At 40.2% G+C, this 57,105-nt stretch carries 68 protein-coding genes and 1 pseudogene (2 of these 69 only partly in view); 63 read left to right on the forward strand and 6 right to left on the reverse strand.

The features are described 5' to 3' along the window. On the reverse strand, positions 1–49 hold the beginning of the coding sequence (locus RCG24_RS02680; RefSeq protein WP_202655358.1) for a 4Fe-4S domain-containing protein. The gene continues 200 nt to the left of window position 1, outside the view; 49 of the gene's 249 nt are visible here — the first part of the coding sequence; the start codon lies at positions 47–49; the stop codon falls past the left edge of the window. 257 nt (positions 50–306) lie between these two features. Between RCG24_RS02680 and RCG24_RS02685 the strand changes: the two genes are divergently transcribed. The 6 genes from RCG24_RS02685 (at position 307) to RCG24_RS02710 (ending at position 4,391) form a co-directional block, all read left to right on the forward strand. Then, positions 307–1,164, forward strand: coding sequence for a YpbB family protein (locus tag RCG24_RS02685; RefSeq protein ID WP_308078268.1), 858 nt, complete (start codon positions 307–309; stop codon positions 1,162–1,164). A 1-nt stretch (position 1,165) separates the two neighbouring features. Continuing rightward, positions 1,166–1,345: a helix-turn-helix domain-containing protein gene (locus tag RCG24_RS02690; RefSeq protein WP_374049144.1), complete on the forward strand. Its 180-nt coding sequence runs from the start codon at positions 1,166–1,168 to the stop codon at positions 1,343–1,345. Then, a complete protein-coding gene (locus RCG24_RS02695; protein WP_308078269.1) occupies positions 1,345–2,853 on the forward strand; it encodes a RecQ family ATP-dependent DNA helicase in 1,509 nt (502 codons plus the stop codon). Before RCG24_RS02690 ends, RCG24_RS02695 begins: the two co-directional genes overlap by 1 nt. Next, a complete protein-coding gene (locus RCG24_RS02700; protein WP_202655361.1) occupies positions 2,850–3,434 on the forward strand; it encodes a CPBP family intramembrane glutamic endopeptidase in 585 nt (194 codons plus the stop codon). Before RCG24_RS02695 ends, RCG24_RS02700 begins: the two co-directional genes overlap by 4 nt. A 28-nt stretch (positions 3,435–3,462) precedes the next feature. After that, the gene (locus RCG24_RS02705; RefSeq protein ID WP_308078270.1) at positions 3,463–3,843 is read left to right on the forward strand and encodes a hypothetical protein; all 381 of its coding nucleotides are present in this window, start codon (positions 3,463–3,465) and stop codon (positions 3,841–3,843) included. A gap of 92 nt (positions 3,844–3,935) precedes the next feature. Then, on the forward strand, positions 3,936–4,391 hold the full coding sequence (locus RCG24_RS02710) for a DUF2663 family protein (protein ID WP_202655363.1): 456 nt from the start codon (positions 3,936–3,938) through the stop codon (positions 4,389–4,391). Between the two features lie 19 nt (positions 4,392–4,410). Here RCG24_RS02710 and RCG24_RS02715 read toward each other — a convergent pair whose 3' ends face one another. The 3 genes from RCG24_RS02715 to RCG24_RS02725 form a co-directional block, all read right to left on the reverse strand. Then, entirely contained in the window at positions 4,411–4,980 is a 570-nt protein-coding gene (locus RCG24_RS02715; RefSeq protein ID WP_202655364.1) for a manganese catalase family protein, read from the reverse strand. A 96-nt stretch (positions 4,981–5,076) separates the two neighbouring features. After that, positions 5,077–5,337 carry a spore coat protein CotJB gene (locus RCG24_RS02720; RefSeq protein ID WP_202655365.1) on the reverse strand — a complete coding sequence of 87 codons (261 nt, stop codon included), beginning with the start codon at positions 5,335–5,337 and terminating at the stop codon, positions 5,077–5,079. Continuing rightward, complete coding sequence (locus RCG24_RS02725) at positions 5,334–5,564, reverse strand: spore coat associated protein CotJA (protein WP_202655443.1); 231 nt, start codon at positions 5,562–5,564, stop codon at positions 5,334–5,336. The genes RCG24_RS02720 and RCG24_RS02725 overlap by 4 nt, the downstream gene beginning before the upstream one ends. Positions 5,565–5,713: 149 nt before the next feature. Here RCG24_RS02725 and RCG24_RS02730 point away from each other — a divergent pair, with 149 nt between their 5' ends. From RCG24_RS02730 to fni, 14 genes are all read left to right on the forward strand, one after another. Beyond that, positions 5,714–6,346 carry a CBS domain-containing protein gene (locus RCG24_RS02730; RefSeq protein ID WP_202655366.1) on the forward strand — a complete coding sequence of 211 codons (633 nt, stop codon included), beginning with the start codon at positions 5,714–5,716 and terminating at the stop codon, positions 6,344–6,346. Positions 6,347–6,483: 137 nt separating this feature from the next. After that, a complete protein-coding gene (locus RCG24_RS02735) occupies positions 6,484–7,251 on the forward strand; it encodes a metallophosphoesterase (protein ID WP_202655367.1) in 768 nt (255 codons plus the stop codon). Between the two features lie 78 nt (positions 7,252–7,329). Next, positions 7,330–7,905 carry an adaptor protein MecA gene (locus RCG24_RS02740; RefSeq protein WP_202655368.1) on the forward strand — a complete coding sequence of 192 codons (576 nt, stop codon included), beginning with the start codon at positions 7,330–7,332 and terminating at the stop codon, positions 7,903–7,905. 237 nt (positions 7,906–8,142) lie between these two features. After that, positions 8,143–9,420 carry a Glu/Leu/Phe/Val family dehydrogenase gene (locus RCG24_RS02745; RefSeq protein ID WP_202655369.1) on the forward strand — a complete coding sequence of 426 codons (1,278 nt, stop codon included), beginning with the start codon at positions 8,143–8,145 and terminating at the stop codon, positions 9,418–9,420. Positions 9,421–9,503: 83 nt separating this feature from the next. Then, positions 9,504–10,472, forward strand: coding sequence for a YpdA family putative bacillithiol disulfide reductase (locus RCG24_RS02750; RefSeq protein WP_308078271.1), 969 nt, complete (start codon positions 9,504–9,506; stop codon positions 10,470–10,472). A 7-nt stretch (positions 10,473–10,479) separates the two neighbouring features. After that, the gene (locus tag RCG24_RS02755) at positions 10,480–11,436 is read left to right on the forward strand and encodes an asparaginase (RefSeq protein ID WP_308079097.1); all 957 of its coding nucleotides are present in this window, start codon (positions 10,480–10,482) and stop codon (positions 11,434–11,436) included. A 125-nt stretch (positions 11,437–11,561) separates the two neighbouring features. Next, complete coding sequence (prsW, locus tag RCG24_RS02760; protein WP_308078272.1) at positions 11,562–12,251, forward strand: glutamic-type intramembrane protease PrsW; 690 nt, start codon at positions 11,562–11,564, stop codon at positions 12,249–12,251. A gap of 139 nt (positions 12,252–12,390) precedes the next feature. Beyond that, the gene (gene sleB / locus RCG24_RS02765; RefSeq protein WP_308079098.1) at positions 12,391–13,092 is read left to right on the forward strand and encodes a spore cortex-lytic enzyme; all 702 of its coding nucleotides are present in this window, start codon (positions 12,391–12,393) and stop codon (positions 13,090–13,092) included. Between the two features lie 13 nt (positions 13,093–13,105). Beyond that, a complete protein-coding gene (ypeB, locus tag RCG24_RS02770) occupies positions 13,106–14,455 on the forward strand; it encodes a germination protein YpeB (protein ID WP_308078273.1) in 1,350 nt (449 codons plus the stop codon). A gap of 97 nt (positions 14,456–14,552) precedes the next feature. Then, positions 14,553–14,732: a YpfB family protein gene (locus RCG24_RS02775; RefSeq protein WP_308078274.1), complete on the forward strand. Its 180-nt coding sequence runs from the start codon at positions 14,553–14,555 to the stop codon at positions 14,730–14,732. Between the two features lie 121 nt (positions 14,733–14,853). Continuing rightward, the gene (gene cmk / locus RCG24_RS02780) at positions 14,854–15,534 is read left to right on the forward strand and encodes a (d)CMP kinase (RefSeq protein ID WP_308078275.1); all 681 of its coding nucleotides are present in this window, start codon (positions 14,854–14,856) and stop codon (positions 15,532–15,534) included. After that, complete coding sequence (locus RCG24_RS02785) at positions 15,531–16,115, forward strand: lysophospholipid acyltransferase family protein (RefSeq protein WP_202655377.1); 585 nt, start codon at positions 15,531–15,533, stop codon at positions 16,113–16,115. Before cmk ends, RCG24_RS02785 begins: the two co-directional genes overlap by 4 nt. Positions 16,116–16,280: 165 nt before the next feature. Further along, the gene (gene rpsA, locus RCG24_RS02790; RefSeq protein WP_202655378.1) at positions 16,281–17,420 is read left to right on the forward strand and encodes a 30S ribosomal protein S1; all 1,140 of its coding nucleotides are present in this window, start codon (positions 16,281–16,283) and stop codon (positions 17,418–17,420) included. 12 nt (positions 17,421–17,432) lie between these two features. Then, positions 17,433–18,494 carry a type 2 isopentenyl-diphosphate Delta-isomerase gene (gene fni, locus RCG24_RS02795; protein ID WP_308078276.1) on the forward strand — a complete coding sequence of 354 codons (1,062 nt, stop codon included), beginning with the start codon at positions 17,433–17,435 and terminating at the stop codon, positions 18,492–18,494. A gap of 29 nt (positions 18,495–18,523) precedes the next feature. Here fni and RCG24_RS02800 read toward each other — a convergent pair whose 3' ends face one another. Beyond that, positions 18,524–18,664: a YpzI family protein gene (locus RCG24_RS02800; protein WP_202655444.1), complete on the reverse strand. Its 141-nt coding sequence runs from the start codon at positions 18,662–18,664 to the stop codon at positions 18,524–18,526. Positions 18,665–18,763: 99 nt separating this feature from the next. Here RCG24_RS02800 and RCG24_RS02805 point away from each other — a divergent pair, with 99 nt between their 5' ends. The 30 genes and pseudogenes from RCG24_RS02805 (at position 18,764) to RCG24_RS02950 (ending at position 44,379) form a co-directional block, all read left to right on the forward strand. Next, positions 18,764–19,381, forward strand: a complete 618-nt coding sequence (locus RCG24_RS02805; protein WP_308078277.1) for a YphA family membrane protein — start codon at positions 18,764–18,766, stop codon at positions 19,379–19,381. Between the two features lie 157 nt (positions 19,382–19,538). Continuing rightward, positions 19,539–20,849, forward strand: a complete 1,311-nt coding sequence (gene der, locus RCG24_RS02810; RefSeq protein WP_308079099.1) for a ribosome biogenesis GTPase Der — start codon at positions 19,539–19,541, stop codon at positions 20,847–20,849. 19 nt (positions 20,850–20,868) lie between these two features. Next, positions 20,869–21,917 (forward strand): annotated as a pseudogene (locus tag RCG24_RS02815) (NAD(P)H-dependent glycerol-3-phosphate dehydrogenase). Positions 21,918–22,156: 239 nt separating this feature from the next. Next, the gene (locus RCG24_RS02820) at positions 22,157–22,342 is read left to right on the forward strand and encodes a DUF2768 domain-containing protein (protein ID WP_202655382.1); all 186 of its coding nucleotides are present in this window, start codon (positions 22,157–22,159) and stop codon (positions 22,340–22,342) included. Positions 22,343–22,376: 34 nt separating this feature from the next. Further along, complete coding sequence (locus RCG24_RS02825) at positions 22,377–23,087, forward strand: hypothetical protein (RefSeq protein WP_202655383.1); 711 nt, start codon at positions 22,377–22,379, stop codon at positions 23,085–23,087. Between the two features lie 356 nt (positions 23,088–23,443). Next, positions 23,444–24,922 (forward strand): stage IV sporulation protein A, encoded by a 1,479-nt coding sequence (gene spoIVA / locus RCG24_RS02830; RefSeq protein WP_308078278.1) that lies wholly within the window; start codon positions 23,444–23,446, stop codon positions 24,920–24,922. 302 nt (positions 24,923–25,224) lie between these two features. Further along, positions 25,225–25,497: an HU family DNA-binding protein gene (locus RCG24_RS02835; protein ID WP_202655385.1), complete on the forward strand. Its 273-nt coding sequence runs from the start codon at positions 25,225–25,227 to the stop codon at positions 25,495–25,497. Between the two features lie 222 nt (positions 25,498–25,719). After that, positions 25,720–26,286 carry a GTP cyclohydrolase I FolE gene (folE, locus tag RCG24_RS02840; protein ID WP_202655386.1) on the forward strand — a complete coding sequence of 189 codons (567 nt, stop codon included), beginning with the start codon at positions 25,720–25,722 and terminating at the stop codon, positions 26,284–26,286. A 23-nt stretch (positions 26,287–26,309) separates the two neighbouring features. Next, the gene (gene mtrB, locus RCG24_RS02845) at positions 26,310–26,546 is read left to right on the forward strand and encodes a trp RNA-binding attenuation protein MtrB (protein ID WP_202655387.1); all 237 of its coding nucleotides are present in this window, start codon (positions 26,310–26,312) and stop codon (positions 26,544–26,546) included. A 208-nt stretch (positions 26,547–26,754) separates the two neighbouring features. Next, the gene (locus RCG24_RS02850) at positions 26,755–27,567 is read left to right on the forward strand and encodes a heptaprenyl diphosphate synthase component 1 (protein WP_308078279.1); all 813 of its coding nucleotides are present in this window, start codon (positions 26,755–26,757) and stop codon (positions 27,565–27,567) included. A gap of 3 nt (positions 27,568–27,570) precedes the next feature. Then, positions 27,571–28,275, forward strand: a complete 705-nt coding sequence (locus tag RCG24_RS02855) for a demethylmenaquinone methyltransferase (RefSeq protein WP_308078280.1) — start codon at positions 27,571–27,573, stop codon at positions 28,273–28,275. 40 nt (positions 28,276–28,315) lie between these two features. After that, entirely contained in the window at positions 28,316–29,278 is a 963-nt protein-coding gene (gene hepT / locus RCG24_RS02860; RefSeq protein ID WP_308078281.1) for a heptaprenyl diphosphate synthase component II, read from the forward strand. A gap of 98 nt (positions 29,279–29,376) precedes the next feature. Beyond that, positions 29,377–29,823: a nucleoside-diphosphate kinase gene (gene ndk, locus RCG24_RS02865; protein WP_308078282.1), complete on the forward strand. Its 447-nt coding sequence runs from the start codon at positions 29,377–29,379 to the stop codon at positions 29,821–29,823. Between the two features lie 153 nt (positions 29,824–29,976). Beyond that, complete coding sequence (aroC, locus tag RCG24_RS02870; protein ID WP_308078283.1) at positions 29,977–31,155, forward strand: chorismate synthase; 1,179 nt, start codon at positions 29,977–29,979, stop codon at positions 31,153–31,155. Next, the gene (locus tag RCG24_RS02875) at positions 31,155–31,373 is read left to right on the forward strand and encodes a hypothetical protein (RefSeq protein WP_308078284.1); all 219 of its coding nucleotides are present in this window, start codon (positions 31,155–31,157) and stop codon (positions 31,371–31,373) included. Before aroC ends, RCG24_RS02875 begins: the two co-directional genes overlap by 1 nt. Beyond that, positions 31,351–32,226, forward strand: a complete 876-nt coding sequence (gene aroB, locus RCG24_RS02880; protein WP_308078285.1) for a 3-dehydroquinate synthase — start codon at positions 31,351–31,353, stop codon at positions 32,224–32,226. Before RCG24_RS02875 ends, aroB begins: the two co-directional genes overlap by 23 nt. 16 nt (positions 32,227–32,242) lie before the next feature. Further along, positions 32,243–32,614, forward strand: coding sequence for a chorismate mutase (aroH, locus tag RCG24_RS02885; protein ID WP_202655394.1), 372 nt, complete (start codon positions 32,243–32,245; stop codon positions 32,612–32,614). A gap of 39 nt (positions 32,615–32,653) precedes the next feature. Next, on the forward strand, positions 32,654–33,748 hold the full coding sequence (gene hisC / locus RCG24_RS02890; protein ID WP_308078286.1) for a histidinol-phosphate transaminase: 1,095 nt from the start codon (positions 32,654–32,656) through the stop codon (positions 33,746–33,748). Positions 33,749–34,051: 303 nt separating this feature from the next. Then, positions 34,052–35,158: a prephenate dehydrogenase gene (locus tag RCG24_RS02895; protein ID WP_308078287.1), complete on the forward strand. Its 1,107-nt coding sequence runs from the start codon at positions 34,052–34,054 to the stop codon at positions 35,156–35,158. Positions 35,159–35,181: 23 nt separating this feature from the next. Beyond that, entirely contained in the window at positions 35,182–36,471 is a 1,290-nt protein-coding gene (aroA, locus tag RCG24_RS02900) for a 3-phosphoshikimate 1-carboxyvinyltransferase (RefSeq protein ID WP_308078288.1), read from the forward strand. 101 nt (positions 36,472–36,572) lie between these two features. Further along, positions 36,573–37,472: a hypothetical protein gene (locus RCG24_RS02905; protein ID WP_202655398.1), complete on the forward strand. Its 900-nt coding sequence runs from the start codon at positions 36,573–36,575 to the stop codon at positions 37,470–37,472. A 25-nt stretch (positions 37,473–37,497) separates the two neighbouring features. After that, the gene (locus RCG24_RS02910; RefSeq protein ID WP_202655399.1) at positions 37,498–38,763 is read left to right on the forward strand and encodes a tetratricopeptide repeat protein; all 1,266 of its coding nucleotides are present in this window, start codon (positions 37,498–37,500) and stop codon (positions 38,761–38,763) included. A 29-nt stretch (positions 38,764–38,792) separates the two neighbouring features. Further along, a complete protein-coding gene (locus tag RCG24_RS02915; RefSeq protein ID WP_202655400.1) occupies positions 38,793–39,341 on the forward strand; it encodes a ReoY family proteolytic degradation factor in 549 nt (182 codons plus the stop codon). 113 nt (positions 39,342–39,454) lie between these two features. Next, complete coding sequence (locus RCG24_RS02920; protein ID WP_202655401.1) at positions 39,455–39,919, forward strand: YpiF family protein; 465 nt, start codon at positions 39,455–39,457, stop codon at positions 39,917–39,919. A 139-nt stretch (positions 39,920–40,058) separates the two neighbouring features. Beyond that, positions 40,059–40,565 (forward strand): QcrA and Rieske domain-containing protein, encoded by a 507-nt coding sequence (locus tag RCG24_RS02925; protein ID WP_306792967.1) that lies wholly within the window; start codon positions 40,059–40,061, stop codon positions 40,563–40,565. A gap of 3 nt (positions 40,566–40,568) precedes the next feature. Beyond that, the gene (gene qcrB, locus RCG24_RS02930) at positions 40,569–41,243 is read left to right on the forward strand and encodes a menaquinol-cytochrome c reductase cytochrome b subunit (protein WP_202655402.1); all 675 of its coding nucleotides are present in this window, start codon (positions 40,569–40,571) and stop codon (positions 41,241–41,243) included. Between the two features lie 64 nt (positions 41,244–41,307). Further along, entirely contained in the window at positions 41,308–42,078 is a 771-nt protein-coding gene (locus RCG24_RS02935; RefSeq protein WP_202655403.1) for a menaquinol-cytochrome c reductase cytochrome b/c subunit, read from the forward strand. 100 nt (positions 42,079–42,178) lie between these two features. Further along, positions 42,179–42,772 (forward strand): lipoprotein heptaprenylglyceryl N-acetyltransferase LhaT, encoded by a 594-nt coding sequence (locus tag RCG24_RS02940; protein WP_308078289.1) that lies wholly within the window; start codon positions 42,179–42,181, stop codon positions 42,770–42,772. A 76-nt stretch (positions 42,773–42,848) separates the two neighbouring features. Beyond that, entirely contained in the window at positions 42,849–43,643 is a 795-nt protein-coding gene (gene ypjB, locus RCG24_RS02945; protein ID WP_202655405.1) for a sporulation protein YpjB, read from the forward strand. A gap of 58 nt (positions 43,644–43,701) precedes the next feature. Beyond that, positions 43,702–44,379 carry a zinc metallopeptidase gene (locus RCG24_RS02950; protein ID WP_202655406.1) on the forward strand — a complete coding sequence of 226 codons (678 nt, stop codon included), beginning with the start codon at positions 43,702–43,704 and terminating at the stop codon, positions 44,377–44,379. 57 nt (positions 44,380–44,436) lie between these two features. On the opposite strand, the gene RCG24_RS02955 is transcribed toward RCG24_RS02950, so the two are convergent. Further along, complete coding sequence (locus tag RCG24_RS02955) at positions 44,437–45,309, reverse strand: YitT family protein (RefSeq protein WP_202655407.1); 873 nt, start codon at positions 45,307–45,309, stop codon at positions 44,437–44,439. A 222-nt stretch (positions 45,310–45,531) separates the two neighbouring features. Between RCG24_RS02955 and RCG24_RS02960 the strand changes: the two genes are divergently transcribed. The 13 genes from RCG24_RS02960 to RCG24_RS03020 form a co-directional block, all read left to right on the forward strand. Next, positions 45,532–45,849, forward strand: coding sequence for a nucleotide pyrophosphohydrolase (locus tag RCG24_RS02960; RefSeq protein ID WP_202655447.1), 318 nt, complete (start codon positions 45,532–45,534; stop codon positions 45,847–45,849). A 14-nt stretch (positions 45,850–45,863) separates the two neighbouring features. Beyond that, positions 45,864–46,667 carry a 4-hydroxy-tetrahydrodipicolinate reductase gene (gene dapB, locus RCG24_RS02965; RefSeq protein WP_308078290.1) on the forward strand — a complete coding sequence of 268 codons (804 nt, stop codon included), beginning with the start codon at positions 45,864–45,866 and terminating at the stop codon, positions 46,665–46,667. Between the two features lie 11 nt (positions 46,668–46,678). Next, entirely contained in the window at positions 46,679–47,098 is a 420-nt protein-coding gene (gene mgsA / locus RCG24_RS02970; protein ID WP_202655409.1) for a methylglyoxal synthase, read from the forward strand. Beyond that, complete coding sequence (gene bshB1 / locus RCG24_RS02975) at positions 47,088–47,798, forward strand: bacillithiol biosynthesis deacetylase BshB1 (RefSeq protein WP_308078291.1); 711 nt, start codon at positions 47,088–47,090, stop codon at positions 47,796–47,798. The genes mgsA and bshB1 overlap by 11 nt, the downstream gene beginning before the upstream one ends. 3 nt (positions 47,799–47,801) lie before the next feature. Beyond that, entirely contained in the window at positions 47,802–48,929 is a 1,128-nt protein-coding gene (bshA, locus tag RCG24_RS02980) for an N-acetyl-alpha-D-glucosaminyl L-malate synthase BshA (protein ID WP_202655411.1), read from the forward strand. 9 nt (positions 48,930–48,938) lie between these two features. After that, the gene (locus RCG24_RS02985; protein ID WP_202655412.1) at positions 48,939–50,141 is read left to right on the forward strand and encodes a CCA tRNA nucleotidyltransferase; all 1,203 of its coding nucleotides are present in this window, start codon (positions 48,939–48,941) and stop codon (positions 50,139–50,141) included. Further along, on the forward strand, positions 50,126–51,103 hold the full coding sequence (locus RCG24_RS02990; RefSeq protein ID WP_202655413.1) for a biotin--[acetyl-CoA-carboxylase] ligase: 978 nt from the start codon (positions 50,126–50,128) through the stop codon (positions 51,101–51,103). Before RCG24_RS02985 ends, RCG24_RS02990 begins: the two co-directional genes overlap by 16 nt. Positions 51,104–51,479: 376 nt before the next feature. Further along, positions 51,480–52,316, forward strand: a complete 837-nt coding sequence (gene panB, locus RCG24_RS02995; RefSeq protein WP_308078292.1) for a 3-methyl-2-oxobutanoate hydroxymethyltransferase — start codon at positions 51,480–51,482, stop codon at positions 52,314–52,316. Beyond that, positions 52,313–53,161: a pantoate--beta-alanine ligase gene (gene panC / locus RCG24_RS03000; protein ID WP_202655415.1), complete on the forward strand. Its 849-nt coding sequence runs from the start codon at positions 52,313–52,315 to the stop codon at positions 53,159–53,161. The genes panB and panC overlap by 4 nt, the downstream gene beginning before the upstream one ends. Positions 53,162–53,180: 19 nt before the next feature. Then, positions 53,181–53,564, forward strand: coding sequence for an aspartate 1-decarboxylase (gene panD / locus RCG24_RS03005; protein WP_202655416.1), 384 nt, complete (start codon positions 53,181–53,183; stop codon positions 53,562–53,564). A gap of 120 nt (positions 53,565–53,684) precedes the next feature. Further along, entirely contained in the window at positions 53,685–55,088 is a 1,404-nt protein-coding gene (locus tag RCG24_RS03010) for an exonuclease domain-containing protein (protein WP_308078293.1), read from the forward strand. Beyond that, positions 55,051–56,490 carry a helicase C-terminal domain-containing protein gene (locus RCG24_RS03015; RefSeq protein ID WP_308078294.1) on the forward strand — a complete coding sequence of 480 codons (1,440 nt, stop codon included), beginning with the start codon at positions 55,051–55,053 and terminating at the stop codon, positions 56,488–56,490. The genes RCG24_RS03010 and RCG24_RS03015 overlap by 38 nt, the downstream gene beginning before the upstream one ends. A gap of 48 nt (positions 56,491–56,538) precedes the next feature. Beyond that, on the forward strand, positions 56,539–57,105 hold the 5' portion of the coding sequence (locus RCG24_RS03020; protein WP_202655418.1) for a ComEC/Rec2 family competence protein. Its footprint extends 279 nt past the window's final position; 567 of the gene's 846 nt are visible here — the first part of the coding sequence; its start codon is at positions 56,539–56,541; its stop codon lies beyond the right edge, outside the window.

Raw genomic sequence — 57,105 nt, forward strand, 5'->3', positions numbered from 1 at the left:
CACCGCATGCAATACAAGTTTCCTTATCTACAATAGTATACTTAGCCATGAAAAAACCTCCCAGTATTATTCAAAAAAAATTCTTAATTGTTTACCGGTTTTAAAATATTTGGTAAACGTGTTTTCCACCTCTATTTTAAAACTGTATCGGTAACTTTTCAATAGGAAAATAATTATTATCATTAAGGTTTGTTTATTTTCAAAACTTGTTGCTTTTTAGGACAACATGATCCTGATTTTCATGTTAAAATATATAGAGTTTAAGACGAAAAATGTAGAATGAACTCAAAATGTGGTGGTTAAAAAATGGTTCAGCTGACATCCATCATTCTTTATTGTTTAAAGCAGTTAAGCAAGGAAAGAACGGTGTATTCCATTTATCACCTCCTAAATGGAAAAAAATCTTCACAAACCATTCAGGATGCTCATTTATTTTCCCTAAAGAAATTCTTTGGTGTGCTTTCACCTTTATCAAGAGATTCGTATGATAGCATGATTCGAACCCTGCAGGAACAAGGGTACATAATTAATCATGGGGAACAACGTTTTCTGCTCACCTCTTCGGGTGAAAGTTTTTTAAACAAGCATCCGATTTTAAATGAGCTGAACGGCTGGGAGTATCACCAAATTACCTGGTCGTTTTGGGAACGACTTTCATTACTTATTCAGGTGGCCTCCAATATTGTACACCAAGAAAAATGTTATATTCCGATTCAAAAAAACAAAGATGTTCATCAATGGGTTAAAACCGTTCTGAAGGAAATGAAGGTTCCAAAATATGATCTTGGCAGGATGATCTACCAAGAGCTCATCGCTTGTTTTGAACATAATAAGACATTGGACCCTTCCGTATTAGTTTTTCGTTTAACTGGTTTTCAGCAAATTGGTTTAACGCCGATGCAAACAGCCCAAAAATTATCAATGAATCATTTTGATTATCAGCTTCAGTTTATCAATATTATTCATTATATGATCCGAAAGATAGCTGAAAAACCTGAGCAATTTCCGATACTGTCCTTGCTTCAGCAGGAACTGAGACAACAGCATGAACTGACCCAGTCTTCAAGAAAAACGTGGCAATTACTCATTCAAGGCTATTCTCTTGAAGCAATTGCCCGTTTGCGTAAATTAAGGGAAAGTACAATCGAGGATCATCTCTGTTGAAATTGCTTTATATGTAAATCATTTTTCAATTGATCCATATGTGGAGCAAAAGTTACAGGAAGAAATTTTAGCGGTTTCAAGACGGATTGCCTCGAGACAATTAAAGCTAATAAAAGACCAGGTAAATAAGGCAAGTTACTTTCAGATAAGGTTAGTGTTGGCAAAGTATGGTGGTTCATAATGGAATTAGAAGATTTACTAAAAAAACAGTTTGGCTTTACGTCGTTTAAAACGGGACAAAAGGAAGTAATTTCTGCACTTTTAAACAAACAGCATACGTTAGCCATGCTTCCCACCGGAACGGGAAAATCATTATGTTATCAACTGCCTGGCTATATATTTGAAGGGCAAATTGTCATCGTCTCCCCACTGCTTTCTCTCATGCAGGATCAAGTGGAGCAAATGAAACAGTACGGTGAAAAGCGGGTCGTGGCGCTTAATTCATTTCTAAGCCAGGAAGAACGAGGGAATGTCCTGGCATTCTTGGATCGCTACAAATTCATTTTTATCTCACCGGAAATGCTAATGTCTCCATATATTATTCAAAAGCTTAAGAACATATCCATTTCGTTATTTGTGGTTGATGAGGCCCACTGTATTTCCCAGTGGGGTTATGACTTTCGTCCGGATTACTCGAAGCTTGGAGAGGTTCGAAAAACCCTTGGTAACCCTCTTACACTTGCACTCACAGCAACCGCAACAAGTAAGGTTCGTGAGGATATCATTCGCTCGCTGGGGCTTAACGGGGTAAAGAAGATTGAGTCGACCATTGATCGCCCCAATATCGGTTTTTTTGTGGAACAAATAGCGGATTATCGCCAGAAGGAAGATCGTGTCTTGGAGCTTGTAGCTCAGCTGCAAAAACCGGGGATTATCTATTTTTCCAGTAAAAAGGCTGCTGAACAGATGGCTGACCTTCTATCCGAACAACAAATTTGCCGCGCAAGTGTTTATCACGGGGGATTGGATCAAGATACAAGAATATTAATTCAGCAGCAATTTATTTATGGTCAGCTCGATGTGATTTGTGCCACAAGCGCTTTTGGGATGGGGGTAAATAAAGAAAATATTCGTTTTGTCATCCATTTTCATATGCCGATGCAGTTGGAATCCTATTTGCAGGAAATTGGCAGGGCCGGTCGTGACGGAGAGCCCAGCATTGCCATTTTGCTTTATTCCCCTGGCGACGAGTTGCTTCCCCTGCAACTTGCTGAAGGAGAGTTGCCCTCTGAGTCCCAAATTGATTGGTTATTTAACATCCTGGAGAATGAGGGAGAGTCAGTAAACGGGGGAAGGAAATTATCAGAAACATGGAGGGAACTTGGCGGTTTTTCAGAGGTGCAATGGCGAATCGTGGAGGAATTCGTAACTCGTCTTGGTCAGCAAAATAAAAACTTATGCAGCATCAGAAATGAAATAAAGGAATTTGCCAAAAGGAGAGGGCAGGCTAAAAAAGAAAGTATTTTTAAAATGAAGAGTTGGATTGACATCAATACATGCCGGCGTAAATTTATTTTACATTATTTTGATGATCCTTTCACTTCGGAGATAAACCAGTGTTGTGATCGATGCGGGCTCCAATTAGAACCATATCATTCATTTAAGAAGAGTCCACAAAAAGAAACAATCGATATTTCATGGAAAGAATATTTGCAAAAATTATTAATAAATGGCGTGTTGAATAAATGAAAAATAAATATAATGAGATTATTTCCAGTTTAACGGATAAGGAATTGCTTTTTCACCTATATTTAACGCAAATCATCATTCTGTTCATTTCAGCTATTTTAGGATGGATCTTATTTGGGGATCTTTCTTATTGGGATCATTTTCAACTAAGCGATCCCAATCTTTATAAAGTAGGGTTAAGCGCAGGAATAGTAGTGGTCATCACCGATATTGTCCTTATGAAAGTATTGCCGTCCTCGTTTTATGATGATGGCGGTTTAAATGAACGGATATTTAAGGGGCGTCATCCGTTTCACATTATAGTAATAGCTGCCTTTGTTGCTTTTAGTGAGGAGCTATTATTTCGCGGTATTATTCAAACAAAGCTCGGGCTTATCTTGGCAAGTATCATTTTTGCGATCATTCATTATCGTTATTTATTTAATTGGTATCTGTTTTTGAATATTGTCTTACTTAGTTTTGTCATCGGGGTCATTTATCAGTGGACAGGAAACTTTGCGGTTACATTTATTATGCATTTTGTCATAGACTTTTTATTGGGGATCTACATTAGGTTTAGACATTCTCTAAAACGTTGCTAACTAACAGTAAGGAGTGAAGGGCCCTGTTATGAATAGTGAAGAACCATATAGAGAACAGGCAGAACGAACAAAACGGTCGATTCAGAAATTAACTGATACCGGAGAATATGACCAATTGCCGCCGCGAGCGAGGCTTCACCGCCGAAAAAAAAACAAAAGAAAAAGGAAGCTCAAATATCCACTGATCCGATTTTTGGTTCTGGTCTTCATATTGCTGCCTGTTATCATTTTTACACTTATTTCTCATTACAATGGAAAAAAGGTTCAGCCGACAGACAAAACAAACCCCAGTAATGTTGGTTATGAAACGATCCATCTTGAACAATCAAATGATGAGGGCGGAATAAGAGTCGATAAACAGAAACAGAAAGTAAAAAATCAGGAAAAAAGCAATTCGCAGGTGCCCTGATACTAGATCATCACTAGCCAATCTTCATGATTGGTTTTTTGGCATATTGGGGCGGACAAGTTCATAAGATGGTATGGAATGGAGGGGATAAGATGGATACTCCAATCCAATTGCTAGAAAACACGGATCTGGCAACAAAACAAATGTTAGAAAACCTTAGAAAAAGAAAGGAAAAGTTTGATCTTGCCGAAAAACGGCATTATCTATCCATTTATGCTACCATTCTAATCGCTTTACTGTTTTTTTGTTATTTTTATTTTACCATCGCTCAACATTATTCCTATTCTTTTTTTGCGATGTTTACTGCCGCCTTGAATGATGAAGTGAATGTTTATTTGCTCTCAGCATCGCTGATTAGCTATGGGGCAATGAATGTATTACGACAGCAAAAGGAGAAGAAGGAAAAGGAATATCAAGAATTACGGTGTGAAATTGTCGATCGAAGTAAGGATCTATGGAAAAAAGAAGAAGAATGGAAAAATCGCCACCTCGTTTTTGAAGTAATGAAAAAACATTACGATATTAATCTGTACCATGAAAAAAAATAGAAGCAGCCGCTACTGCTTCTTAGAATATTGTCTTTTTTCCTTGCTCTTCTTTCAAAATTTCTACTGCTTCACGGAATCGCTGTGAATGAATGATTTCCCGCTCGCGTAAAAAGCGCAATCCATCATTTAAGTCCGGATCATCACTCAAATTGATAATCCATTGATAGGTCGCTCTAGCTTTTTCTTCAGCAGCGATATCTTCATAAAGATCTGTAATCGGATCACCCTTTGCCTGTATATAAGTAGCGGTAAAGGGAACACCTGCTGCATTATGGTAAAACAGTGCTTTATCATGATCAGCATAATGCCCATCCAAGCCGGCCGCCTTCATCTGTTCCGGAGTGGCATCCTTTGTTAATTTATAGACCATTGTGGCGATCATTTCCAAATGAGCAAACTCTTCGGTACCGATATCAGTTAAAAGTCCAATTACTTTATCAGGGATCGTATAACGCTGATTTAAATATCTTAAGGCTGCAGCCAACTCACCGTCAGCACCGCCATATTGCTCAATTAAAAATTTGGCCAGCATCGGATTGCAGCTACTGACGCGAACAGGATATTGCAGTTTTTTTTCATATATCCACATTGCTTTCCTATCCCTCCCATAACGAGCTTAGATAACGGGCTCATCCACTTTTATACTTATCTGGCCGCATCCGTTTGCGAACGTATGCTCCGTACTTTAAACCTGCCATGGCCAGGGCGTATCGTCCCAATTCCAAGGATGTCCGGAGTAACTATTGCCAAACTGTTGCAGGGGCCCAAATTGGCTTTCGAATTGCTTCTTAATTCGTTTTCTTTCTTGTACATAGTGATTAAATTGGTGAATGGCCTCAAGGTCATCGTTATGTGTATCCAAGTACAGCGTAAGTTCGACTAAAACAAAATCAACAGCCTGCAGCTGCTCCATTAAATGATAATATTCAGCAGGCACCTGCTTCATGAGGGCACCCCCTTATTCCCTTTTTCATATGGACTATACCAAGGATCATAAAATGCTTTCCAGAGTGTACCGGTTCTTAATGCCTCCATAGGTGAAAATTGCGGTAAATTTGGCGGTTGGAAACCGATATATAAATGCGGTGGAGTTGAATACGTTTTTTCAACCATTGGTTTACATGGATCAAATGGGCTTACATACGGATGATATGTTTTGAGATGAGTATGCATCATTACCCTCCCTTTGCTAATCAACATCATTCAATCATATGACCGGTAATTGAATAACATGACATAAATCTTTACCATATGCAAGGATTTTTTAGGAGAAAGTCGAAGTATAATAAGGTGAAAGTACTTAATTTTTGAGGTGATGGGACATGTTTGTAAAACATATGATGATTCCACGGCATGAATGTGTGATTGCTCAAGAAAATGAAACCTTGAAGGAAGTTTTACAAAAATTGGAGGAACATCATATTGATGGGCTGCCAGTTTTACAAGGAGATCGTTACCTTGGGGTTGTGACCAGATATCGGATTTATGAAAACTTCTTCCGTTCGGAAAAACTAAAGGAGGATTATCTCACCTCTACTCTGGCAAAGGATATCGCTTCTCATCAAGAAAAGTTTCTGGTCGGTGGCGAATTATTTGAAAGGACGATGCTAGATTTAAAGGATTTTCCATTACTTGCTGTTGTGGATGAGAATCATACCTTTCTGGGGATCGTCACGCGTGCAGATGTATTAAGTTTCTTTGAGAGTGCCTTTGGCGTGAATCGCCCGGGAATAAGGATTGCGTTTACATCGGTGGAAACGGAAGGAAGAATCGCCCGGCTATCTGAAATAGCCCATCACTTTCACGAACACATCATTTCACTTGTCACCTTTGATGAAACGGATAAACTTGTTCGAAGAATTGTTATGAAAATCGAAAAGAATGATAATATTGATAAGTTTGTCAAAAAGCTAGAAGAACATGGCTTTAGAATATTAAGTATTCAAGAAGTTTAAGGTATTTAAATAAAGCTCCCTCTCATACGTTTTTGTGAGAGGGATTTTTTACATATTGCTAATAGTTCCCGTAAGTGTTTTTTAGTCAATGCTTTATTATGGTATGATTTCTTAAAAAAGAAATGGGGCATAACACAATGCAAATATTATTGTTGCTGCTGATTATTTTTGCCGCCTGCCTGTTCCTATATATGCTGCGACAAGCGTTTCTTAATCATGTTGTCCGCCATGAATTTAATTTTTCAGATTTTCCTCAGTCTTTTGGTCAAGTTGTTATTTTTTTTATTTCGGACATTCATAGAAGGACGATTTCTGATGCAATTATTAATGAAGTAAAGGGAAAATCCAATCTGGTTATTATCGGCGGCGATTTAACAGAAAAGGGCGTTTCTTATAAAAAGATAAAAACAAACCTCGTTAAATTGAAGCAGCTTGGTCCGATTTATTTTGTTTGGGGAAATAATGATTATGAAAAGGATGTTCAAAAGTTAGAAGCTATCATGAGCGAGACAGGTGTTACGATATTAGCCAATACAGCCGTTCATTTCACTTCAGAAAAGGGAGAAAAATGGAGCTTGCTTGGGGTCGATGAAATGGGACAGGAACGGGACCGTCTTGACTTAGCCCTTTTAGCTTCCGATAAAAAAAGCTTCAAAATTCTTGTAAGTCATTACCCTGCGATTACGGAAAAGATTCTTCCAGAACATGAAATTCGTTTAGTATTAAGCGGGCATACACATGGAGGACAAATTCATATACTGGGGTTTAGTCCACAAAAAAGAGGGGGGGTAACCAAGTTAGAGAATACCACTCTGCTTATAAGTAATGGATATGGGACGACTGCGCTGCCATTAAGACTTGGAGCACCGGCTGAGTGCCACCTGATAACCGTTTCCAACCGTTAATTCCCTTTGAGACAATTCACCAACCTTCCTCTCAGGCATAGACTAAAACAAGAGTAGTCATATGCAGGGGGCAAAATTATGCGCTTAGAACGCTTAACAACAAACAAGATTAAAATTTTTTTAACCTCTGACGATTTAATCGATCGAGGACTTTCCAAAGAAGACATCGGGAAGGATGCCAGTAAGTGGAATCAGCTTTTTCATGAAATGCTTGAGGAAGCGAGTTTGGAATTTAACGTTGACATACAGGGATCCGTAGCAGTTGAAGTTTTCTCGCTTCAGGCTCAAGGGATGATTATGATTATTACTGTTGACGATGATAAAGAAGAAGCATTAGGCGATGGCTTTATTGAAATGCAGGTAAGGGCTTGCGGTATGGAAAAACTCCTTTTTGAATTTGCGGAATTGGAAGATCTGATAAATGCAGCAGAAAGACTTGCGGCAACAGAACTTTTCGGCGGAACCATCTTTACATTGAATAATGTCTATTACTTGTTAATGGATCAAGCTAGCAATGAACAAAATGAAAAGGCTGCCTGCCTATTATCTGAATATGGAAATGCCTCAATCCTCAGCCCTCATATTCTTGTTGAATACGGTAAGATCATTATTAAAAATAAGGCAGTAGAAACCCTCCTTCATTATTTTAAATGACTTTTTTAAAATAACTTTCGAAGGAGGAGTTCCTCGCTACGAACGCCATTCCGCGTTTATCAGGTTTCTTATACTCCACAAGTATTCCTTGTTAACTCGGGAATGGCAGCGTTTACATAAGCGAAAAATTGAAGGGGGAAAGGAAGCATATATTCCTTGCATTAATCCTTTAAAGGTGTATACTTGTGACTGAAAGCGGACAGCATTCTTACAAGTGATTTCTTAGGAGGTTTACAAATGGTAGCCGAAAATGGTACTGGTAAGACTACTCAAGAGGAGCAGCTTGATGTGTTGAAATCAACACAGACAGTCATTCACAAAGCTCTTGAAAAGTTAGGATACCCCGAAGAGGTATATGAACTTTTGAAAGAGCCATTACGTATGATGACAGTTAAGATTCCAGTTAGAATGGATGATGGATCCGTTAAAATATTTACCGGTTACAGAGCACAGCATAATGACGCTGTAGGACCAACAAAAGGAGGCATTCGCTTCCATCCGGATGTAACAGAGACAGAAGTGAAAGCATTATCAATATGGATGAGTTTAAAATGCGGTATTGTTGACCTGCCATATGGCGGCGGGAAGGGCGGGATTGTTTGTGACCCCCGTGATATGTCCTTTAGGGAACTAGAGAGGTTAAGCCGCGGCTATGTACGGGCAATCAGCCAGATTGTTGGACCAACAAAGGATATTCCTGCTCCAGATGTCTTTACCAATTCGCAAATTATGGCGTGGATGATGGACGAGTACAGCCGAATTGATGAATTTAATTCACCTGGCTTTATCACCGGTAAACCGCTTGTTCTTGGCGGTTCTCATGGTCGTGAATCGGCAACGGCAAAAGGCGTAACCATTTGTATCCGTGAGGCAGCTAAAAAACGGGACATTGATATAAAAGGGGCAAGAGTGGTCATTCAGGGTTTCGGTAATGCTGGCAGTTATTTGGCAAAATTCATGCATGATGCCGGTGCAAAAGTGGTTGGCATATCTGATGCATACGGTGCTTTATATGACCCGAACGGCCTTGATATTAATTACCTTCTGGATAGAAGAGACAGTTTTGGTACGGTGACCAAATTATTTGATAACACGATTACAAATAAAGAGCTGCTTGAGCTGGATTGCGACATTCTTGTTCCGGCAGCAATTGAAAATCAAATTACAGAAGAAAATGCTCACAATATTCGGGCAAGCATCGTTGTTGAAGCAGCAAACGGTCCAACAACATTGGAAGCAACCCAAATATTAACAGAGCGTGGCATCCTCCTTGTTCCGGATGTACTGGCTTCGGCCGGCGGTGTCACTGTCTCTTACTTTGAGTGGGTTCAAAACAACCAAGGTTATTATTGGACAGAGGAAGAAGTAGAGGAGAAGCTGGAAAAGATCTTGGTCAAAGCATTTAATAATATTTATTATACTGCCCAAACACGCCGTGTTGATATGCGCCTTGCGGCCTATATGGTCGGAGTCAGAAAAATGGCAGAAGCAAGCCGCTTTAGAGGCTGGATTTAAGATTGAATTATTAAAGAAAAACTCCTATCATTATCAGGTAGGAGTTTTTTATGTAAATGTTTTGAATAAGGAGTGTAATCACGGTGCAAAATGAAGAAATTATCATAGTTGGCGCCGGTCCTTGTGGGCTAGCGGCAGCAATTGCGTTGCAGGATATTGGAAAAAGCCCGCTTATTATTGAAAAGGGCAATGTAGTAAATTCGATTTATCATTACCCGACACACCAAACATTTTTTAGTACAAGTGAAAAATTAGAAATCGGCGGTTTTCCATTTGTCACGGATACGTATAAACCAAAAAGAAATCAGGCGCTTGTCTATTACCGCGAAGTGGCAAAGCGGAAAAATTTAAGAATCAATGCTTATGAACAAGTAATGAAAGTTGAGAAGTCCATTGAGGGCTTTACGGTTAATACTTCAAAAGGCACCTATCATGCACGTTACATTATAATTGCAACCGGCTACTATGATCATCCAAATTATATGAATGTCCCGGGTGAAAATTTACCCAAGGTATTTCATTATTTCAAAGAAGCCCATCCTTATTTTGATAAGGATGTCTGTGTAATCGGCGGAAAAAATTCCAGTGTCGATGCCGCTCTTGAACTCGTAAAGGCGGGAGCGAGAGTCACGGTGTTATATCGCGGAGGGGAATATTCGCCAAGTATCAAGCCATGGATTTTGCCTGAATTTGAATCGTTGGTGAGAAATGGCGTGATCAGCATGCACTTTAATGCCCATGTAAAGGAAATAACTGAAACAACTGTCGTTTATCTTCAAGATGGAAAGGAAATTTCTATAGCTAATGATTTCGTTTTTGCAATGACTGGCTATCATCCTGATCACCAATTTTTAAAAGCTATCGGTGTCCAAATAGACGATGAAACAGGGAGACCGATCATTAATCCCGAGACGATGGAGACCACTATTACGGGTGTATACATTGCCGGAGTGATTGCTGCAGGGAATAATGCTAATGAAATCTTTATTGAAAATGGCCGGTTCCACGGGGGATTAATTGCTAAATCCATCTTAGAAAAAACGCAAGGGTGATTGAATGATGAAAAAAGTAGTTTTATTAACAACCGGCGGTACAATCGCCAGCAAACCGAATAAAGAATCCGGTAAATTATCCTCAGGTGCATTAACGGGTGAGGAACTGGCGGCTATGTGCCAATTACCGGAGGATATTGAAGTAATTGTTGAATCTGTGTTTCAAAAAGCTAGTATCCATATTACTTTTGACGATTTACTCGTGCTCAAAAGTAAAGTTGAAAATTATTTTGAAGATGAATCTATTTCTGGCATCGTGATTACTCACGGGACGGATACGATGGAGGAAACTGCCTATTTTCTTGACCTGACGATTAGCGATCCGCGGCCAGTTGTAGTAACAGGTTCACAACGTTCCCCGGAGGATTTGGGAAGCGATGTTTACATTAATCTGCGTCATGCCATTTACACTGCCTGCTCAACCGATTTGCATAATGCGGGAACGGTCGTTGTCTTTAATGAACGAATTTTCGCGGCTCGATACGTGAAAAAAGAGCATGCCTCAAATATTCAAGGATTCAATGTTTTTGGCTTTGGCTATCTTGGTATTATCGATAATGATCAAGTTCATGTCTATCAAAAGCCAATAAAAAGAGAGTATTTTAAAGTCCGCTCAAGTCTGCCGCAAGTGGAGATCATTAAATGTTATATTGGTGCTGATGGGAAATTCATCAAGGCAGCCAGAGAAGCCGGGGTCAAAGGAATTGTTCTGGAAGGTGTCGGGCGGGGGCAAGTTGCTCCAAAGATGATGCAGGAAATCGAGGCAGCTATTCGGGCCGGAATCAAGTTGGTCATTACCACCAGTGCCGAGGAAGGCTCAGTTTACACGACCTATGATTACGAGGGAAGCGCCTATGACCTTTACCAAAAGGGCGTTATTCTTGGCAGTGATAATGATTCAAAGAAAGCAAGAATAAAATTAGCCGTAGCCCTGGCAAGTGGAATTGAGAAAATAGAATTCTAACGACAATGGTTTGTAAAAAAATCCAGTTTTTCTAAAAAAATCAGTTGAGTGAGGGAATCTTTCATTTTATTCATCCTCTATTTCGTGGTACGATGAAGAAAATGGATTCTGAAAAGAGGTTCAACATGCTGGGAATATTATCAGCCGGATTTGCCCCTGGTTTGGCTTTACTGAGTTATTTTTATTTAAGAGATGAATATGAACCGGAACCAATCTCCTTTGTCTTACGGACATTCTTATATGGTACCCTTCTCGTATTTCCAATTATGTTTATTCAGCATGTACTTGAAACAGAGCATGTGATTAACTCGAATCTTACAGGGGCATTTTTCAGCACAAGTCTGTTGGAAGAGTTTTTTAAGTGGTTTATCCTTTATTATGCAGTATATCAGCATGTGGAATTTGATGAACCATTCGACGGGATTGTTTACGGGGTTGCTGTATCACTGGGCTTTGCTACAATTGAAAATATTTTTTATTTGATTGCTAATGGGGTTGAACATGCGGTGACCCGCGCCCTATTTCCTGTTTCCAGTCATGCGCTCTTTGGGGTAATAATGGGCTTTTATATTGGGAAAGCCAAATTTACTGAAGGAAGAAAAGCGAAATGGATTCTTTTTTCATTATTATTACCATTTATACTTCACGGTTTTTACGATTACATTCTGCTTTCCTTGGAGCATTGGCTCTATATTATTTTTCCATTTATGATTTTCCTTTGGTGGTTTGGATTGACAAAAGTAAAAAAAGCGAAAATTTTAAGTGTCAAACATATGAAAAAACGGTTCGCTGTCCAAAAAACTCTTCATTCTTAATGAAGGGTTTTTTCTTTGTGGAATAAAAATGTGCGATTAACAAAAAATAGGTGTACTGTAAATGATTTATAATGGGGGTAATTATTCCATGAAAACAAAAGCCGGTTTGCTGAAGTGGTTGATCATTGCCGCATTAGTAATGACATCGCTTCCATTTATAGGTACCCAAAAGGTTCAGGCCTTTTCTAATCAAATCATCCAGCAGGGTGCAGTCGGAGAAGATGTCATAGAACTACAATCAAGGCTGAAATATATTGGTTTCTATCATGGGAAGATCGATGGAGTTTTTGGCTGGGGGACTTACTGGGCATTGCGAAACTTTCAATATGAATTTGGATTGCCCATCGATGGCTTGGCCGGACAAGCTACAAAGGCCAAACTTGTAAAATCAACCAAATATATTAGGAATGCTGGTTCAGCGAACAATCCTAAAGCAGCTAAAAACACGGGAAGCAAAGCGTCAGCTGTCAACATTCCCAGAGGCTTCTCGCAAAATGATATTCAATTAATGGCGAATGCTGTACATGGTGAATCAAGGGGAGAACCCTATATTGGCCAAGTTGCCGTTGCCGCCGTAATCCTCAATCGAGTGGAAAACCCAAAGTTTCCGAATTCGATTGCTGGAGTCATTCTTCAGCCGGGGGCCTTTACAGCCGTAGCGGATGGGCAAATCTGGCTAACTCCGAATGAAACATCAAAAAAGGCAGTCATTGATGCCATTAATGGGTGGGACCCTACAGGGAATGCTATTTACTATTTTAATCCTGCAACTGCAACAAGTGCGTGGATCTGGTCAAGGCCACAAATCAAAAGAATTGGGAAACATATTTTTTGCAAGTAGGGGTGAAGTAAAATTGATAAGAGGTTTAATCATAGGTGTTTTGGCACTTGGGGTAATTGGGACTGGTTATTGGGGTTATCAAGAGCATCAAGAAAAAAATGCCATTCTCCTAAATGCTGAAAATAGTTATCAGCGAGCCTTCCACGGTCTAACATACCAAATGGATTTATTGCATGATAAAATTGGCGCAACACTGGCAATGAATTCACGGCATTCATTGTCGCCGTCTTTAGCTGAGGTCTGGAGAATTACTTCAGAAGCCCATAACAATGTAGGTCAGCTTCCTTTGACATTACTGCCATTTAATAAAACGGAAGAGTTTTTAACCAATATAGGAAATTTCAGTTATCATACGGCCGTTCGGGATTTAGATAAGGAGCCCCTGACTGAGAAAGAATATAAAACTTTACAGGTGCTTTATAAACAATCCGGCAATATTCAAAGTGAGCTTCGCAAAGTACAGCATATGGTTTTAAAAAATAACCTGCGTTGGATGGATGTTGAGCTTGCCCTGGCTTCCGGTAAGGAAACGACAGACAATACGATTATAGATGGCTTTAAAACCGTCGAAAAAACAGTCTCTGGTTTTGATGAAACAGATTTTGGCCCGACGTATGCCAACATGCAGCAACGAGATGAGAATTTTAAAAATGTTCAGGGAAGTCCGATATCACGAACTGCTGCGCTCAAAATTGCCAAAAAATATATGAACTTCGATGGTAATGCGAAGGTTAAAGTGACCGAAAATGGGAAAGGTTCTGATTATGGTTTTTATAGTATTTCGCTAAAAAATTCCAAAACCGGTCAGGAAGCCAGCATGGACATCACAAAGAAAGGCGGCCACCCCATTTGGTTTATCAATCAAAGGAAGGTTAGGAAACCAACAATAAGCCTGCATGATGCCGTGACAAAAGCCCAAGCGTTTTTAAAGGATACCGGCTTTACCGGTTTAGAATTATCCGAAAGCACTCAATACGACAATATCGGTGTCTTAAATTTTGTGACCAATACGAACGGGATTCGCATTTATCCGGAATCGGTCAAGCTGAAAGTTGCTCTTGATAATGGTGATATTGTTGGTGTATCTGCAGACGAATACTTAACGTCATACCAGAAGCGGACATTTAAAAAACCAGCTATAACCTTAGAGCAGGCACGGAAAAAAATGAATCCCAATTTAAAAGTAATGGAAGACAGACGGGCAGTCATTATCAATGATGCCAATAAGGAAGTATTGTGCTATGAGTTTCTTGGTACAATTAAAAATGACACCTATCGCATCTTTATCAACGCCGAAAATGGAAGGGAAGAGAAAGTAGAAAAACTAAAAAATTCTGAAACGGTATATAACGATGTTTTATAGGGGGAAAAGCAAGCTGCTTTTCCTTTTTCCTTAGTTAAGTCAAACATAATAAAATACTGCGATCATAAGAAGATGGAAGAAATGAAGGAGGATATTATTGGAAAGGGTTGAGAAATTTTTATTTAAACTTGTTATTGTTCAATTTTTATTTTTAATATTGACCCAAATCTTTTTTCACCAATTTAATTTTTTGCCAGAAGTCAAGCAATTAACGAAGTATGAAGGGGTTACTAAAAATACAATGACCGATATTCTGGAAACCATAAAAGGAAAATAAAAGCAGGGGAGCCTGCTTTATTTTTATGAATTGAGCGCAAAAAAAAGAAGCATTTCTTTATCTTATGGTAAAATAAAGAGAAGCCAGCATAGTGATGATTTTGATAAATGTAGGAGGACTTATGAAAAAGAAATTATCTATCGCCATTGACGGGCCAGCAGCAGCGGGCAAAAGTACGGTTGCGAAAATTGTCGCAGAAAAATTATCCTATCTATACATAGATACTGGGGCAATGTACAGGGCGTTAACATATAAAGCGATAACCGGCAATCTGGATCTTGAGGATGAAGAAGCTTTATTAAAATCCCTCATGTCTACAGAAATTGAATTAGTTCCTGCAGAAAGTGGACAATTAGTATATCTCGACCATCAGAATGTAACCCATGAGATTCGTACTGCTGCCGTTACCAATTCTGTTTCAATTGTTTCCAAACACCCAAAGGTGCGTAAAGAAATGGTCAAAAGGCAGCAAAAATTTGCCCAAAACGGCGGTGTGGTCATGGACGGGAGAGATATCGGGACACATGTCCTGCCCAACGCTGAGGTTAAAGTATTTTTACGGGCGAGCGTGGAGGAAAGGGCTTTGCGTCGTCATTTGGAAAATCAACAAAAAGGTTTCCCGTCAGATTTGGAAAAATTAAAACAAGAAATAGCACTAAGGGATAAGATCGATTCGGAAAGGGAAACAGCCCCATTGAAAAAAGCCGAGGATGCAATTGAAATCGACACGACCTCTTTGACGATACCAGAAGTAGTCGATCAAATAATGGCTCTGGTGGACGAAAGGATTGGTCAGATGTGACCTTCTATGATTTTGCAAGATCTGTTGTAACGGTGATTTTTAAACCACTTTATCGGGTTCAAGTCATCGGGATTGAGAATTTCCCCAAAGACTCACGCGGAGTTCTTCTATGTTCCAATCATATCCATAATTTTGATCCGATTCTTGTTGGGATTTGCGCACCGAGACCGGTCCACTTTATGGCAAAAGCAGAAGTCTTTCGTGTTCCGGTGTTAGGGGGAATTGTCAGAAATCTCAATGCTTTTCCGGTAAAGCGTGGCATGAGTGATCGTGAGGCACTTAGAAAAGGTCTCAGTATTTTAAAAGAAGGTCATGTTTTAGGACTTTTTCCCGAAGGAACCAGAAGTAAAACAGGAGAACTGGGGAAAGGGCTGGCTGGGGCAGGTTTTTTTGCCTTGAGAACAGATGCTGACGTTGTCCCTTGCGCTGTGATCGGTCCTTATAAAAGCTTTCATAGAGTAAAGGTAGTTTTTGGAAAGCCAATTGAGATGGAAAAATTGCGAAAAGAAAAAGCTTCTGCTGACCAGGTAACTGAATTAATTATGGCAGAAATTCATAAACTTATAAGAGAGTATCAGTAGCTTCTGCTTGACAAAATAGACTATTTATAAGAAGTTATTAATTAAGATTCTTTTTCGAATATTCTCTAGTTTTACTCGATTATTTTCATCATTTAGCGCAGAATGCTCTTACTGAAAATAAAGCATTTATATATTTTGTAGTAAATGGATTAAGGAGGATTACATATGTCTGAAGAGTTAAATCAAGTTGAGGTCAAGAGTTTTGAAGTCGGTGACAAAGTAACCGGACAAGTTACAAAGGTTGAAGAAAAACAGGTTATTGTAGATATTAAAGAAAGTAAACTGGATGGTATCATTCCGATCAGTGAACTTTCAAGCTTGCATATTGAAAAAGCTTCAGATGCTGTTCAAGAAGGAGAAGAATTGGAATTAGAAGTCTTAAAAGTTGAAGAAGAGGCATTAATCCTTTCAAAGAGAAAAGTGGATGCCGAAAAAGCCTGGGATACTTTGGAGCAGCAGTTTCAAGCTGGCGAAGTGATTGAAACTGAGGTCAAAGACGTTGTCAAAGGCGGACTTGTTGTTGATCTGGGAGTGCGCGGCTTTGTCCCGGCATCACTGGTTGAAACGCATTTTGTCGAAGATTTCAGTGATTATAAAGGACGTACATTAACGTTTAAGATTGTCGAACTTGATAAAGAAAAGAATCGCTTAATTCTTTCCCATCGTGCAGTAGTCCAAGAGGAAAAAGGAAAACAAAAACAAAACCGGCTTGAAGAACTGCAGCCAGGTCAAGTGATTGAAGGCACAGTCCAAAGAATCACTGATTTTGGCGCTTTTGTCGATATTGGCGGAATCGATGGTCTTGTTCATATTTCTCAGTTATCCCATGAACATGTTGACAAACCTTCTGACGTTGTCCACGAAGGTCAAAAAGTTCAGGTAAAAGTATTAAGTGTTGATCGTGACAACGAAAGAATTTCCTTATCCATTAAAGAAACATTACCAGGTCCTTGGTCCAATATTGCTGAAAAAGCTCCTAAAGGAAGCATTTTAACCGGAACAGTGAAGCGGCTCGTTTCCTACGGTGCTTTTGTCGAGGTATTCCCGGGAGTAGAAGGACTTGTGCATATTTCGCAAATTGCCCATAAACATATTGCTACACCACACGAGGTGCTAAAAGAAGGGCAGGAAGTTCAAGTTAAGGTACTGGATGCAAACGAAGCTGAACAACGTTTATCATTAAGCATTAAAGAGCTTCTCGAAAAAGAGCCAGAGGAAAAGTTTGATTATGAACTTCCGGAAGAAACAAAAGGCTTCCAGCTTGGAGAAGTTATCGGGGATAAACTAAAGAATTTAAAAAAATAATGGTGATAAACTGTGTCGAGATCTGAACGAAAGTGGGATCATATTCGCTATGCCCTTGCAAATCAGCAGAAACCGGTTTTTGCATTTGATGATATAAAATTTATTCATCAAAGTCTGCCTAATATTAGTACGTTCGATGTTCGATTAGACCACTCGATTGGCGAACTTTATTTAAGTTCGCCAATTTTTATCAATGCCATGACAGGCGGCGGTGGCGATCGAACCTATCGCATTAATAAGGAACTGGCACAAGTAGCCAGGGATACGGGATTGGCAATGGCTGTCGGCTCTCAAATGGCTGCCATCAAGGATAAGACAGAAAAATATACCTTCGAAGTGGTCAGGAAGGAGAATCCTTCAGGAATTGTGATTGCCAATCTGGGAAGTGAGGCTGCCGCTGATCAGGCTAAAGAAGCGGTCGATATGATTGAAGCGAATGCTTTGCAAATCCATTTAAATGTGATTCAAGAGCTAACGATGCCGGAAGGAGATAGAGATTTTACCAGGGCACTGGAACGAATTGAGGCCATCGTCCGGGCCGTTGAAGTGCCGGTAATCGTCAAAGAAGTTGGTTTCGGGATGTCACGGGAAACAGTCAAGTCACTGGCCTCGATTGGCGTGTCACTGGTTGATGTTGGTGGTTTTGGTGGGACCAATTTTGCCGAAATAGAAAATAAACGCCGGGAAAGGGAACTTTCCTTTTTTGCGGATTGGGGGATTCCTACGCCTATATCAATCATTGAGGCATCTTCCATTGCTGATCATTCTATTTCTATTATTGGTTCAGGAGGGTTCCGGGGAGCAATCGATATTGTTAAGGGGATCGCAATTGGTGCTGAAGCCATCGGGATGGCCGGCTTCTTTTTAAAAACGCTGGTTCAAAAAGGAATTGATACTTTAAGGGAAGAAATTGATCGACTTCATCAAGAAATAACTCTCATTATGACGGCATTAGGGGCGACTAATATCGCTGATATTAAAAGAACTCCGTTAATCATTTCCGGAGATACCTATCATTGGTTAGACCAAAGAGGTATTGATACGAAAAAATTTAGTCAGCGGAGCATAAAATAAAGCTCTCACGAAGTGAGAGCTTTATTTTTCTATCTTTTTCCATCATTTAAGCCCCTGGCTTCCTCGGGACTTGATAATTTAGTGGCACCAGGATAATGCAGCGCTTGATCGCGGTCGGATTCCACTCTCCGCGATGCCTTTAACTTTCTTTCGTGTCGGTCATTTCCCATCATTGCACACCTCCTCCTAATAGAATGATTCACTTTGAAAATATTATTCCTGGTAGTATGAAACTGCCTATGGGATACCCATAATAGAAGTAATCGGAGGTGAATCGCTTGGAAGGGGCAATGTTTTATTGGATCTTTTGGATCTTTTGGGTGTATGTAACGTTTATGATGGAGAAATCAAACCAATATCGCCTCAAACTGGCAGCCATTATTTTAATTGTTATCATTTTGTCTAATAGTCATTTGTTTCTGGGAAGATTTGAGATAACCTGGAGTGGAATATTGTTACTATTATTTTCTTACTTTTTTATTGCTAATGAAAAATTTACGGCTATCATTTATTATTCTATTTGTGCCTTAATTATTTCGATCGCCTATGTTTCGTTTCATTTATTTGAAATTTTTGACCCAATCTGGGTTATTTTAAAAAAAGAATGGCTGATCAGTATAGGCATGTGCTTTTTAACCATCCTTTTACAAAAAAAATTGCAAGGGAGAATTGTAATCGCTGTAAGTGGTACAATGCAGGGAGAGTTTCTAACGGCGTTTGTTTTAAATAAACTGCAAATTCCCTATTCGGTTGGTGGTTTTGCTTACTTGGATGTTTGTTCCTTAACTTCAGCATTACTAGTATGCTGGAGCTTATTAGAAAATTTAGGTACTTTCCTGCAGAACCAGCTGCAACATTATGAGAAAGCGAAGCAAAGGTCTTCATGATTCAATTGTCACAATCCTTTCCATTGCGGGTAAGGATTAACATTTGCTACACTATAAAGGTTGGCCCTTCTATGTACCAGAAGGGTTTCTTTTCATTAACACTTACATGGTAAAATGGTTGATGTTTATTATTGGTATAGAAAGGACGGCGATTGGTATGGTAAAACCTGTTATTGCCATTGTCGGCAGACCGAATGTCGGGAAATCCACCATATTTAATAGAATTGTGGGCGAAAGGATTTCCATTGTTGAGGATGTTCCAGGGGTAACGCGAGATCGTATCTATAGCTCTGGAGAGTGGCTTTCTCATGATTTTAATATTATTGACACAGGAGGCATTGATATTGGTGATGAGCCGTTTTTAGAGCAAATCCGTCAGCAAGCCGAAATAGCCATGGATGAGGCAGATGTCATTATATTTTTAACGAATGGCAGAGAAGGGGTTACACCTGCTGATGAAGAAGTCGCAAAGATTCTGTATAAAACGAAGAAGCCTGTCATTCTTGGGGTAAACAAAATTGATAATCCGGAAATGCGTGATCAAATTTATGATTTTTATACGCTGGGTTTTGGTGAACCTATCCCGATTTCGGGGTCCCATGGATTAGGGATAGGAGATTTATTAGATGCAGCAGCAAAATACTTTCCAAAAACAGAAGAAGCGGAGTATGCTGATGATGTTATTAAGTTTTCGCTCATTGGCCGGCCAAATGTCGGAAAATCTTCATTGGTAAACGCCATTTTGGGCGAGGAACGTGTCATTGTCAGTCATATTGCTGGAACAACAAGGGATGCAATTGATACTCCCTATACGTATAATGGTCAAAAATATTCGATCATTGATACTGCAGGAATCAGAAAAAAAGGCAAGGTATACGAGACAACTGAAAAGTACAGCGTTCTTCGAGCGTTAAGGGCAATCGAACGCTCCGATGTTGTCTTGGTGGTTCTGAATGCTGAAGAGGGTATTATTGAACAGGATAAAAAAATTGCCGGATATGCACATGAAGCCGGCAGGGCTGTCGTCATCGTTGTCAATAAATGGGATGCTGTTGAAAAAGATGAGAAGACGATGAAGGAGTTCGAACAAAAAATCAGGGATCATTTTTTATTCTTGGATTATGCACCCATTGTCTTTTTATCAGCTAAAACAAAGAAACGGATCCATACGCTTTTGCCAATGATTAATCTTGCCAGCCAAAATCACTCGATGCGGGTTGAGACAAGTGTTTTGAACGATATTATTATGGATGCTGTGGCAATGAATCCAACGCCGACAGATAAAGGTAAACGGTTAAAAATCTTTTATGCTACCCAAGTTTCTGTTAAACCGCCAACATTTGTTATATTTGTGAATGAACCAGAATTATTGCACTTTTCCTACGAGCGTTTTTTGGAAAATCGGATTAGGGATGCTTTTGGATTTGAAGGGACACCGATCAAAATATTTGCCAGGGAAAGAAAATAAACGAAGGAGAGTGAATGTTATGCAGAACAAGAAGGAGGTTATTACTGTTATTGGAGCCGGCAGCTGGGGAACGGCATTGGCAATGGTTCTAGCAGATAATGATCATGCAGTGCGCTTATGGAGCCATAATGAAGAACAAGTTAAAGAAATTAATGAGGCCCACACCAATAAAAAATATTTGCCGGGAATTTCTCTTTCGGAGTTAATTACCGGCTATGCTTCTCTGAGTGATGCTTTAGCCGGTATTGAAACAGTCGTTCTAGCCGTACCTACTAAGGCAATTCGCGAAGTAATTGGGAAAATGCGTGAAGTGTTAACGGCACCCATCACGATCGCTCATGTAAGTAAAGGAATTGAGCCGGATACGTTACTAAGAATTTCCGAAATGATCAAGGAAGAAATGCCGGCAGAACTCCTTAAGGATGTTGTTGTTCTTTCCGGTCCCAGTCATGCCGAAGAGGTAAGCTTAAGACATCCGACTACGGTTGCGGTAACCTCGGAAAATATGGCGGCTGCAGAAAAAATTCAGGATTTATTCATTAACAATAACTTTCGTGTCTACACTAATTCCGATGTCATTGGAGTGGAAATAGGCGGTGCATTAAAAAATATTATTGCCTTGGCAGCCGGGATTACCGACGGTCTCGGCTATGGTGATAATGCAAAGGCGGCATTGATGACCAGAGGGTTAGCAGAAATTGCCCGGCTTGGCACGAAGATGGGCGCAAACCCGTTAACATTTTCCGGTTTAGCCGGCATTGGTGATTTAATTGTCACCTGTACGAGCGTCCATTCGAGAAACTGGAGAGCGGGTAATATGCTTGGAAAAGGAAAGTCACTTGATGAGGTGCTTGATAGCATGGGAATGGTCGTCGAAGGGGTAAGGACAACGAAGGCTGCCTATCAGCTCTCCAAAAAATATGATGTCAAAATGCCGATTACTGCGGCTTTGTATGAAGTTCTTTTTAATGGCAAAGATGCAAAGGATGCAGCGGAAATACTTATGTCCCGGGAAAAACGCACGAGATGGAAGATTTAGTTAATATACTAGAAGAAAGAATCGATTAAACGGAATTTAATTGAAAAAGAGAGCCCTTTTTATTAGCTATTTGGGCGTTCGTCGAGACGTTTTTTCTTAAAGATGCATACAATGCAAGCGAAGCAAATTGGTAGTATGACGCCTGGAGAATGGGTAATTTTAGTCTAAACGTTGCTAAAGTAAAGTTTACGCCCCCTTTACTTTAGCTTTTTTTTATGCATCTCGCCTTTCTATGCTATAATAACAATCGATTAAAGGGGGGGTAAAGTTGTCACCAGGTATGCTGAAAATGTGGATTTCGATTGCCGGTATGGGTTTAATGTTTTTGGCTATTATTACGATTTATTTAAGCAGATATAAACTGCATGGTTTCCTTCGGCTTGTTACGGCAGTTCTCGCTTATATCTTTATGATCTGTGCCGGTTTGACGTTGCTGATTGTGTTCTTAGCGTAAAGTGGAATAAATACATAACAATAAAGGTGATTAAATGAAAAGGAAATTGCTTGGTTGTCTAATAGCTTTTACTACTTTTCTACTGGCTGGATGTATGTATCCGAAAGAAAACCTTGCACAGAATCAAGTCCCTTATAAGGAGCAAATAAAAACGGTGCAAACGGCTGTAGATTCATTTAGAAAGGATAACGGCGGGATTCTTCCCATCAAAACAAAGGATGCGACAACACCAATTTATCAAAAGTATCCGATTGATTTTAAGAAAATTGCTCCAAAATACATCGCTGAGCCCCCAGGAAACGCATTTGAGAGCGGCGGGGTGTTTCAGTATGTACTGGTAAACGTGGAAACGGATCCAACTGTTAAATTGCTTGATCTAAGGACAGCTGAGGCCATTCGTGATATCAATTTAAGGATTAAAACAAATGGTTATCCACCTTTTAAAAAGGAAATTGCTAAAAATATTTATTCACTTGATTTTAAAAAACTGGGGTATGAACAGCCCCCATTTGTAACCAGTCCTTTTACAAATAAAAACCTGTCATTTGTTGTGAATACCAAAGCGGAGGTATATGTGGATTATCGACCCGACCTTTACGAGGCTATCAAAAAAAATCATAAACCATTAAAGCCTGGTGAGGATATCCGCTCTATTTTAGTTGATGATTCGATGTTTGTTCCAGCGTATTCATTGCCCTATACGGTCGATGCGAAAACGAAAGAACCGATTTTTCTCGAAAAATAAAACTGATTTCTTTAATATCTTAGTTGACTACATCCATTTAGCTAGATATGTCATCGATTTTTAATTTTTGTCATAACCCTTTTTCTGCAAAATATATTGTAGGAGAAGGGTTTTTTGCTGAAAATAGTTGACTATTATAATTAAGTTCACAATCCCGAATTTTAAATAGAAACCCTCCAATTCAATTGAATTTAAAACAAGATAGATACTAAATAACTTATGAATAGGTAAGAAGGAGGGAGAAAATTTTACAAAACTGTCATAACAGGATAGGACAACGTCATAAACATATACTGTCCTAAAATACCTAATGGATGAAATTATCCCACTTTAGTCTATGATCGGGAGGGGATCACTTGGAAAAGGTCGATATTTTTAAAGATATAGCCGAAAGAACAGGCGGCGATATCTATTTAGGAGTAGTCGGTGCAGTACGGACCGGGAAATCCACATTTATTAAGAAATTTATGGAGCTGGTCGTTTTACCGAATATAAACAGTGAAGCAGAGAGGTCTCGGGCACAGAATGAACTGCCGCAAAGTGCTGCCGGGAAAACCATCATGACAACAGAGCCAAAATTTGTTCCCAATCAGGCAGCCACTGTTCACGTTGATGAAGGCTTGGATGTAAACATAAGACTGGTCGATTGCGTTGGCTATACTGTACCAGGTGCCAAAGGTTATGAGGATGAAAATGGACCGAGAATGATTAACACTCCATGGTATGAGGAACCGATTCCATTTCACGAGGCGGCTGAAATTGGTACGAGAAAGGTAATCCAAGAACATTCAACCATCGGAGTTGTCGTAACAACGGATGGAACGATTGGAGAAATTCCAAGAAGCAATTATATCGAAGCAGAGGAAAGAGTTATTGAAGAACTGAAGGAAGTCGGAAAACCATTTATCATGGTGGTAAACAGCGCCCAGCCATACCATCCAAGCACGGAAACGTTAAGAGCGAATTTAGCGGAAAAATATGACATTCCGGTCTTGGCGATGAGTGTGGAAAGCATGCGTGAAAGCGATTGTCTTAATGTCCTTCGGGAAGCGCTTTATGAGTTCCCTGTCCTCGAGGTAAACGTCAATCTTCCAAGCTGGGTGATGGTATTGAAAGAAAACCATTGGCTCAGGGAAAGCTATCAGGAGGCCGTAAAAGAAACGGTCAAAGATATTAAGAGATTAAGAGATGTTGACCAGGTTGTGCAACATTTCAGTGAATATGATTTTATCGACAGAGCCGGACTAGCCGGTGTTGAAATGGGCACAGGAGTCGCCGAAATTGATTTATTCGCACCTGATGAACTATATGATGATATTTTAAAAGAAATCGTTGGTGTTGAAATTAGAGGTAAAGATCATTTATTAGAGTTAATGCAGGATTTTGCCCATGCAAAGGCGGAATATGATCATATCGCTGATGCCTTAAAAATGGTGAAACAAACCGGATACGGAATAGCTTCACCAACGCTATCCGATATGAGCTTGGAGGAGCCGGAAATCATTCGTCAAGGTGCCCGTTTCGGTGTGAGACTAAAAGCAGTTGCTCCTTCGATCCATATGATTAAAGTCGATGTTGAATCGGAATTTGCACCGATTATTGGGACTGAAAAACAAAGTGAAGAGCTTGTTCGCTATTTAATGCAAGATTTTGAGGATGATCCGCTGTCCATATGGAATTCAGATATTTTTGGACGTAGTTTAAGTTCGATTGTTCGCGAAGGAATTCAAGCAAAGCTTTCATTGATGCCGGAAAATGCCAGATATAAATTAAAAGAAACATTAGAAAGAATCATTAATGAAGGATCAGGCGGATTGATTGCCATCATCCTTTAGACAAGGGGCTCCGAAGCGGGTCCCTTTTTAAGTTGTGAAGAAAAGTTTGCTTTTATTTCATGAATTCTTCTTGATATGCTTAATTGATTGTGATAATCTTTTAACAGATTACGTTATAGTGCTTAAAACCCTTATATGATAGGATTTTGCCTTAAAACTTGATTGATGCTAAAAAAAGCTAATTATTTTTTGGGCTTTCATGTTAAAATAGCGCTTTGACGTATAGAAATTAGAAAAATTGTTTAGAAATGTAGATAAGTAATCTCATTTATCTGATTAATCTTTGGGAGGAGGTGAATGGCATGAACAAGACAGAACTTATTAATAAGGTAGCTGAGGCTGGCGAACTTTCAAAGAAAGACGCTACAAAAGCAGTTGATGCTGTTTTTGATACAATTCTAGATGCTTTAAAAAATGGTGATAAGGTACAACTTATTGGATTTGGTAACTTTGAAGTACGCGAGCGTGCTGCACGCAAGGGTCGTAATCCTCAAACTGGCGAGGAAATCGAAATTAGTGCTAGCAAAGTTCCTGCTTTCAAACCAGGTAAAGCACTTAAAGATGCTGTAAAATAATTACATATATGTTGCTTTAAGTGAACGCTTAGGCAAAAGGTCATGGCATGCATTGTCCATGGCCTTTTTTCTTTTGTTTGCTTAACCGGGTACATGATCGGTGTTTTTGGATGCAATCTTAGGGGTATATCCATTTTATTTTTTTGCCTGCATTGAAAGGATTGTGCTAATATGTATATTGAATTTGTCAACTTTTTTACGACAGGCGTGGGAGGAATCGAAATGTCAGAGGTCAATCGTACCCAAATAGAAGAGGCGGTACGTTTAATATTGGAAGCAATTGGTGAAGATCCCAACCGTGAGGGGTTGCTTGATACACCAAAACGGGTGGCAAAAATGTATGAAGAAGTGTTCAACGGCTTAAAGGAAGATCCCAAACAATATTTTGAAACCATTTTTAGTGAAGATCATGAAGAGCTTGTTTTGGTAAAAGATATCCCATTTTATTCGATGTGTGAACATCACCTTGTCCCGTTTTTTGGCAAAGCACATGTTGCTTATATTCCGCAAAATGGCCGCGTTACCGGCTTAAGCAAGTTAGCGCGAGCGGTGGAAGCCATTTCCCGTAGACCACAGCTGCAGGAACGAATTACGTCAACGATTGCTGATAGCATTATGGAAAAATTGGAGCCCCATGGAGTTATGGTTGTTGTCGAAGCAGAACATATGTGTATGACCATGAGAGGGGTAAAAAAACCGGGTTCCAAAACAGTGACGACTTCCGTTCGCGGAACACTTGCAGAGGACCGTGCAGCTCGATCAGAAATACTCTCCTTAATTAAAAATTAATCAAACAGGTTGAGGTGACCAGAATGGAAAAGCGGCAGTTACAAACAAACGATTATGTGGTTATTAAAGCAAATGATGATGGTGTCAACGTGATTGGGTTAACGAGGGGAACCGACACCAAATTTCATCATTCGGAAAAGCTCGACAAAGGGGAAGTGCTTGTCGCCCAATTTACGGAACATACATCTGCCATCAAAATTAGAGGGAATGCACAAATTCTAACCCAATTCGGCGAAATAAATAGTGAGCAAAAGAAATAAATTTATCCCAAAAATGGTTTATTGAAAGTGGAAATTATTTATTTTGTAAATTCAGCCCATAAAAAATTCTTTTATGTTATAATGGTTTCTGCCTTGTTTAATGGAAAAGTCAGATATGAAAAGTTCAATGGGCTCGAATTTTTCTTTCTTAATAGGTTAAACAATACATATAGAATTTTATTTTTGGGGAAGCAAGGGTGTGATTTGGGTGCAAGAAATTCGACAAAAATTTACCTGGATGAAAGGGAAGGTTGAAAAGTATGTTTTTGACAATTATTTGCTAAAACATATTGAAACTCCGATCATTGATGAGGACAAACTGCTCATTTTAGTTTCAATAGCTGACCTTCTCGAATTACCGATTGCGAAACTAGAGAATTACACACTTTCCACCATGCTGATCCAAACCGCTCTCGATACCCACGAACATATCTCCGAGAAAACAGGTAATGAAAAAAGCCGGCAATTGACGGTTTTAGCTGGGGATTATTACAGCGGTCTTTACTATAAGCTTTTGGCAGATTCGGAAGAAATTATGATGATTAAAACACTTTCTAATGGTGTTAAAGAAGTGAACGAACACAAAATTGCCGTTTACCATAAAGAATCAGATAGCCTCGAAAACTTAATGAATAATATAAAGTCACTTGAAAGCGCATTGCTTAAAAACTTTGCGAACTACTTTCAACTGGACTTATGGAATGAGCAAACAGCCAATATATTACTGTTTAAACGGTTACTTGCAGAAAAAAAACAGTATGTTCAACGGAAATGGTCAATTGTTTTCGAAGCAATAATGCATATCATTAATTCTCATGATAACGTCCATTTATCTGAACTAACGGATAAACAACAATCTCATTTAATCAACGTATACGATCAACTTCTTGATCGAACGAAACAAACAATTGAAGATGGAATGAACAAGATTCCTTTCTTAAACGAGTTCCTTGAAAGCAGAATTGGGTTTCTGGTAAAACAACACCAGCCATATGTAAAAACTTTTTTGGAGGAAGGGTAAAAAATGCAGCAATCGAAAGAAGAACGGGTTCATCATGTGTTTGAAAGTATTTCCGAAGACTATGATAAAATGAACTCAGTCATCAGTTTCCAACAGCATCTCAGGTGGCGGAAGGATACGATGAAACGAATGGATGTACAGCCTGGTTCTAAAGCGCTTGACGTTTGCTGCGGTACAGCTGATTGGACGATTGCTTTGGCAGAGGCTGTTGGTCCAGCTGGGGAAGTCACCGGTTTGGACTTTAGTGAAAATATGTTAAAGGTCGGAAGAGAAAAAGTGGAGCATTTGGGTCTAAAACAGGTGAAATTAATCCATGGTAATGCGATGGAGCTCCCGTTTCCCGATAATAGCTTTGATTATGTTACCATCGGTTTTGGCTTGCGAAATGTTCCTGACTATCTGCAGGTATTAAAAGAAATGCGTCGGGTTGTCAAAATGGGTGGAAAAGTGGTCTGCCTTGAAACTTCCCAGCCTACCTTAATTGGCTACAGGCAGCTTTTTTTCTTTTACTTTCGCTTCATTATGCCATTATTCGGGAAAATTCTCGCCAAAAGCTACAAGGAATATTCATGGCTTCAAGAATCAGCACGTGATTTTCCAGGGATGAAAGAATTAGCCCAATTGTTTCAACAAGCAGGATTAAAAGATGTAAAATATAAGCCGTACAGTGGCGGTGCAGCTGCTGTCCATATTGGTTATAAAAGATAGAGAATGTTACGAAACAGGATGAAAGCTCGGGTGAATACAAATGAAATTAAAAATGATGTATTCATTTTTGAATTCGGATATCAATATTATTGAGAAAGAGCTGGGAGAGACGATTCAAGCAAGGTCTCTTCTTTTAAAACAAGCTTCAATGCACACATTGCAGGCTGGAGGAAAAAGAATTCGTCCTGTTTTTGTTTTGCTTGCTGGTAAATATGGCGATTATGACATTAATGTGATGAAAAATGTCGCGGTCGCTCTTGAATTAATCCATATGGCTTCACTGGTACATGATGATGTGATTGATGATGCCGATCTTCGCAGGGGACAGCCTACTGTGAAAGCAAAGTGGGACAGCCAAACGGCAATGTATACAGGTGATTTTGTTTTTGCTCTTGCACTCAAATTGATGACAAATATCAAAAATCCAGAAGCCCATAAAATACTGGCCAATACTATGGTGCAAGTGACGGTCGGAGAAATACAGCAGATTAAAGATAAATACCGTTTTAATCAAAACCTGCGGGATTATCTTCGCAGAATTAAACGAAAGACCGCTTTGCTTATCGCTGCGAGCTGTCAGTTAGGTGCAATAGCGGCTAACGTAGAAGAATCAGTCCATAAAAAACTGTACCTGTTTGGTTATTTTGTTGGTATGTCCTATCAAATTATTGATGATATCTTGGATTTTACGGGGACAGAAAAGGAATTGGGAAAACCGGCTGGAGGTGACCTCCTGCAGGGAAATATTACGGCACCTGCCCTGTTTGCGATGGAAAATAAGGAAATCAAGAAGGCCATTGAAACAGTTCATGAAAATATGACTGCTGCAGAAATTGGCAAGATTATCACTTTAATCAAACAATCAGGGGCGATTGCCAAATCAGTCGCACTAAGTGACCAGTACCTAGATAAAGCTTTAAGGATTCTTGACGAATTGCCGGATAATAAAGCAAAAAAAGCCCTGCGTGACATTGCCAAGTTTATTGGAAGACGGAAATTTTAAGCTTACTTAAGGTTATTGAAAAAGTGTCTAATTAATGTTACTATTTTCCTGATTGTTCTTATGAATATCATATACATATTGATTTAGGAGTGGAATTGATGGAGAAAACGTTTCTAATGGTAAAGCCTGACGGGGTACAGCGTAATTTGATAGGGGAAATTGTTGCCCGTTTTGAGAAAAAGGGATTTCAACTTGTAGGAGCCAAGTTAATGAGCATTCCTGTTGAATTGGCCGAGAAGCACTATGGCGAACATAAAGAACGTCCATTTTTTGGCGAATTAGTTGATTTTATTACATCTGGTCCAGTATTTGCAATGGTGTGGCAAGGTGAAAATGTCATAGCCACAGCCCGTCAAATGATGGGTTCAACAAACCCGAAAGATGCTGCACCTGGTACGATCCGTGGAGATTTTGGGTTAACGGTTGGCAAAAACGTAATCCATGGTTCTGATTCACCTGAAAGCGCGGAACGGGAGATCGGCCTGTTTTTTAAAGAATCGGAATTAGTTGATTATTCCAAGCTAATAAATGATTGGATTTATTAATCCGACTCCTGCACCTGTATGATTTTCATACGGGTGTTTTTTCTTTCTCTATAGAAAATTTCCTGATATTTTCTGAATTATTCTACTAGAGTAATTTCCTTTGATATGATATATTGATACATAATTCTTTAATGAGTTGAAGGGGGAAAGAGAATGGGGCTCAGGTACTTAACAGCGGGGGAATCCCATGGACCACAATTAACGACAATTATCGAAGGGTTACCTTCGGGCATGCCGCTAGTTGCCCAAGATATTAATGAAGAACTGGCGAGAAGGCAGAGAGGCTATGGCCGGGGGAGAAGAATGCAAATTGAAAAGGATACTGTCGAAATCATGTCAGGTGTCAGGCATGGAAAGACCATCGGCTCACCTGTTGCATTAGTCGTGAAAAACAATGACTGGAAACATTGGACTAAAATAATGGGTTCAGAACCCCTTCAAGAGGGGCAGGAAGAGGAAATAAAACGGAAGGTTACTCGTGCTCGTCCAGGACACGCCGATTTAAACGGCGCCATTAAATATGGACACCGAGATATGAGAAATGTTTTGGAGCGTTCCTCAGCCCGGGAAACAACGGTAAGAGTTGCAGCTGGGGCAGTTGCTAAAAAACTCCTTTCGCTGGTTGGGATAGAAATTGTCGGCCATGTTGTGGAAATTGCCGGCATCAAAGCACAAGCTGCCAGCACTCTTCCGCTAGAAGAGATAAAAGAGCGGACAGAACATTCACCGGTACGAGTGGCTGATCCGAATGTCGAGCAGGAAATGATGGATGCGATCGATGAAGCGAAAAAAAATGGCGACTCTATCGGAGGTGTCGTTGAGGTAATCGCTGTAGGTATGCCAACGGGGGTAGGCAGTTATGTTCATTACGACCGTAAATTAAACGCCAAGTTAGCGGCAGCAATCGTCAGTATCAATGCCTTCAAAGGTGTTGAATTCGGCATTGGCTTTGAGGCAGCCCGGAAGCCAGGAAGTGAAGTCCATGATGAGATTGCTTGGGACCCGAAACAGGGGTATTATCGTAAAACAAACCGGCTGGGAGGCTTTGAAGGTGGAATGACCACCGGGATGCCAATTGTTGTGCGCGGTGTCATGAAGCCGATACCGACTCTTTATAAACCGTTGATGAGTGTGGATATTGAAACAAAAGAGCCGTTTGCAGCTAGTGTTGAACGGTCCGACAGTTGTGCTGTACCGGCGGCAGCTGTGGTGGCAGAACATGCAGTGGCTTGGGAGCTGGCCAATGCCCTTGTGGAACAGTTTTATAGTGACCGCTTTGATACCTTTGCCGAAGAAATTAAAAAGCAGCATGAATTTGCGAGGAATTTTTAATGGAGACAATACAAATCGGCACAAAATCTAAACAATACAATGTTTTTCTTGGAGAAGGGGTTTGTAAAGATATTCCGGCCTTTTTAACTGCCCATTTTCCGAACCTTACTAGAGTGTTAATTATGACCGATGAAACGGTTGCTAAACTTCATATTCGACAAACTCCTTCCGCTCACGAAAAAGTGGAATCCAGTTGTGTATACAGCTCCAAGCGGTGAAAAGGCAAAAACCTTTGATATTTATTATCAGGCCTTATCGACTGCTCTTGAAAATCATCTGGATCGAAAGTCGCTTATCTTATCATTAGGCGGTGGTGCTGTCGGTGATTTGTCAGGGTTTGTCGCCGCATCATTTATGAGAGGCATCCCGTTTATTCAAATTCCGACCACAATTTTAGCGCATGACAGTGCAGTTGGCGGCAAGGTAGCAATTAATCACCCGCTCGGAAAGAATATGATCGGTGCTTTTTATCAGCCAGAAGCCGTCTTTTATGATTTAGAACTGCTGACAACCCTGCCTGCAACGGAAATCCGCTCTGGATTCGCCGAGGTGATTAAGCATGCTTTGATTCACGATTTATCATTTTATCAATGGCTGAAGGAAAATATTGATGATTTACAATCACTCTCAATCAAGCAGCTATCTTATTCATTAATTAAGGGGATAAAGATAAAAAATGATTTTGTCAGCAAGGATGAAAGGGAAACAGGGATCAGGGCATATTTGAATTTTGGACATACGCTTGGGCATGCCATAGAGGCAGAGATGGGCTATGGAAATTTCACCCACGGTGAATCAGTGATGATTGGGATGATTTTTGCATTGAAACTGAGCCAGGAAATACAGGGGCTTTCATTTAATTTCGACGAATTCAAAGCATGGGTAGAGAAGTTGGGGTACGAAACCCGGATCCCCAAAGGGCTATCAGCTGCTCAATTGCTTACTAAAATGAAGCAGGATAAAAAGTCTATTGGGGAAACGGCTCGTTTTGTTTTACTTGAGCAAATTGGAAAGCCAGTTTTAAGAGAAATTGACGATTCGCTATTATTAGATCAAATGAAAAATTTTTAAATCAGGGTGGGTTGTTATGATTAGAGGGATCAGAGGAGCGACGACGGTTAACAACAATAAAGCTGAAGAAATTCTTAACGCGACCGAAGAGTTAATCGCAAAAATAATTGAACTGAATAAAATCCAGCCTGAATCCGTTGCCTCCGTCTTTATTTCAACAACAGAAGATCTTAATGCCGTTTTTCCTTCAAAGGTTTTGCGGAATTTTCCAGGCTGGACTTATGTTCCGGTCATGTGCATGCGTGAAATTCCGGTTCGTGATTCATTAACGAAGTGCATTAGAATTATGCTCCATGTAAATACGGATGCAGCCCAGAATGAAATCAACCATGTATATTTAAATGGAGCAAAAATATTGCGTCCAGACTTGACCAGTAGTCTTAGGTAAGCCACCGGTTAGATTCATGTGAGAAATGGAGTGGGATAAATGAGATTTAAACAGCAATTATTAACATTGACCCCTTATCAGCCTGGAAAATCGATAGAGTCTGTAAAAAGGGAATATCATCTGGAACATATTGTTAAGCTGGCGTCAAATGAAAATCCATTTGGCTGCTCGCAGCAGGCGTTAGCTGCACTTCAACAAAGTGCCGCAAGCTTGGCGATCTATCCAGATGGGTATGCGACCTTGTTAAGAGAGCAGCTTGCAGCTTTCTTACATGTTTCCGAGGATGAGCTGATTTTTGGAAACGGGTCCGATAACCTTATTCAAATCATTTCCAGAGCGTTATTACATCCAGATGCAAGCACGATTATGTCTGAGCATACTTTCTCTCAATACAAACATAATGCGGTCATTGAGGGAGCGATTATTAAGGAAGTTCCTGCGATTCATGGTGAACATGATCTTGAGGCAATGCTTGCTGCGATTGATGAGAAGACCAATGTAATCTGGGTTTGCAGTCCAAACAACCCGACAGGTACATATATTTCAGAACAAAAATTAGTCAATTTCTTGGATCGGATTCCGCCGCATATTCTTGTTGTTCTCGATGAAGCTTATCATGAATACGTTGTGGCTGAAGATTACTATGATTCCATCAGCTTAACGCGTAAGTATGATAATTTAATTGTTTTAAGAACATTTTCAAAAATTTACGGCCTAGCCGCTTTAAGGGTCGGATATGGGGTAGCCAATCCAGGCATTATAAAAGCACTTGAACCAGCTCGCGAACCTTTCAATGTTAATGCTTTAGCTCAAATGGCGGCGGCGGCGTCAATTGCCGACCAGGATTTTGTCAAAACATGCAGAGAAAAGAACCGACAAGGTCTTGCTCAATTTTATGAATTCTGTCATGAGCATAACCTGAAGTATTATCCATCGCAAACCAATTTTATTTTAATTGATTTTCAGGTAGAGGCTGACAAAATATTTCAATTTTTATTAGAAAGAGGATATATTGTCCGTTCTGGAAAAGCTCTCGGATTTCCGACTTCTGTCAGAATTACAGTTGGTTCAGCTGAACAGAACGACGGGCTGTTAAGGGTCCTGGAAGACTTTTTGGCTATTAGGAAAGCATAAAATTTTTTCGAATTTTTTACTTTCCTATGTCGCATTAATTTCAACTGCGTCTCCTGAACGGTCCTTAAGGACTCGCCAGTCGGCGAGTTTTCATTAGAAAGTAGACAAGTAGGAGGCTGTAGCGGCGATCCTGCGTTGAAGCGGAATAGATCCGCTTTTCTTTGTTCAGCTTCAGCGCCTAGCCCCTCGAGGTCAAATAACCTTCAATCCGAAAAGTCACAAAGCGGACTTTTAGGATTGAAGAACATTTGCTTGTCGGGGCTAATCAAGGCGCTTACGCTTTTCTTTTAGGGGGAATTAAACTTGAATGGCCGGGTATTTATCATTGGCTTAGGATTAATTGGTGGTTCATTGGCACTTTGCATCAAAAAAGCACATCAAGATGTGACCATTATAGGCTTTGATATTAATAGAGAACAGGCGAGGCTTGCCAAAATGTTGGGGGTGATTGATGAGGCAGCGGAAAACATCCCGGATGGGGCTCTTGACGCTGATCTCATTATCGTATCGGCCCCTGTTAACGATACAAAATCGATTATTCAGGCTTTGGCAAATTTAGCGTTAAAGCCTAATGTGATCGTAACGGATACAGGAAGTACGAAAAGAACAATTGTTGAAACAGCAGCAAATTTAAAGGAAAAAGGGATTACTTTTATTGGCGGACATCCAATGGCTGGCTCCCATAAAAGCGGTGTATCGGCTGCAAAAGAAATCCTATTTGAAAATGCCTTTTACCTCTTGACACCTGATGAAAATACTCCTGCGTCAAAGGTTGAGGAACTAAAAAAATGGCTCAGGGGCACCAATGCCAAGTTTTTAACGGTGACACCCCATAACCATGATTATGTAACCGGGATTGTCAGTCATTTTCCGCATATTATTGCGGCGTCCATTGTTCGCCAAACTGAAAAATTATCGGAAAAAGAGCAGTTGATCCCACGTCTTGCTGCTGGCGGATTTAGAGACATTACCCGGATTGCCTCCAGCAGCCCAAAAATGTGGAAGGATATTTTGCTGCAAAATCGTGAGGTTTTAATTGAGCTGCTTAATCAGTGGCAGGACGAAATGAACACAGTAAAAGAACTGCTTGAATCAGGAAAAAGCAAAGAGATATACGAATATTTTTCCCTAGCGAAGCAATTTCGTGATGGTCTGCCGCAAAAGGAAAAAGGGGCTATTCCGTCTTTTTATGATTTATTTGTTGATGTCCCCGATTATCCCGGGGTTGTAGCAGAGGTTATTGGTTATTTGGCACGGGAAAAGATCAGCATTACCAATATCCGTATCCTTGAAACACGTGAAGATATCATTGGTGTCTTGGTTATCAGTTTTCAAACAGAAGAGGACCGTGAACGGGCAGAAAAATGCATCCTTTCCTATACCAGCTTTAGTACATCTTATGGGCTCTAAAATGATTGTAAAAAGGTGATAAAATGGCTTCAGTTAAACTAAAGACGAATATAAATAGGTTGAATGGAAAGATTGAAATACCTGGAGATAAATCGATTTCCCATCGTTCGGTTATGTTTGGGGCAATCGCCCATGGCGAAACGACGGTAACCAATTTTCTCCCTGGGGAAGATTGTTTAAGTACGATTTCCTGCTTTAGAAAGCTCGGGGTGAGGATTGTCGAGGAAAATGGCCGGCTTCGCATCTTTGGGAAAGGATTTGAAGGATTAACGGAACCAAGTGAAGTATTGGATGTTGGCAATTCCGGAACCACCATTCGATTACTGATGGGGATTTTGGCAGGAAGACCCTTTTTCTCAACCCTTGCTGGCGACCAATCCATCGCCAGAAGACCAATGACGAGAGTAACCGGACCATTAAAGCAAATGGGGGCGATAATCGATGGAAGGAAGGACGGGGACTATACGCCAATAGCAATCCGCGGCGGTAATTTGAAGTCGATCCATTATCAGCTTCCTGTCGCCAGTGCCCAAGTCAAATCGGCTTTAATTTTGGCGGGGCTACAGGCTGAAGGGACTACGACCATTCAAGAACCTGCTGAAACAAGGGATCATACGGAAAGAATGATTCGTCAGTTCGGTGGTGAAATTCAAACAGACCAACGACTGATTACCGTCAAAGGAGGCCAACGCCTCAGAGCGGCAGAGGTTCATGTACCCGGAGATATCTCTTCGGCTGCTTTTTTCCTTGTGGCCGGGGCTGTGATTCCGGAGAGTGAAATTGTCTTAAAAAATGTCGGATTAAACCCAACAAGAACTGGTATCTTCGAGGTGCTGGAAAAAATGGGGGCAAATGTTCAAATTATATCAAATGATCCTGACTCCTTTGAACCCTCTGGTGATATAGTGGTTAAATCATCAAATTTGACCGGAACGATAATTGAAGGTGACTTAATTCCGAAACTTATTGACGAAATTCCCATCATCGCTCTTATGGCTACACAGGCTAAAGGAAAGACCATTATTAAAGATGCTGAAGAATTAAAGGTGAAAGAAACGAACCGAATTGACACTGTTGTCGAGGAACTGAGAAAATTGGGGGCCTCGATTGAAGCAACCGCAGATGGCATGATTATTTATGGACAAACTAAATTAACCGGTGGAACGGTTTCCAGCCACGGTGATCACCGCATTGGGATGATGCTGGCCATTGCTGCTCTCGTATGTGACGGGGAGGTAATTTTGGAAAATCCGGAGTCTATCTCGGTATCGTATCCGAATTTCTTTCTTCATTTACATCATTTAATCCAATAAGAGCCGCAATGCGGCTTTTTCTTTTTAAAAAAATCAGCTTCGTTGACATAGTTTTAGCCACTTCAGCATAGCTTGTCTTAAAAAGCAGAAAGGGTGGCAGGATGGCGTATATCATTGAAAAGGCCAATATCCTTAAGAGTAAACAACTGAAAACACAATCATTGTTGGTGGATGATGATAAAATATCAGCCATTATCACTCGTCCAAAGCAATATCGAATGATTAGGATGAATCTGGAGCCATTTATTATGACCCCATCTTTTGTTCTATTAAATTCAAACATTTCACCTCATGAATCCTTTCAAGTGCTAAAACAAACCATCATCGAGCAGTTCATCCAGAAGGGCTGCACAACATTATTTACTTATGTTACCGTTTCATTTGAAAATGAACTGCTTGACAAAGTGAATGAAATGAAATTAGCATTAATGAACAGTCCGATCGACTATATCATCGCGGTAAAAATCCCATTAAGCCTCGTTACCCCTTCGTTTATTAGAAAATGTAAGCAAGAAAAAATCCCGGCATTTTTTATTGAAGTGGACGATTATTCGAAGTTGACCAAAGTTCCCTGGGGGTGGATCAGGGAGGCATTGTTTCCGTACAATTGCCCTTTTATTCCGATTATTTCTTCGGCTAAAAAGAAGGAAGCAAGGGCCTTGTTGTCGAATTGGAACAATATAATGATAAAAGAGAAAATCCCGGCACTTTATCAGGAAATACCGGAAAACAGGCCGATTTCAACAGTTGTCTTAAATAAGATTGGCTTTTACCCACAAAGATCCAGCTTAATGAATGGAACCGAGTTAAGCTATAATTTATATATGAAAACAAGGGAAATCAAGAATGTTGATGAAGAGGAATTATTTTTTTATCATGGTGATAGACTTGTCATAACTGTACACAAGGGAAAAATTGTCCGTTGTTTAAAGGATGTTCGATATAAACCAGGGTATGGCGAACATATTATGATGCGAACTCCAGCTTTTTTTTCTTTGTAAATTTAGATAAAGAGGTAAACTAACTATGGATCGAGTCAATAAAATTTTAAATTTATTAGAAACCGGCCAACATAAAGAAGCCCTTGCTGAATATAATGATGTATTAAACAGCGGCAGTCATGAAGAGAAATTTCTGCTTGCAGAAGAATTGTTTCAGTACGGTTTCCTTGATGAAGCTAAGGGATTAATTGAGAAGTTGTTAACGGTATTCCCAGAGGAGGGGGAGCTCCTTATCTTATTAGCTGAGATTTTAGTCGAAGCAGGAGAAGAAGAGGAGGCCATTCTTGTTCTGGAAAAAATTTCAACGCAAGACGCTAATTTCGGACAATCATTATTAATTTTAGCCGATCTTTACCAAATGGAGGGTCTTTACGAGGTTTCCGAAAATAAGCTATTACAGGCAAAAGAATTATTACCTGATGAAATCATTATTGATTTTGCCCTGGCTGAGCTATACGGGGAACAAGGTGAAATCCTTAAGGCATTAAACGCTTATGAGACCGTATTAAAAGAAACAAACGAGCTTGCGGGGATCAATCTTAACAGTCGGATTGCAGAGCTGTTGAGTGCTTCAGGAAAGTTTGAAGAGGCATTAACTTATTATGATCAGGCATTAAATGATAAGTTGGAACTGAATACCTTGTTCGGCTATGCTTTTACGGCATTGCAGGCCGGCTATAATCGGACGGCAATCGAGAAGTTCGAAGAGCTTAAGGAGCTTGATCCTGAGTATCATTCACTGTATTTACCCCTGGCATCAGCCTATGAGCGGGAAGAGGAACTTGAAAATAGTTTAAAAACCATTCAAGAGGGAACCAAGCAGGACGAATTTAATAAAGAATTATTTTTTCAAGGCGGGAAGATTGCATTAAAATTAGGTAAGGAAGTGGAAGCGGAAATGTATTTCCGTGAATCGCTTGGCCTAGACCCGGGATTTATCGAAGCAGCTTTAACATTAAATAAGCTTTTTCTTAAACAGGAGAGATATGAGGAGATTGTCCAATTAATTTCGGAACTTGGCTTAATGGAAGAAGACGAACCGCAGCTTTTATGGGACTCCGCCTTGGCATACGAAGGATTAGAGGATTATTCACAAGCATTAGACAAATATGAAAGTGCATATACTTATTTTAAGAATAATGAAGCGTTTTTACTTGATTACGGATATTTTTTAATTGAGGAAGGAAAAAACGACCTTGCTGCCGAAATTTTTAGACAGCTAGTAAAGAAGGACCCGACTAATACGGAATATGTTGATGTACTCGAACGACTTACGGATAGAGAAGAATGATGTTGAATATGCAGAGGAGGGAAATGCCGATGACAACCCCTGTTTCTGTCAACGAGAAGAAAGATTTTATTCGCTGGTTTCTAAATCATTACCAATTAAAGAGAAGAGAATGTGTCTGGATTCTCAATTATTTAATGAGTCATGATCAGCTGATGGAAAAGGTTCATTTTGTGGAGCAGGCACAATATTGTCCCCGCGGCCTGATAATGTCAACACATTGTGTCGATAAGGTGCCATTTCGTTTTTACAAAGAAAATGTAATGACCACAGATGCGGAGAAATCTTTTCATGATATCCGGTTAAATCGGGATGAAGATATTTACATTCAGTTAAATTTTCATGCCTCTAACCAGGCCCATCAGTATGTAGCAGTGCTTGAGGAAAATCCATATGTTCCAAAACATTTGCAAGTAAATGAGAAGGACGGCAAGGCTGCTGAACAAATGTTAGAAAAGAGCATTGAACGGTTCCAGCGGGAAAAGCTGCTGCAATTAATTGATGAGGCTCTTGACCGTCAAGACCGCGAAGCCTTTCAAACTTTAACAGATAGATTAAAAAGATTACCACGGTCAGAATAGAAGGAAGTTTGCATTAAGCAGACTTTCTTTTTTCATTTTATGTTACAATTTGTTTAAATGTTTGAGGATTAATGGTACGATTGGGGTATTGAAGAAAAAGGTTGGTGTAAAAAATGAAATGGATATCTCAAGATGTTGAAACATACTTAACTGCCAAAGAGTATGTGGATACCGCTGTAGTGCCTTTATACCCGGTTTCGCTTGGGGAAGGGATGAAGCAATCAGCTGCTGCAGTAGAGTTTATCACATTATTAACTGCTTATTTAGAAAAACAATTTACCGGTAGAATTTTGTTGTTTCCGCCTTTTACATACCTTGATAGTGAACAATGGGATAACATTCTGTCAGATATACATAAATGGGAAGATAGTATAGTTGCCAGCGGCTTCAAACATATTTTCTATGTCACTTCCGATCTTGAATGGCGAAGCCGGGAGGATGAGTTAAATGGTACGCTCATTTGGCTTCCGTCGATCCCGCTGGAGCATATGAATGATTCACAGAAATTAACGATGATTGATAGTCAAGTAAAACAAATCATAACGATTTTTACCCAAAAGTGGCATAAAAATGATTAAAACGTTGTATATTAAAATTTTTTAAAATAGTATGATATTGACCTTGTTGAAAGATTGATATATCATTGTTATGTCCTAGTTTTACAAGTGTATAAAATTAGTCCGTGGACTTAACTTCATGAATGGAGGGGGGATAAGCATGAGTAAAGATCGCGTTTCAAGACGTCAGTTCTTGAGTTACACTCTAACGGGTGTAGGCGGATTTATGGCGGCAGGGATTTTAATGCCAATGGTTAGATTTGCTGTTGATCCTGTATTAAAAGCAGAAGCAGCGGGGGAGTTTGTTGCAACCAAACAAAAGGTAGCTGATTTAACTAATGAACCGGTTCGCGTTGACTTTACCTATAAGCAGAAAGATGCATGGTACGAGTCAGACGTAACAGAATCTGCTTGGGTTTACAAGGATGATGCAGGAAAAATTATCGCGTTGTCGCCAGTTTGTAAACATTTGGGATGTACAGTTAACTGGGGGTCTGATAAGGCACATCCGGATCAATTCTTCTGTCCATGTCACTATGGACGTTACACAAAAGATGGTACCAACGTTCCAGGTACACCGCCTTTGGCTCCATTGGACGTGTACCCATTTAAAGAAAAAGACGGTTATCTTTATTTAGGAAAAGCTAAACCACGGAAGGAGGCGTAATCATTGTTAAACAAACTTTACGATTGGGTAGATGAGCGTTTAGATATTACGCCTTTGTGGCGCGATATCGCGGATCATGAAGTACCAGAGCATGTTAACCCGGCGCACCATTTTTCCGCGTTTGTATATTGCTTTGGTGGAATGACATTCTTTGTCACGGTAATTCAGATTCTTTCCGGAATGTTTTTAACGATGTACTATGTACCGGATATTAAAAACGCCTGGGAATCCGTTTATTATCTGCAAAATGAAGTTGCATTTGGAAAAATCGTACGCGGAATGCATCACTGGGGAGCAAGTTTAGTACTTGTAATGATGTTTTTACATACACTGCGCGTATTCTTCCAAGGTGCTTATAAAAAGCCTCGTGAATTAAACTGGATTGTCGGAGTATTAATTTTCTTTGTTATGCTTGGATTAGGTTTTACTGGATATCTGCTGCCTTGGGATATGAAAGCGCTGTTTGCAACGAAAGTAGGCTTACAGATTGCTGAGTCCACTCCGTTCATTGGTTCGTACGTTAAAGTACTGCTAGCCGGTCATGAACATATTGTTGGGGCACAGACGTTAACCCGTTTCTTTGCGATTCACGTATTCTTCTTACCGGCAGTGTTGTTTGGATTGCTCGCAGCACACTTTATCATGATTCGGAAACAAGGTATTTCCGGACCACTATGATTCTTTTTAGACAGTAAATTAGTGATTTTTTCTAATTTTTATAGAAAAAGGAGGGGATTGCTCGATGCATCGCGGTAAAGGTTTAAAGTTTGTCGGTGACTCACGTATATTAGCACCTGAGGCAAGAGAAAAGAAACTTCCAAAAGATTACTCGGAATATCCAGGTAAGACAGAAGCCTTCTGGCCAAACTTCCTTTTGAAAGAATGGATGGTTGGAGCAGTATTCCTTGTCGGAATCTTATGTTTAACAGTTGCCCATCCGGCTCCGCTTGAAAGAATTGCGGATCCTACAGATACAAGCTATATCCCGTTGCCAGACTGGTATTTCTTATTCTTGTACCAATTGCTCAAATACAGCTATGCGTCTGGACCTTATACAGTTATTGGAGCCATAATTATTCCTGGACTTGTTTTTGGCGGCTTATTATTAGCTCCCTTTATCGACCGCGGGCCGGAACGCCGTCCAAGCAAGCGTCCTTTAGCGACTGGATTTATGTTGCTTGCCTTGGCAGCGATCACATTTTTAACCTGGCAATCGGTTGCTACACATGACTGGGCAGCTGCAGAGCGCCAAGGAAAAATTGTCGAAAAAGTTGATATTGATAAGACAAGCGAAGGATATCAAATCGCCAAAGCCAATACCTGTATTACTTGCCACGGTGACAGCTTACAAGGCGGACCAGCTGCACCTGCATTAACCAAAACAGGTTTATCTGCTGATGAAATTGCCAAAATTGCCAAAAATGGCTTTAAAACAATGCCTGCCGGAGTTTTCAAAGGGAGCGACGAAGAGTTGAAAAAACTCTCTGAATTCATTTCCGGACTTGGCAAGTAATCAATTGACTCTTCTAAAAGCTGACGAAGTTCGTCAGCTTTTTTAGCTACTAGGAAAGGATAAAATCTTTCTAAATTTTACAAGTGATCGAGGTGTTCCTGTGCGCTGGATTTATCCTCTTTTGGCTAATCGGCCGATGTTAATCGTTTTGCTGATTATTAATATTGCTGGAACCGTCTATGGATATTATTGGTATGGGTGGCAGTTAAAGGAGACGCCAGCAATTTTCCTGCCATTTGTACCTGATAGTCCGACTGCCAGCCTCTTTTTTGTCTTCGTTCTGATTGCTTTTTTATTAAAAAGGAACTGGCCATTACTGGAGGCTTTAGCCATTGTGACCTTATTTAAATACGGCATTTGGGCTGTTGTGATGAATATTTTAGTATATTTTGTTCAGGGCGAACTGGATCCGGTTGGGTTTATGCTAATATTCTCTCATTTTGCGATGGCTGTAGAAGGCGTTTTATTTGCCCCGTTTTACCGCTTTAAATGGTGGCACTTAATCATCACAGCCATTTGGACATTACATAATGATGTGATTGATTACGTTTTTTTCATGATGCCAAGGTATCATATGCTTGATCAATATATGCCACAAATCGGTTACTTTACTTTCTGGCTTTCCATTTTCTCGCTTGGGCTTGCTTATTTTGTAGCGCTTCGACCGTCACGCTTTAAACTCGAAATAAAATAGTCATACAGGAAGGAAAATTGGTCTAACCTTGTCCACCCTTTCATACATTTTATTAGTAATGAAAGGGGGGACTGTTATGAAAGGAAAATGGCTTTATTTAGTTGCAATCATCTTAATGCTCACTCCCATAACAGTAATTGCTGAGGTACAAACACCAATGGAGAAATTGGATGATATTTCTGATGAAGCACTCCAAATGGTGAAGTATCATAGATATGGTGATGCCAAAAAATTACTTGATTACTTTTCCGACCAATTTACCAGCGTATCGGGCAAGGCGCAGCCGTTAACGATGGATGAGGTAAGAATTATTAACACTTCTCATGATGAAGCAATGGAAGCGGCCGTAAGCCCGACGATGAATCATGAAGAACGAATTAACAGGCTTACCAAATTCAGACTTGTTATTGATGCCATTGTTACAAGTCACCAACCGTTGTGGACGGAAATGGAAACCCAAATTATGACCGCGCTTACTGAGGCAAAAGTTGCTGCCGTTAATGGTGATCGTTCCCAATTTCATACAAGCTATAATACCTTCCTATCATTGTATAACATGATTTACCCAAGTATGAAAATCGATGTACCGGCAGAGAATATACAAAGATTAGATGCCCGCATCAAATATATTGATGAGTACCGTTCAGCTATTTTGACAAGCAAGGAAAAACAGACTGAATTGGAAAAGCTTGATACGGACATGAAAAATCTGTTTGCCAATATTGAAAACGATGAAGCCGATCCTTCATTATGGTGGGTGATTATTTCCACTGGCAGCATTATTATCATGACCTTGTCATATGTTGGCTGGAGAAAATACCAAGGGGAGAAAGAAATAAAGAAAAATGCTCGGGAAAAGCATAAAGATTGACGCATCTAATTAGCTTAACTACAATATTGTCTAAGAAGCTGGTTAGGAGTGTAAAATTATGTACCTATTATATTTTGCGATCATCGTATTAATTCCTCTATGGGCACAAATGAGAGTAAAAAGTACCTTTGCAAAATATTCACAGGTCCGATCCGCCTCTTATCGAAGCGGCGCTGAAGTAGCAAGAGAAATATTAAATGCCAATGGCTTGTATGATGTTGGTGTTGAAGAAGGGCGCGGGTTTTTAAGCGACCATTATGATCCGCGGTCGAAAACGGTTAGATTGTCACCAGAAAATTTCCATGGTCATTCAATTGCGGCAGCTGCAGTGGCAGCACATGAATGCGGACATGCAATTCAAGATTCACATGGATACGTTTTTTTACGTTTTCGCTCTGCATTAGTACCTGTAGCCAACTTTGGCTCCAATGTATCATGGATCTTAATTATGATCGGACTTTTAGCCGATGCCACAAATATGCTGTTACTTGGGATTATTTTTATGGCTGCAGCTGTTCTATTTCAAATCGTCACCCTCCCTGTTGAGTTTAACGCATCCAGCCGGGCAATGGATCAGGTAGTTTCCTTGGGGCTCATTTCTAACCGGGAAGAGCGTGAAGCCAGGAAAGTATTGAATGCTGCGGCGCTTACCTATGTCGCTGCTGCGGCGGTGGCGGTTCTTGAATTGTTACGGCTTGTCCTCATATACACAGGCATGAATCGAAGCGATGATTAACAAGAAAAGCGCAAGCGCTGGACAATTAAAAGGCAATGTCGACGATCGACATTGCCTTTAGTGTTGGATTGGCATTTTGTTTTCATCAAGGGTGAAACCTTCGCCATGGACATCATGGACAACGGAGATCGATATAAAGGCATGCGGGTCAACGGAAGTAATGATATTTTTTAGCCTCATAATTTCATTTTTTGCGACAACACAATATAAAACGTCGGTTTCTTTTTTTGTATATGAACCGTAGCCTCTAAGTGCAGTTACACCACGGCCCATCTCTTCCATAATTTTTTCGGCGATTTGTTCGTTTTGCTTCGAAATAATCATTGCACCGCGGGCAGTATAGGCACCTTCCTGAATGAAATCTATCACTCGTGCGGCAACAAAGACGGCAACCAGCGTATACATTGCTTGTTTATATTTTAAGTAGGTAAACAATGAAAGTGTAATCACACAGGCATCGAATAGGAACATGGTTTTACCCATATTCCAGCCGAAATACTTCTGAACAAGTCTGGCAATAATATCGACGCCTCCAGTCGTACCGCCAAACCGAAAAATAATCCCTAAACCAATGCCGGCAAAGACTCCGGCAAATAAAGCAGCTAAGGTTAAGTCGTGCTGGAGCGGCATATTGATCGAATAGCGCTGGAAGATCCAAAGGAAAATAGAAACTCCTACAGTGCCAATAATGGTATATAAAAAGGTATTACGACCTAGAATCTTCCAGCCGATTAAAAACAGAGGAATATTTAACAGCAGGTTCGTATAGGACGGATCCCAGTGAAACAAGAAATATAGAATCAGCGTAATACCGGTGAAGCCGCCTTCGGCTAGTTTATTTTGCATATTAAAATTTACCAGACCAAAAGCCATAATGGCTGTGCCCAAAAAAATGAACAAAATACTTTTTAGCTTAAGTCCAAAGATCATGAAACATTCACCCCTCCCAAATTTTAAAAATTCTAGAATAAATCAAAGATAACGAATATAGTTTACCAAAATAATCTGCTGTGGAAAATGTCGTAATAGGTAAAATCATTTGTAAAACAGACTTAATTTAGCTAACATAAAAAATAGAAAATAAGCACCGCTGAATGTAGTAGTTAAGAATGGATAAAAGAGGGGTGAGATTAATTGGCAGCCGCAAAAACAATGAAAGACTTACAGAAAGAAGTTGATACATACATTAGTCAATTTAAAGAGGGATATTTTAGCCCACTTGCCATGCTTGCCAGATTGACCGAAGAACTTGGAGAACTCGCCAGAGAAGTCAACCATTATTATGGTGAAAAGCCAAAAAAGTCCAGTGAAACGGAAAAAGCGATGGAGGAAGAGCTTGGAGATTTATTATTTGTACTTATTTGTTTTGCTAATTCATTACATATTGATTTGGAAACCGCCCACGATTATGTCATGAATAAATTTAATACAAGGGATAAAAACCGCTGGACAAGAATTGAGCAAGAATGATTGGAGTGAAGAAGATGAATCCAATAAAAATAATTATTGCCGGACCTCGTGGTCGAATGGGGCGCGAGGCAGTAAACCTGGTAACAAATACAGAGCATTTTGAACTCACAGCTGTTTTAGATCATAAATTTGATGGGATGATGTTAAGTGATTTGGAAGGATTTCAATCCATTGCCAATGTCCCCATCTATACAGATATTGACATCTGCCTGCAAAAGATTGAGGCAGATGTCCTAATTGATTTAACGACACCTGAAGCCGGGCCGCACCATGTTAGAACAGCATTAAACTATAATGTTCGTCCGGTAGTTGGGACAACAGGGTTTTCAAAAGAAGAATTACAAGAGTTTGAAGAGCTTTGTAAACAAAAGGAATTAGGCTGTATCATTGCTCCCAACTTTGCCATTGGCGCTGTCCTTATGATGAAATTTTCCCAACTGGCAGCAAAATATTTCCAGGATGTAGAAATTGTTGAAATGCACCATGACAAAAAGCTTGATGCTCCTTCAGGAACCGCAGTTAAAACGGCTGAAATGATTGCTGCTGTTAGAGAGGCAAAAAAACAGGGGCATCCCAATGAAAAGGAAACCATCCAAGGTGCGCGCGGAGCGGAATACGATGGAATGCATATTCATTCGGTAAGGCTGCCGGGACTAATTGCCCATCAACAAGTCATGTTTGGTTCAGATGGGCAATCACTAACGATTCGCCATAACTCCTTTAACCGTGCATCCTTTATGTCCGGCGTTAAAGTTGCGGTGGAAACCGTCATGAAGCATAATGGCTTTGTTTATGGATTAGAAAATATTTTAGATTAGGAGCTATACTCATGAATATTGCTTTAATCGCCCATGACCGTAAAAAGAATGATTTAGTTCAGTTCGTTACCGCATACCAGCAAATTTTTGCCAAGCATAACCTATTTGCAACGGGAACCACAGGCTTAAGAATTAGTGAGGCTACCGGTTTATCAATTACCCGTTACCAATCCGGCCCGCTTGGCGGCGATCAGGAAATCGGTGCGATGATTGCCAAGAATCAAATGGATGCCGTTTTCTTTTTTCGTGATCCGTTAACGGCCCAACCGCATGAACCGGACGTCTCAGCACTCATTCGTCTTTGCGATGTTTATTCGGTACCGCTGGCTACAAATATGGGCAGTGCTGAGCTGTTAATCAGAGGCATGGATAAGGGCCTGATGGATTGGAGAAAAATCGCCAGAGAGAATGGTGAGGCAGATGGAAGATAGCTCATTACATATTTTAGCGTTTGGGGCCCATCCAAATGATGTGGAAATTGGTATGGGCGGAACGATAGCCAAATTAACAAACGAAGGAAAGCGGGCCGGGATTTGTGATTTAACTGATGCTGATCTTTCCTCAAATGGAAATGTACGCTTAAGGAAAGAAGAGGCTGCAAAAGCCGCCGAGATATTGGGGCTTTGTTTCCGAACATCACTAGGTTTTCCTGATCGCGGTCTATTATTAAAAGAAGCTTATATAAATGAAATCGCCAAAATGATTCGAATACACAAGCCTAAAATTGTGTTTGCACCCTATTACCAAGACCGGCACCCTGACCATGGGAATTGTACTCGCCTGGTTGAGGAGGCCGTATTTTCAGCCGGTATCAAAAAATATCAGACAGAAGGGTGTAATGAGCCCCACAAGGTTGAGAGAGTCTATTTTTATATGATTAATGGCTTTCACCAGCCTGATTTTACCGTAGATATTTCCGCATTTATCGATACAAAGCTTGCAGCGCTTAGGGCTTATCAAAGTCAGTTTGAAATGACAAAAGAGAGTTTTAATACCCCGCTTGTCAATGGATACATTGAAACGGTAGAGGCAAGGGAAAGAATGTTTGGACAATTAGTGAATGTAACTTATGCTGAAGGCTTCAAAACGAAAGTACCCCTTCTTTTGAAGCGTGATTTGTTAGGAGAATAAAGAATGAGGAAATTAAAGATTGGCATTACCTGTTACCCCACCGTTGGGGGTTCAGGTGTTGTCGCAACAGAATTAGGAAAAATGCTTGCTGAAAAAGGCCATGAAATTCACTTTATTTCATCAAGCATCCCCTTCCGTCTCAACAAGATTTATCATAATATTTATTACCATCAGGTTGAAGTAAATCAATACTCTGTTTTTCAGTACCCGCCTTATGATATTGCCTTAGCAAGCAAAATGGCGGAGGTAATTAATCGGGAAAAATTGGATGTGCTTCATGTGCATTATGCCATGCCTCATGCAGTATGTGCAATCCTGGCCAAACAAATGGCGGGCCGAGATGTTAAAATCGTAACCACGTTGCACGGCACCGATATCTCGGTGTTAGGCCATGACCCTTCATTAACCGATGCCATTAAATTCGGAATTGAGAAATCAGATGCTGTAACTGCCGTCTCCAATGCCTTAGTCAATCAGACATATGAGCTCATTAATCCCGATAAACAAATTGAAACAGTCTATAATTTTATTGATGATCGTGTTTATCGGAAAACCGACGCTCAGCATTTAAAGTCGGAATTTGGCATAAAAGAGAATGAGAAAGTGATCATTCATGTTTCCAATTTTCGCGCAGTAAAACGTGTCCAGGATGTTGTCAAAACATTTGCGAAAATCTCCAGCATTATGCCGGCGAAATTACTGCTTGTTGGTGATGGACCGGAGATGACGGTTATTTGCAAGCTGGTCAGACAACTTGCTTTGGAAGACCAAGTAATTTTTCTCGGTAAACAAGAAAACCTTGAGGAGTTGTACTCGATTAGTGATTTAATGTTACTATTATCACAAAAAGAAAGCTTTGGTCTTGTCCTTTTAGAGGCGATGGCCTGTGGCGTTCCATGTATTGGAACGAATATCGGCGGCATCCCGGAGGTAATTCAAGATGGCGAGACGGGATTTATATGCGAACTTGGAAATATTTCGGATATTGCAAATAAAGCGATTTCCTTATTAGAAGATTCACAACTCCATCAACAATTTTCCCATCAATCGATCAAATTGGCAGAGACAAAGTTTAAGTCGGAAGCAATTGTACAACAATACGAGGAATTATATTTTCGATTACTAAATTAGGTGAAAAATATGAAAGAACCCTTTTTATCAGCGATACCTGTATTAAAGCGGCTAGAGGATGCGGGCTACGAGGCTTTTTTTGTCGGCGGCTCCGTCCGAGATTATTTACTTCACAAACAAATTAGTGACGTCGATATTGCCACTTCGGCAACACCCGACGAGGTAAAAACAATTTTCTCAAAGACGGTTGACATTGGGATTGAGCATGGGACCGTTCTGGTTTTATATGGTCAGAAATCCTATGAGGTAACCACCTTTAGATCAGAAGGAGAATATCAGGATTTTCGCAGACCAAAACAGGTTTCCTTTATCCGCAGTTTAACTGAAGATCTTAAGCGCAGGGATTTTACGATAAACGCAATGGCAATGGATCGAACGGGAAAATTAATTGATCCGTACCAAGGACAATTGGCGATAAAAGAAAAACGAATCCAAACAGTTGGCCAAGCCAGAGACCGCTTCAGCGAGGATGCCCTAAGAATGATGAGAGCGGTCCGTTTTGTCAGTCAGCTCTCTTTTCATATCGCTGAAAATACAATGGCGGCATTAAAAGAACTTGCCCCCTTGTTGGAAAAAATTGCTGTCGAGCGAAAAAAAACCGAGTTTGAAAAAATGTTAGTTGGTGAAAATTGGAAAGAGGCAATTGCGATTATGCTGGAAACCAATCTCTTTGCTTTTTTACCGGGGTTACAAAACCGTAAACAGCAGCTTGCCACAATGATGAACTATGATTGCGCCGGCTTTAAGAAAACTGAAATGTGGTCTTTGCTTGTTTACTGTTTACAGTTAAGTGAACATGTAACTGAACCCTTTTTAAGGGATTGGCGGCTTTCTATTAAAGAAATAAACGATATAAAGCGAATTTTAGGTTATTTGAAAAAGAGACTGCAACAGGAATGGTCGGTTTTTGATTTGTATAAGGCCGGAAGTGCTGCCGTGATAGAATCTGTTGAAAAGTTGTATCTCGCCATCAGCGGGCAAAACGAAAAAAATACGATTCCCCCATTGCTTGATTACTATCAGAGCCTTCCGATAAAAGACAGCAAGGATCTCGCAGTAACAGGAAATGACTTAATGGAATGGTTTCAAGCTAGCGGGGGCCCTTGGATAAAAGAACAGCTGGTATCAATTGAAAAGGCGATTCTAGCCGGGAAAGTTGTAAATGAAAAACGAAAGATTAAGGAGTGGCTGATGGCATGCAGTCAGAATTAAGAAAACAACTGCTTGATGCCTTCACGAATGCCGGTGAGTCTTATTTATCGGGACAACGTTTAGCCGAGCTTGTCGGCTGTTCCAGGACGGCAGTATGGAAGCATATTGAGGAATTAAGAAAAGAAGGCTTTGAATTAGAGGCAGTTAGAAAAAAGGGTTATCGGATCGTCAAAACACCGGAAAAGTTAACGGCTGATGAAATAATGCTCGGACTAACGACTTGTTTTATTGGAAAAAATATCCATTATGAAGAAAGCGTAGAATCAACACAAAAGATTGCTCATCAACTGGCAGCAAAAAACGTTCCCGAGGGGACGGTTGTCATTGCTGACGAACAAAGGTCCGGTAGAGGAAGAATGAATCGAAACTGGCATTCGCCAAAATATACCGGGATTTGGATGAGTCTTATTCTTAGGCCGAATATCCCCCTTTCAAAGGCACCGCAATTAACCCTTTTAACAGCAGTTGCCATCGTCCAGGCAATTGAAGAAATAACCGGGATTACGGCGGAAATCAAATGGCCCAACGATGTTTTGATTCAGGGAAGGAAAATCACCGGGATCTTAACCGAATTACAAGCGGAAGCCGATCGGATTCATTCAATCATCATCGGGATTGGCATTAATGTTAATCAGAAGAAAGAGGACTTTCCAAGAGAACTTCAAGAAAAGGCCAGCTCTCTTTTGATTGAAAAAGGGACTCCAGTTTCCCGGGCAGAAATGATCAGAAGTATTTTTAAGCACTTTGAAAAATTATACCTGCTCTATTTAGATAAAGGGTTTTTCCCAATTAAATTATTATGGGAAAGCTATGCAATCAGTATTGGAAAAATTCTTAAAGCGAGAACTTTAACAGAAGTGATCGAAGGAAAGGCTTTGGGAATTACCGAAGAGGGTGTATTAAAAATAGAAGATGCGTCCGGGACGATTCATCATGTTTACTCGGCTGATATTGAACTTTAATCATGCACATTATTCTTGCATGCTACTTGTATTTTTTGTACAATTTTCTTGGGCAGTATCTTTTTGAGAACTGCACCTGCTTTGCTCATACAAAACTAATTTAAAGGTTCTGCCTAGATCCGTTAATCGGACCGGGACAGAGGGATGGAACAAATAAAAGAGTACAGGATCCTTCTGCCTTCAGAAGGATTTTTTTGTCTAGCTCCAGCGCCTATCCCCTCGAGGTCAAATAACCTTCGACCTAAAAAGTCGAAAAGCAGACTTTTAAGGTCGAAGAACATTTGCTTGTCGGGGATGACCGAGGCGCTTGCGCTTTTCTAATTGTCGTCTCTTCTAGTCGTTTTATCACCTCTCCCAATAGAACAGGAGGGAAAAGATGAAGCAAACAACAGATTTTCTGAAAATGAAGGAAATGGATGAAAGGATTGTCATGGTGACGGCCTACGATTTTCCGTCTGCCAAGCAAGCAGAGCAGGCAGGAGTGGACGTCATTCTCGTTGGCGATTCTCTAGGGATGGTGGTTTTAGGCTACAATTCTACCGTGTCCGTAACACTTGAGGACATGATTCATCATGCCAAGGCGGTAAAACGGGGGGCAAAGGACACGTTTATTGTCGTCGATATGCCGTTTCTCAGTTATCATTTATCAATTAGAGATACGTTGATCAACGCTGGAAGAATCATTCAAGAAACAGGAGCACATGCCGTTAAGTTGGAAGGGGCAAATGAGGTCATTGAAAAAATTGCTGCTTTAACAAAGGCAGGAATCCCTGTATGTTCTCATTTAGGGTTAACACCGCAATCTGTTGGTGTTTTGGGCGGCTATAAAGTTCAAGGAAAAGACGTACAGGCAGCAAAAAAATTAATCGAAGATGCAAAAAAATGTGAAGCTGCCGGAGCGTTTGCCCTTGTGTTGGAATGTGTGCCAAAACAACTTGCCGCTGAGGTGGCAAAATCTCTTTCCATTCCCGTGATAGGTATTGGTGCAGGAATGAATGTCGATGGGCAAGTCCTTGTATATCATGATATTTTAGGCTACGGAGTGGAACGGGTGCCGAAGTTTGTAAAACAATATCACTCCGTCCATCCAATTATGGTTGAGTCAATTGAAGCCTATGCTCGTGATGTGAGAAATAAGCAATTTCCTGAAGATAAACATTCTTTTACGATGAAGGAACAGGAATTAAAGGCCCTTTACGGAGGTTTGGAATGAAAGTCATCACAACGATCAAAGAAATGCAGGCAGAAATGGGCTTACAAAGGCAAACCGGCAAAACGGTAGGGTTTGTACCGACAATGGGGTACCTCCACGAAGGACACTTGTCATTAATAAAGCATGCCCGTAAGGAAAATGATCTCGTCGTATTAAGCATTTTTGTCAATCCCATTCAATTTGGTCCAAACGAGGATTATGCCACATATCCACGTGATTTTGAGCGGGATCGTGCCTTGGCTGAAGGTGAAAATGTTGATTATCTGTTTTATCCGTCAGTTGAGGAAATGTACCCTCATAACCTATCGGTTAAAGCAGTTGTATTGGAACGGACCTCGGTTTTATGCGGCAGATCCCGTCCCGGGCATTTTGATGGTGTTGCAACCGTAATAACCAAGTTATTTCATATTGTGATGCCGACAAGGGCCTATTTTGGCAAAAAGGATGCCCAGCAGGTAGCGGTTATTGAGGGGCTAATTGCTGATTTTAATTTTCCCGTTGAACTGGTTGCTGTAGATATTGTCCGTGAAGAGGATGGGCTTGCCAAAAGCTCACGAAATGTTCGCCTCCTCCCTGAGGAAAGACAGCAGGCACCACTGCTTTACAAAAGTTTAACGACAGCAAAATCACTGATAGAACAGGGAGAAAAAGATCCGGCAACGATCGTGAATGCTGTCAAGGAAATGATTATCAGCCGAACAAACGGGACCATAGATTACGTTGAAATTTATTCCTATCCTGAGCTTGAACCGTTGGAAACATTGACAGGACGATTCATCCTTGCATTGGCGGTCAAATTTTCCCACGTTCGGTTAATAGATAATCTCATTATGGAAATCGATTGAATATAGGAGGACCAAACCAATGTTTCGCACCATGATGAATGGGAAAATCCATCGCGCTACTGTTACCGAAGCCAATTTAAACTATGTGGGCAGTATTACAATTGATCAAGATATACTGGATGCTGTTGGCATGCTGGCGAATGAAAAAGTACAAATTGTCAACAATAACAATGGTGCCCGGCTTGAAACATACATCATTCCCGGGGAAAGAGGAAGCGGGATTATTTGTTTAAATGGAGCTGCAGCCCGCCTTGTGCAGCCTGGTGACATAATCATTATTATCTCGTATGTAATCTTGCCTGAGGAAAAAGCTGCGGCTCATCAACCAAAAGTGGCAATTATGGATGAACATAACCGCATTAAGGAACTATTAACTGGCGAACCAGCCCTTACGATCATGTAATATCCCGATGTTTCGGGGTATTTTTTTTAAGACGTTGAAACTTTGGTTAAACAGAGTGTGTTTTCTTTTTAGTCTTTTTATGATACCGTTTAAGGAACGAAGTCTTGGGGTGTAAATGAAATGTTTAATAAATTTGTCGTAATTGATTTGGAAACAACTGGGAATATTCCTAAAAAAGGTGATAAAATTATTCAATTTGCTGCCGTAGTAATCGAAAATGGAATGATTACGGAACAATACTCGTCATTGATTAATCCCCAAAAAGCGATCCCGGTTTTCATTGAAGAACTAACTGGAATTAATGACGAAATGGTCATAAATGCTCCCATTTTTTCGGAAATTGCTCCGAAAGTCATCTCCTTATTAGATGGTGCTTATTTTGTTGCTCATAATGTTTTATTTGATCTTTCCTTTCTTCAAGAGGAATTAATTAATGCTAATTATGAAGGCTTTTATGGACCTGTATTGGATACGGTAGAATTGGCTCGAATATTGTATCCAACAGCAGACGGATATAAGCTGTCAGACTTGGCTGAACAAGAGAACCTAAGGCATGATCGCCCGCATCAGGCCGATAGTGATGCGGAAGTAACGGCCGAACTTCTACTGATTTTTCTAAACCGGTTGATGACTCTGCCTCGCCACACACTTAAGCAGCTTGTTCCGCTGGCTGGGGGGTTAAAAAGTGATTTGCAGCAGCTGCTCGATGAAATGTTGGATCCTCTTGAAGGCACGGAGATAACTTTATCGCAACATATAGAGATTTTTAAAGGAATCGCCCTAAAAAAGACATCGCCACAACCAGATTTTCCAGTTGCCTCCAGGAATACATCATATCCCGAAAATGACGAGGATAAGATAAACATCCTTCACAAAGGTTTCAAATCGTTTGAGAAGCGAATTGGTCAATTTCAAATGATGGACGCCGTTTACAATGCCTTTTTAACTGATCGGCATTTATTGATTGAGGCCGGCACTGGAGTAGGAAAATCCCTTGGATATCTTTTACCCGCTGCTTATTTTTCGCAGCAGTGTAAGCGACCAATTGTTATCAGTACTTTCACCATTCCATTGCAAGAGCAGCTGTTAAGAAAGGAAATCCCTTTCCTTAACAAGCTTTTACCTTTTAACATTCAGGCTGCCTTGCTCAAAGGCAGAAGCCATTATCTAAACTTGGAGAAATTCCACCAAACATTATTGGATGAAAATGATAACTATGATACAACCTTGACAAAAATGCAAATTCTCGTCTGGTTGACAGAGACAGAGACAGGGGATAAGGATGAATTAAATTTATCAAGCGGAGGGCAACTATTTTGGGACAAAGTAAGGAATGGACAGGCAGTCTATGAAACAAATTCAGATTGGCTAGAAAAAGATTTCTTCTTAAAGGCTAAAAGAGATGCTGCAACGGCCGATCTCATTATTACAAACCATTCCTTGTTGTTAAGTGATATGACCGGAAAAGGACCCAGTTTGCCGCGATATGACTATGCTATTATTGACGAAGGACATCAGTCTTGAAAAATCAGCAACACAATTTTTGGGAGCATCGTTAGATTATTTAAGTATTCGATTATTCATTGGGAAATTCGGAACCTACGACCAATCACAGCTTTTTTATCAGATGGAAGAGATTGTAAACCAGCTGGCTGCTGATAAGGAAATAGCTGTTGTTCCCCCCTTTGAACTTAATCAACTGGTGTTGGATTTAATGTATGAAATCGATGAATTCTTTAAGCTGCTTGTTTTATATGCCAATACGAGACTTGCCGCTGGACAGCGTTTGTATCGTGCCAAAGTCCCTTATTTCCGCTTCAACAATGAAAAGGAAGGAAAGGCAGTATCTCATAGTGCTGAAAGAATTGCCTTTTTACTAAAGGATCTCGAGCAGGCGATTAAGGAGCGGCTTGAATGGATTATATCTGAGGGTATGGTCCTAACCAGTACGCAATTAAATAAACTTGAAGAAATCCAGTTATTTTTAACAGAATTGGCGGATCTTAGAGAAACAGTTGTGGCTTGTTTTTTAAGCGAATCCAATCATGTCAAGTGGATTGAAATCGACAGTCGTTCGCCGCAAAATATTACTACTTTTATCGCTCAGCCGGCAACAGTCGCTGATAAGTTAAAGGAGAACTTGTTCAACGCTAAGAAAGCGGTTATTGTTACCTCTGCTTCCTTAACCGTTAATCACTCGTTTCAATACATACTAAAAGGACTTGGCTTGGACCCTGTTTTAACTGAAACAGTTTTGATTCCGTCTCCATTTGATTATAAGAAACAAGTGCAACTATTAATTCCGGAAGATTTGCCGGAAATCAACACAGTCACGTTGGATGAGTTTGTCATCTCTTTAGCGGAACAGATTATTTCGATTGCTGAAGCAGCCAGAGGAAGAATGTTAATTCTTTTTACCTCCTATGACATGCTTAAAAAGACATATGAATTAATCAAAGAGAGCGGCTTTTTAGACGACTATGTTCTAATGGCCCAAGGGATCTCAAGTGGCAGCCCGGCTAGATTGACGAGGAATTTTAAACGTTATGATAAGGCGATACTGCTTGGAACGAACAGCTTTTGGGAGGGAATTGATATACCCGGGGAGGACTTATCCTGCCTATGTATTGTCAGGCTTCCATTTAGTTCACCGGAAGAGCCGTTAACCGAGGCGAAGAGCAAATTAATATTGGAACGGGGCGGCAATCCGTTTATAGAGTATGCTCTTCCAGAAGCAGTGCTCCGTTTTAAACAAGGATTTGGCCGCTTAATTCGCACAGAAAACGATAAAGGGATTATTGTCGTGTTTGATAAAAGAATCATTACGACAAAGTATGGCAACAGTTTTTTTGAATCGATTCCACCTGTATCGGTACGAAAAGGATCTGTGAATGAGTTAGTACAGATTATCCATACGTGGATCTGATAAAAAATGGAAAAATGCACATCCTATTATGGTATAGGAGGTGCCCTGATGAAATTCCTGTTCATCGTTTTAAGCGTCTTTCTTTCATTCTCATCGAATGTAACGGCAGCTTCACCCGTTTCAAATCAAATAGAAAAGATAAACGTAAATGTCAGGGACCATGAAATGGCTGTTTCCTTTTTAGGATTATCTGAGGGGGAAGCAACTCTTATCCAAGGCCCTAACGATAACAATATATTGGTAAATACCGGCGGCAATGGGACAAGGTCTGAATTGGAAGATTGGTTAAACCGCTATAATGTCGATAAGCTGAATACCTTAATTCTGACGAACGATTTTACCAAGGTTTCTTACAAGCTGATCAATGAACTGATTTCCGAATATAAAATTGAAGAAATTATTGCAACAACGAAACTGGCAGACCAATTGGCAAAAAACTTAACGACAAAAATGACCATCACCAATTGGCAGGAAGGAAGCAAAACCAAGGTTCTTCCTGAGGCAACTGCTACTGTTCAATATGCAGGGGTTAAACCGCAAGAAGGTTTAGATTTTATGCTGGAGTTTTTTAACCACCGCATCTTCCTCATGACCTCCTGCAGCGAACGGGCGGAG

This window comes from Neobacillus sp. OS1-32, assembly GCF_030915425.1.
Lineage (GTDB): Bacteria > Bacillota > Bacilli > Bacillales > Cytobacillaceae > Neobacillus > Neobacillus paridis.

Bases quoted from the DNA above. Each gene is read 5' to 3' on its own strand.
- RCG24_RS02685 (WP_308078268.1), top strand. From the start codon at position 307: ATGGTTCAGCTGACATCCATCATTCTTTATTGTTTAAAGCAGTTAAGC.
- RCG24_RS02695 (WP_308078269.1), top strand. From the start codon at position 1,345: ATGGAATTAGAAGATTTACTAAAAAAACAGTTTGGCTTTACGTCGTTT.
- RCG24_RS02700 (WP_202655361.1), top strand. From the start codon at position 2,850: ATGAAAAATAAATATAATGAGATTATTTCCAGTTTAACGGATAAGGAA.
- RCG24_RS02705 (WP_308078270.1), top strand. From the start codon at position 3,463: ATGAATAGTGAAGAACCATATAGAGAACAGGCAGAACGAACAAAACGG.
- RCG24_RS02710 (WP_202655363.1), top strand. From the start codon at position 3,936: ATGGATACTCCAATCCAATTGCTAGAAAACACGGATCTGGCAACAAAA.
- RCG24_RS02715 (WP_202655364.1), bottom strand. From the start codon at position 4,980: ATGTGGATATATGAAAAAAAACTGCAATATCCTGTTCGCGTCAGTAGC.
- RCG24_RS02720 (WP_202655365.1), bottom strand. From the start codon at position 5,337: ATGAAGCAGGTGCCTGCTGAATATTATCATTTAATGGAGCAGCTGCAG.
- RCG24_RS02725 (WP_202655443.1), bottom strand. From the start codon at position 5,564: ATGCATACTCATCTCAAAACATATCATCCGTATGTAAGCCCATTTGAT.
- RCG24_RS02730 (WP_202655366.1), top strand. From the start codon at position 5,714: ATGTTTGTAAAACATATGATGATTCCACGGCATGAATGTGTGATTGCT.
- RCG24_RS02735 (WP_202655367.1), top strand. From the start codon at position 6,484: ATGCAAATATTATTGTTGCTGCTGATTATTTTTGCCGCCTGCCTGTTC.
- RCG24_RS02740 (WP_202655368.1), top strand. From the start codon at position 7,330: ATGCGCTTAGAACGCTTAACAACAAACAAGATTAAAATTTTTTTAACC.
- RCG24_RS02745 (WP_202655369.1), top strand. From the start codon at position 8,143: ATGGTAGCCGAAAATGGTACTGGTAAGACTACTCAAGAGGAGCAGCTT.
- RCG24_RS02755 (WP_308079097.1), top strand. From the start codon at position 10,480: ATGAAAAAAGTAGTTTTATTAACAACCGGCGGTACAATCGCCAGCAAA.
- prsW (WP_308078272.1), top strand. From the start codon at position 11,562: ATGCTGGGAATATTATCAGCCGGATTTGCCCCTGGTTTGGCTTTACTG.
- sleB (WP_308079098.1), top strand. From the start codon at position 12,391: ATGACATCGCTTCCATTTATAGGTACCCAAAAGGTTCAGGCCTTTTCT.
- cmk (WP_308078275.1), top strand. From the start codon at position 14,854: ATGAAAAAGAAATTATCTATCGCCATTGACGGGCCAGCAGCAGCGGGC.
- rpsA (WP_202655378.1), top strand. From the start codon at position 16,281: ATGTCTGAAGAGTTAAATCAAGTTGAGGTCAAGAGTTTTGAAGTCGGT.
- RCG24_RS02800 (WP_202655444.1), bottom strand. From the start codon at position 18,664: ATGGGAAATGACCGACACGAAAGAAAGTTAAAGGCATCGCGGAGAGTG.
- der (WP_308079099.1), top strand. From the start codon at position 19,539: ATGGTAAAACCTGTTATTGCCATTGTCGGCAGACCGAATGTCGGGAAA.
- RCG24_RS02825 (WP_202655383.1), top strand. From the start codon at position 22,377: ATGAAAAGGAAATTGCTTGGTTGTCTAATAGCTTTTACTACTTTTCTA.
- RCG24_RS02835 (WP_202655385.1), top strand. From the start codon at position 25,225: ATGAACAAGACAGAACTTATTAATAAGGTAGCTGAGGCTGGCGAACTT.
- folE (WP_202655386.1), top strand. From the start codon at position 25,720: ATGTCAGAGGTCAATCGTACCCAAATAGAAGAGGCGGTACGTTTAATA.
- mtrB (WP_202655387.1), top strand. From the start codon at position 26,310: ATGGAAAAGCGGCAGTTACAAACAAACGATTATGTGGTTATTAAAGCA.
- RCG24_RS02855 (WP_308078280.1), top strand. From the start codon at position 27,571: ATGCAGCAATCGAAAGAAGAACGGGTTCATCATGTGTTTGAAAGTATT.
- hepT (WP_308078281.1), top strand. From the start codon at position 28,316: ATGAAATTAAAAATGATGTATTCATTTTTGAATTCGGATATCAATATT.
- ndk (WP_308078282.1), top strand. From the start codon at position 29,377: ATGGAGAAAACGTTTCTAATGGTAAAGCCTGACGGGGTACAGCGTAAT.
- aroC (WP_308078283.1), top strand. From the start codon at position 29,977: ATGGGGCTCAGGTACTTAACAGCGGGGGAATCCCATGGACCACAATTA.
- RCG24_RS02875 (WP_308078284.1), top strand. From the start codon at position 31,155: ATGGAGACAATACAAATCGGCACAAAATCTAAACAATACAATGTTTTT.
- aroH (WP_202655394.1), top strand. From the start codon at position 32,243: ATGATTAGAGGGATCAGAGGAGCGACGACGGTTAACAACAATAAAGCT.
- hisC (WP_308078286.1), top strand. From the start codon at position 32,654: ATGAGATTTAAACAGCAATTATTAACATTGACCCCTTATCAGCCTGGA.
- aroA (WP_308078288.1), top strand. From the start codon at position 35,182: ATGGCTTCAGTTAAACTAAAGACGAATATAAATAGGTTGAATGGAAAG.
- RCG24_RS02905 (WP_202655398.1), top strand. From the start codon at position 36,573: ATGGCGTATATCATTGAAAAGGCCAATATCCTTAAGAGTAAACAACTG.
- RCG24_RS02910 (WP_202655399.1), top strand. From the start codon at position 37,498: ATGGATCGAGTCAATAAAATTTTAAATTTATTAGAAACCGGCCAACAT.
- RCG24_RS02915 (WP_202655400.1), top strand. From the start codon at position 38,793: ATGACAACCCCTGTTTCTGTCAACGAGAAGAAAGATTTTATTCGCTGG.
- RCG24_RS02920 (WP_202655401.1), top strand. From the start codon at position 39,455: ATGAAATGGATATCTCAAGATGTTGAAACATACTTAACTGCCAAAGAG.
- RCG24_RS02925 (WP_306792967.1), top strand. From the start codon at position 40,059: ATGAGTAAAGATCGCGTTTCAAGACGTCAGTTCTTGAGTTACACTCTA.
- RCG24_RS02935 (WP_202655403.1), top strand. From the start codon at position 41,308: ATGCATCGCGGTAAAGGTTTAAAGTTTGTCGGTGACTCACGTATATTA.
- ypjB (WP_202655405.1), top strand. From the start codon at position 42,849: ATGAAAGGAAAATGGCTTTATTTAGTTGCAATCATCTTAATGCTCACT.
- RCG24_RS02950 (WP_202655406.1), top strand. From the start codon at position 43,702: ATGTACCTATTATATTTTGCGATCATCGTATTAATTCCTCTATGGGCA.
- RCG24_RS02955 (WP_202655407.1), bottom strand. From the start codon at position 45,309: ATGATCTTTGGACTTAAGCTAAAAAGTATTTTGTTCATTTTTTTGGGC.
- RCG24_RS02960 (WP_202655447.1), top strand. From the start codon at position 45,532: ATGAAAGACTTACAGAAAGAAGTTGATACATACATTAGTCAATTTAAA.
- dapB (WP_308078290.1), top strand. From the start codon at position 45,864: ATGAATCCAATAAAAATAATTATTGCCGGACCTCGTGGTCGAATGGGG.
- mgsA (WP_202655409.1), top strand. From the start codon at position 46,679: ATGAATATTGCTTTAATCGCCCATGACCGTAAAAAGAATGATTTAGTT.
- bshB1 (WP_308078291.1), top strand. From the start codon at position 47,088: ATGGAAGATAGCTCATTACATATTTTAGCGTTTGGGGCCCATCCAAAT.
- bshA (WP_202655411.1), top strand. From the start codon at position 47,802: ATGAGGAAATTAAAGATTGGCATTACCTGTTACCCCACCGTTGGGGGT.
- RCG24_RS02985 (WP_202655412.1), top strand. From the start codon at position 48,939: ATGAAAGAACCCTTTTTATCAGCGATACCTGTATTAAAGCGGCTAGAG.
- RCG24_RS02990 (WP_202655413.1), top strand. From the start codon at position 50,126: ATGCAGTCAGAATTAAGAAAACAACTGCTTGATGCCTTCACGAATGCC.
- panB (WP_308078292.1), top strand. From the start codon at position 51,480: ATGAAGCAAACAACAGATTTTCTGAAAATGAAGGAAATGGATGAAAGG.
- panC (WP_202655415.1), top strand. From the start codon at position 52,313: ATGAAAGTCATCACAACGATCAAAGAAATGCAGGCAGAAATGGGCTTA.
- panD (WP_202655416.1), top strand. From the start codon at position 53,181: ATGTTTCGCACCATGATGAATGGGAAAATCCATCGCGCTACTGTTACC.
- RCG24_RS03010 (WP_308078293.1), top strand. From the start codon at position 53,685: ATGTTTAATAAATTTGTCGTAATTGATTTGGAAACAACTGGGAATATT.
- RCG24_RS03015 (WP_308078294.1), top strand. From the start codon at position 55,051: ATGACTATGCTATTATTGACGAAGGACATCAGTCTTGAAAAATCAGCA.